52 protein-coding genes and 2 pseudogenes (2 of these 54 running past the window's edge) are annotated in these 54,979 nt (G+C 69.3%); 12 read left to right on the forward strand and 42 right to left on the reverse strand.

Annotation, left to right across the window (positions count from 1 at the left end):
- Window positions 1–128: the start of a YeeE/YedE family protein gene (locus E3U26_RS22290; RefSeq protein WP_114535903.1), read on the reverse strand. Its footprint begins 934 nt before the window's first position; only the first 128 of its 1,062 coding nucleotides appear in the window; the start codon lies at window positions 126–128; its stop codon lies off the left edge, out of view.
- 516 nt (window positions 129–644) lie between these two features.
- Here E3U26_RS22290 and E3U26_RS22295 point away from each other — a divergent pair.
- The gene (locus tag E3U26_RS22295) at window positions 645–956 is read left to right on the forward strand and encodes an H-NS histone family protein (RefSeq protein ID WP_114535902.1); all 312 of its coding nucleotides are present in this window, start codon (window positions 645–647) and stop codon (window positions 954–956) included.
- A gap of 43 nt (window positions 957–999) precedes the next feature.
- Here E3U26_RS22295 and E3U26_RS22300 read toward each other — a convergent pair whose 3' ends face one another.
- A complete protein-coding gene (locus tag E3U26_RS22300; RefSeq protein WP_036757763.1) occupies window positions 1,000–1,365 on the reverse strand; it encodes a winged helix-turn-helix transcriptional regulator in 366 nt (121 codons plus the stop codon).
- Window positions 1,366–1,500: 135 nt separating this feature from the next.
- On the opposite strand from E3U26_RS22300, the gene E3U26_RS22305 reads away from it, so the two are divergent.
- On the forward strand, window positions 1,501–2,049 hold the full coding sequence (locus tag E3U26_RS22305; RefSeq protein ID WP_036757762.1) for an FMN-dependent NADH-azoreductase: 549 nt from the start codon (window positions 1,501–1,503) through the stop codon (window positions 2,047–2,049).
- A 20-nt stretch (window positions 2,050–2,069) separates the two neighbouring features.
- Here E3U26_RS22305 and E3U26_RS22310 read toward each other — a convergent pair whose 3' ends face one another.
- The 8 genes from E3U26_RS22310 to E3U26_RS22345 form a co-directional block, all read right to left on the reverse strand.
- Window positions 2,070–3,239, reverse strand: coding sequence for an NnrS family protein (locus E3U26_RS22310; RefSeq protein WP_036757761.1), 1,170 nt, complete (start codon window positions 3,237–3,239; stop codon window positions 2,070–2,072).
- The gene (locus E3U26_RS22315) at window positions 3,236–3,985 is read right to left on the reverse strand and encodes an ABC transporter ATP-binding protein (protein WP_036757760.1); all 750 of its coding nucleotides are present in this window, start codon (window positions 3,983–3,985) and stop codon (window positions 3,236–3,238) included. Before E3U26_RS22315 ends, E3U26_RS22310 begins: the two co-directional genes overlap by 4 nt.
- Window positions 3,982–4,800, reverse strand: a complete 819-nt coding sequence (locus E3U26_RS22320) for an ABC transporter permease (RefSeq protein WP_072463698.1) — start codon at window positions 4,798–4,800, stop codon at window positions 3,982–3,984. The genes E3U26_RS22315 and E3U26_RS22320 overlap by 4 nt, the downstream gene beginning before the upstream one ends.
- On the reverse strand, window positions 4,797–5,792 hold the full coding sequence (locus E3U26_RS22325) for an ABC transporter substrate-binding protein (RefSeq protein WP_499106665.1): 996 nt from the start codon (window positions 5,790–5,792) through the stop codon (window positions 4,797–4,799). Before E3U26_RS22325 ends, E3U26_RS22320 begins: the two co-directional genes overlap by 4 nt.
- A 106-nt stretch (window positions 5,793–5,898) precedes the next feature.
- Window positions 5,899–6,204, reverse strand: coding sequence for a TehB family protein (locus tag E3U26_RS22330; protein WP_036757758.1), 306 nt, complete (start codon window positions 6,202–6,204; stop codon window positions 5,899–5,901).
- Window positions 6,201–6,821: a hypothetical protein gene (locus E3U26_RS22335; protein ID WP_036757757.1), complete on the reverse strand. Its 621-nt coding sequence runs from the start codon at window positions 6,819–6,821 to the stop codon at window positions 6,201–6,203. Before E3U26_RS22335 ends, E3U26_RS22330 begins: the two co-directional genes overlap by 4 nt.
- 3 nt (window positions 6,822–6,824) lie before the next feature.
- Window positions 6,825–7,232 carry an RrF2 family transcriptional regulator gene (locus tag E3U26_RS22340; RefSeq protein WP_499106666.1) on the reverse strand — a complete coding sequence of 136 codons (408 nt, stop codon included), beginning with the start codon at window positions 7,230–7,232 and terminating at the stop codon, window positions 6,825–6,827.
- A gap of 143 nt (window positions 7,233–7,375) precedes the next feature.
- Complete coding sequence (locus E3U26_RS22345) at window positions 7,376–9,598, reverse strand: TonB-dependent receptor family protein (RefSeq protein ID WP_499106667.1); 2,223 nt, start codon at window positions 9,596–9,598, stop codon at window positions 7,376–7,378.
- A 311-nt stretch (window positions 9,599–9,909) separates the two neighbouring features.
- On the opposite strand from E3U26_RS22345, the gene E3U26_RS22350 reads away from it, so the two are divergent.
- Entirely contained in the window at window positions 9,910–10,842 is a 933-nt protein-coding gene (locus E3U26_RS22350; protein WP_499106668.1) for a sugar-binding transcriptional regulator, read from the forward strand.
- Window positions 10,843–10,845: 3 nt separating this feature from the next.
- Here the strand turns inward: E3U26_RS22350 and E3U26_RS22355 are convergent, their stop codons facing one another.
- The 12 genes from E3U26_RS22355 to E3U26_RS22410 form a co-directional block, all read right to left on the reverse strand.
- Window positions 10,846–12,288: an acetate and sugar kinases/Hsc70/actin family protein gene (locus E3U26_RS22355; protein ID WP_499106670.1), complete on the reverse strand. Its 1,443-nt coding sequence runs from the start codon at window positions 12,286–12,288 to the stop codon at window positions 10,846–10,848.
- Between the two features lie 15 nt (window positions 12,289–12,303).
- A complete protein-coding gene (locus E3U26_RS22360; protein WP_116220756.1) occupies window positions 12,304–12,960 on the reverse strand; it encodes an HAD-IA family hydrolase in 657 nt (218 codons plus the stop codon).
- A 4-nt stretch (window positions 12,961–12,964) separates the two neighbouring features.
- Window positions 12,965–14,428 carry a mannitol dehydrogenase family protein gene (locus E3U26_RS22365; RefSeq protein ID WP_499106671.1) on the reverse strand — a complete coding sequence of 488 codons (1,464 nt, stop codon included), beginning with the start codon at window positions 14,426–14,428 and terminating at the stop codon, window positions 12,965–12,967.
- Between the two features lie 65 nt (window positions 14,429–14,493).
- Entirely contained in the window at window positions 14,494–15,492 is a 999-nt protein-coding gene (locus E3U26_RS22370; protein WP_036757748.1) for an ABC transporter ATP-binding protein, read from the reverse strand.
- Window positions 15,493–15,502: 10 nt separating this feature from the next.
- Window positions 15,503–16,333 carry a carbohydrate ABC transporter permease gene (locus tag E3U26_RS22375; protein WP_036757746.1) on the reverse strand — a complete coding sequence of 277 codons (831 nt, stop codon included), beginning with the start codon at window positions 16,331–16,333 and terminating at the stop codon, window positions 15,503–15,505.
- A 5-nt stretch (window positions 16,334–16,338) separates the two neighbouring features.
- On the reverse strand, window positions 16,339–17,208 hold the full coding sequence (locus tag E3U26_RS22380) for a carbohydrate ABC transporter permease (RefSeq protein ID WP_499106673.1): 870 nt from the start codon (window positions 17,206–17,208) through the stop codon (window positions 16,339–16,341).
- Between the two features lie 99 nt (window positions 17,209–17,307).
- Window positions 17,308–18,615, reverse strand: a complete 1,308-nt coding sequence (locus E3U26_RS22385; RefSeq protein WP_499106675.1) for an ABC transporter substrate-binding protein — start codon at window positions 18,613–18,615, stop codon at window positions 17,308–17,310.
- 146 nt (window positions 18,616–18,761) lie between these two features.
- Complete coding sequence (gene queF / locus E3U26_RS22390) at window positions 18,762–19,226, reverse strand: preQ(1) synthase (RefSeq protein WP_114535880.1); 465 nt, start codon at window positions 19,224–19,226, stop codon at window positions 18,762–18,764.
- 17 nt (window positions 19,227–19,243) lie between these two features.
- Window positions 19,244–19,951: a 7-carboxy-7-deazaguanine synthase QueE gene (gene queE, locus E3U26_RS22395; RefSeq protein ID WP_499106677.1), complete on the reverse strand. Its 708-nt coding sequence runs from the start codon at window positions 19,949–19,951 to the stop codon at window positions 19,244–19,246.
- The gene (locus E3U26_RS22400) at window positions 19,948–20,301 is read right to left on the reverse strand and encodes a 6-pyruvoyl trahydropterin synthase family protein (protein ID WP_072463689.1); all 354 of its coding nucleotides are present in this window, start codon (window positions 20,299–20,301) and stop codon (window positions 19,948–19,950) included. Before E3U26_RS22400 ends, queE begins: the two co-directional genes overlap by 4 nt.
- Window positions 20,301–21,002, reverse strand: coding sequence for a 7-cyano-7-deazaguanine synthase QueC (queC, locus tag E3U26_RS22405; RefSeq protein ID WP_072463688.1), 702 nt, complete (start codon window positions 21,000–21,002; stop codon window positions 20,301–20,303). The genes E3U26_RS22400 and queC overlap by 1 nt, the downstream gene beginning before the upstream one ends.
- A gap of 94 nt (window positions 21,003–21,096) precedes the next feature.
- A complete protein-coding gene (locus E3U26_RS22410; protein ID WP_499106678.1) occupies window positions 21,097–22,527 on the reverse strand; it encodes a metallophosphoesterase family protein in 1,431 nt (476 codons plus the stop codon).
- 126 nt (window positions 22,528–22,653) lie between these two features.
- Here E3U26_RS22410 and ligD point away from each other — a divergent pair, with 126 nt between their 5' ends.
- Window positions 22,654–23,562: a non-homologous end-joining DNA ligase gene (gene ligD, locus E3U26_RS22415; protein ID WP_499106680.1), complete on the forward strand. Its 909-nt coding sequence runs from the start codon at window positions 22,654–22,656 to the stop codon at window positions 23,560–23,562.
- Between the two features lie 17 nt (window positions 23,563–23,579).
- On the opposite strand, the gene E3U26_RS22420 is transcribed toward ligD, so the two are convergent.
- The 5 genes from E3U26_RS22420 to E3U26_RS22440 all read right to left on the reverse strand — a co-directional run bounded on the left by E3U26_RS22420 (window position 23,580) and on the right by E3U26_RS22440 (window position 30,194).
- Window positions 23,580–24,644 carry a sn-glycerol-3-phosphate import ATP-binding protein UgpC gene (locus tag E3U26_RS22420; RefSeq protein WP_036757733.1) on the reverse strand — a complete coding sequence of 355 codons (1,065 nt, stop codon included), beginning with the start codon at window positions 24,642–24,644 and terminating at the stop codon, window positions 23,580–23,582.
- Entirely contained in the window at window positions 24,645–25,508 is an 864-nt protein-coding gene (ugpE, locus tag E3U26_RS22425; RefSeq protein WP_036757731.1) for a sn-glycerol-3-phosphate ABC transporter permease UgpE, read from the reverse strand.
- Window positions 25,501–26,382, reverse strand: coding sequence for a sn-glycerol-3-phosphate ABC transporter permease UgpA (gene ugpA, locus E3U26_RS22430; RefSeq protein WP_036757729.1), 882 nt, complete (start codon window positions 26,380–26,382; stop codon window positions 25,501–25,503). The genes ugpE and ugpA overlap by 8 nt, the downstream gene beginning before the upstream one ends.
- 50 nt (window positions 26,383–26,432) lie before the next feature.
- Window positions 26,433–27,728: a type 2 periplasmic-binding domain-containing protein gene (gene ugpB / locus E3U26_RS22435; RefSeq protein WP_499106681.1), complete on the reverse strand. Its 1,296-nt coding sequence runs from the start codon at window positions 27,726–27,728 to the stop codon at window positions 26,433–26,435.
- Between the two features lie 411 nt (window positions 27,729–28,139).
- Window positions 28,140–30,194 carry a TonB-dependent receptor domain-containing protein gene (locus E3U26_RS22440; protein WP_214274552.1) on the reverse strand — a complete coding sequence of 685 codons (2,055 nt, stop codon included), beginning with the start codon at window positions 30,192–30,194 and terminating at the stop codon, window positions 28,140–28,142.
- Window positions 30,195–30,342: 148 nt separating this feature from the next.
- Here E3U26_RS22440 and E3U26_RS22445 point away from each other — a divergent pair, with 148 nt between their 5' ends.
- The 6 genes and pseudogenes from E3U26_RS22445 (at window position 30,343) to E3U26_RS22470 (ending at window position 37,017) form a co-directional block, all read left to right on the forward strand.
- Window positions 30,343–31,383 (forward strand): hemin-degrading factor, encoded by a 1,041-nt coding sequence (locus E3U26_RS22445; protein ID WP_499106683.1) that lies wholly within the window; start codon window positions 30,343–30,345, stop codon window positions 31,381–31,383.
- Window positions 31,380–32,258 (forward strand): heme/hemin ABC transporter substrate-binding protein, encoded by an 879-nt coding sequence (locus tag E3U26_RS22450; RefSeq protein WP_499106684.1) that lies wholly within the window; start codon window positions 31,380–31,382, stop codon window positions 32,256–32,258. The genes E3U26_RS22445 and E3U26_RS22450 overlap by 4 nt, the downstream gene beginning before the upstream one ends.
- On the forward strand, window positions 32,258–33,334 hold the full coding sequence (locus tag E3U26_RS22455; protein WP_499106685.1) for a FecCD family ABC transporter permease: 1,077 nt from the start codon (window positions 32,258–32,260) through the stop codon (window positions 33,332–33,334). Before E3U26_RS22450 ends, E3U26_RS22455 begins: the two co-directional genes overlap by 1 nt.
- Window positions 33,322–34,104, forward strand: a pseudogene (locus tag E3U26_RS22460) (heme ABC transporter ATP-binding protein); the annotation flags it as partial. The gene E3U26_RS22455 and the pseudogene E3U26_RS22460, both read left to right, overlap by 13 nt.
- A gap of 100 nt (window positions 34,105–34,204) precedes the next feature.
- Window positions 34,205–35,188, forward strand: a complete 984-nt coding sequence (locus E3U26_RS22465; protein WP_499106687.1) for a zinc-dependent alcohol dehydrogenase family protein — start codon at window positions 34,205–34,207, stop codon at window positions 35,186–35,188.
- 62 nt (window positions 35,189–35,250) lie between these two features.
- A complete protein-coding gene (locus E3U26_RS22470) occupies window positions 35,251–37,017 on the forward strand; it encodes a PHA/PHB synthase family protein (RefSeq protein WP_499106689.1) in 1,767 nt (588 codons plus the stop codon).
- On the opposite strand, the gene E3U26_RS22475 is transcribed toward E3U26_RS22470, so the two are convergent.
- The 14 genes and pseudogenes from E3U26_RS22475 to E3U26_RS22540 form a co-directional block, all read right to left on the reverse strand.
- Window positions 37,014–38,117: an acetate/propionate family kinase gene (locus E3U26_RS22475; protein WP_072463679.1), complete on the reverse strand. Its 1,104-nt coding sequence runs from the start codon at window positions 38,115–38,117 to the stop codon at window positions 37,014–37,016. The genes E3U26_RS22470 and E3U26_RS22475 overlap by 4 nt on opposite strands.
- Window positions 38,114–39,058: pseudogene (locus E3U26_RS22480) on the reverse strand (bifunctional enoyl-CoA hydratase/phosphate acetyltransferase); the annotation flags it as partial. The gene E3U26_RS22475 and the pseudogene E3U26_RS22480, both read right to left, overlap by 4 nt.
- Window positions 39,059–39,187: 129 nt before the next feature.
- Entirely contained in the window at window positions 39,188–39,559 is a 372-nt protein-coding gene (locus tag E3U26_RS22485) for a response regulator transcription factor (RefSeq protein WP_036757709.1), read from the reverse strand.
- A 93-nt stretch (window positions 39,560–39,652) separates the two neighbouring features.
- The gene (locus tag E3U26_RS22490) at window positions 39,653–41,368 is read right to left on the reverse strand and encodes a cation acetate symporter (RefSeq protein WP_072463676.1); all 1,716 of its coding nucleotides are present in this window, start codon (window positions 41,366–41,368) and stop codon (window positions 39,653–39,655) included.
- Window positions 41,365–41,673: a DUF485 domain-containing protein gene (locus tag E3U26_RS22495; RefSeq protein WP_036757705.1), complete on the reverse strand. Its 309-nt coding sequence runs from the start codon at window positions 41,671–41,673 to the stop codon at window positions 41,365–41,367. Before E3U26_RS22495 ends, E3U26_RS22490 begins: the two co-directional genes overlap by 4 nt.
- A 208-nt stretch (window positions 41,674–41,881) precedes the next feature.
- The gene (gene acs / locus E3U26_RS22500; protein ID WP_275600428.1) at window positions 41,882–43,843 is read right to left on the reverse strand and encodes an acetate--CoA ligase; all 1,962 of its coding nucleotides are present in this window, start codon (window positions 43,841–43,843) and stop codon (window positions 41,882–41,884) included.
- A gap of 291 nt (window positions 43,844–44,134) precedes the next feature.
- A complete protein-coding gene (locus E3U26_RS22505; protein ID WP_499106690.1) occupies window positions 44,135–45,049 on the reverse strand; it encodes an FAD:protein FMN transferase in 915 nt (304 codons plus the stop codon).
- Window positions 45,046–45,621: a nitrous oxide reductase accessory protein NosL gene (locus E3U26_RS22510; protein ID WP_116220738.1), complete on the reverse strand. Its 576-nt coding sequence runs from the start codon at window positions 45,619–45,621 to the stop codon at window positions 45,046–45,048. Before E3U26_RS22510 ends, E3U26_RS22505 begins: the two co-directional genes overlap by 4 nt.
- Window positions 45,618–46,442: an ABC transporter permease gene (locus E3U26_RS22515; protein ID WP_036756607.1), complete on the reverse strand. Its 825-nt coding sequence runs from the start codon at window positions 46,440–46,442 to the stop codon at window positions 45,618–45,620. The genes E3U26_RS22510 and E3U26_RS22515 overlap by 4 nt, the downstream gene beginning before the upstream one ends.
- The gene (locus tag E3U26_RS22520) at window positions 46,439–47,338 is read right to left on the reverse strand and encodes an ABC transporter ATP-binding protein (RefSeq protein WP_036756605.1); all 900 of its coding nucleotides are present in this window, start codon (window positions 47,336–47,338) and stop codon (window positions 46,439–46,441) included. The genes E3U26_RS22515 and E3U26_RS22520 overlap by 4 nt, the downstream gene beginning before the upstream one ends.
- Window positions 47,304–48,635 (reverse strand): nitrous oxide reductase family maturation protein NosD, encoded by a 1,332-nt coding sequence (locus E3U26_RS22525; RefSeq protein ID WP_499106693.1) that lies wholly within the window; start codon window positions 48,633–48,635, stop codon window positions 47,304–47,306. The genes E3U26_RS22520 and E3U26_RS22525 overlap by 35 nt, the downstream gene beginning before the upstream one ends.
- A 4-nt stretch (window positions 48,636–48,639) precedes the next feature.
- Window positions 48,640–50,601 (reverse strand): TAT-dependent nitrous-oxide reductase, encoded by a 1,962-nt coding sequence (nosZ, locus tag E3U26_RS22530; protein WP_036756601.1) that lies wholly within the window; start codon window positions 50,599–50,601, stop codon window positions 48,640–48,642.
- A 22-nt stretch (window positions 50,602–50,623) separates the two neighbouring features.
- Complete coding sequence (locus E3U26_RS22535; protein WP_214274542.1) at window positions 50,624–52,813, reverse strand: NosR/NirI family protein; 2,190 nt, start codon at window positions 52,811–52,813, stop codon at window positions 50,624–50,626.
- Window positions 52,810–53,220 carry a hypothetical protein gene (locus E3U26_RS22540; RefSeq protein WP_499106695.1) on the reverse strand — a complete coding sequence of 137 codons (411 nt, stop codon included), beginning with the start codon at window positions 53,218–53,220 and terminating at the stop codon, window positions 52,810–52,812. The genes E3U26_RS22535 and E3U26_RS22540 overlap by 4 nt, the downstream gene beginning before the upstream one ends.
- 338 nt (window positions 53,221–53,558) lie before the next feature.
- Between E3U26_RS22540 and E3U26_RS22545 the strand changes: the two genes are divergently transcribed.
- Entirely contained in the window at window positions 53,559–53,996 is a 438-nt protein-coding gene (locus tag E3U26_RS22545; protein WP_499106696.1) for a cupredoxin domain-containing protein, read from the forward strand.
- A 161-nt stretch (window positions 53,997–54,157) separates the two neighbouring features.
- The gene (locus E3U26_RS22550; RefSeq protein ID WP_036756589.1) at window positions 54,158–54,430 is read left to right on the forward strand and encodes a DUF6522 family protein; all 273 of its coding nucleotides are present in this window, start codon (window positions 54,158–54,160) and stop codon (window positions 54,428–54,430) included.
- A 43-nt stretch (window positions 54,431–54,473) separates the two neighbouring features.
- Here the strand turns inward: E3U26_RS22550 and ric are convergent, their stop codons facing one another.
- Window positions 54,474–54,979: the 3' portion of an iron-sulfur cluster repair di-iron protein gene (gene ric / locus E3U26_RS22555; protein ID WP_499106697.1), read on the reverse strand. It continues 160 nt past the right edge of the window; 506 of the gene's 666 nt are visible here — the last part of the coding sequence; its start codon lies off the right edge, out of view; it ends in the stop codon at window positions 54,474–54,476.

Below are 54,979 nucleotides of genomic sequence, written 5' to 3' on the forward strand. Positions count from 1 at the left end.
ACCGTGGCCGCGCGCAGGCAAAAGGACGACCGTTCCGCGGAAAAGCCAAAGACGGCCCCGACCAGCAGGCCGAAGATCGCGGCCAGTTGCGGCTCGGGAACATGCTCAAGCAGAAAGTCGAGATCCATGGCAGCCATCCTTTTCGACATATGGCCCCGGCCGCCCCGACCGCGCCTTGACATGGATCATATCCGGGCCAAAGCCCAGGCATCAACGCGGCACGCGGCCGCCCCGCCCGGAATTGCCGGTCGCCTGCGATAAAAACGCCAATGATCCGGCGGATTCCAGGACAACCGGCCGGCAAGGTTTCTGGAAGCCGAGCGATGAAGATCGCATAATCGGTGCGCCCATCGGCGCAAATCGACCAGGCAAAACGCTGAAATGGAAAGGCGATCTCCTGCGGCCCCAGCGACGCAAAACCCGATGATCGCCGGGATTAAGATCGCATGCCGCGCATGGCCATCGGACGGCTTGAAATGCTGCCGGCGTCGCCAATGGAGTGATTGAAAAACCGCGGCGCTGGATCTTGATATTCCGACCGCCCGGCGGCTATTTTCGAACGATCAGCGCGGCGCCTTCGCCGGGCGCCGGTTTCCGGCGTGAATGCGGCAGCGGCGCCAATCGCCTATCGAAAGGAACTGCAAATGACCGAGATCGATCTGAACGCCATGTCCCTGGCCGAGCTGAAACAGCTGCGCAAGGATGTCGAAAGGGCCATCACCGGTTTCGAGGCCCGCCGCAAGGCCGAAGCCCGCGCCAAGGCCGAGGAAGCCGCGAAACAATTCGGCTTTTCCCTGACGCAATTGATCGAGACGGCGGCGCAGCGTCCCGCGGCCGCGCCGAAATATGTCCACCCCGAGAATCCCGACCTGACCTGGAGCGGGCGCGGCCGCAAACCCCGCTGGATCGCCGAAGGATTGGCCGCCGGCAAGGCGCTGGAAGATTTCGCCATCTGAACGGCATTGCCCCCGGCAGATCGAATGCGGGGCCTTGTCCCGGCTAGACCTTTTCGCCCGCCCGGTCGAAACGGGCCTGGGCATCATGGATCGCGTCGATATTCGCCATCGCCCATTCCGCCAGCGCGCAGACCGGCTTGCGCAGCGAACGGCCAAGCTCGGTCAATTCGTAATCCACGCGCGGCGGAATGCTGGGCGTCACCGTGCGCGACACCAGCCCGTCGCGCTCCAGCCCGCGCAGGGTCAGCGTCAGCATGCGCTGGGAAATGCTGGGGATCTCGCGGCGCAATTCGCTGAACCGCCGCGGCCCCTCGGCCAGGACCGAAACGATCAGCAGGCTCCATTTGTCGCCGATCCGCTGCAGGACGGCGGCAAAGGCCCGGCAACCGAAACTGTTGGGGTCATGCATCTGGTTTCTCCGGTTTCCTTGCCGTGACCGGGTCACAGCCATGTAACTGCGGCACAGGATTGTGCCTTCTTGCGGGGGTCTTCCCGATGGTTATCTAAGCGGCCTCAGTATAAATTCCATACCTAGGAGACAAAAGTGACCATCCTGCATATCGACAGCAGCATCACCGGCGACAACAGCGTCAGCCGCATCGTCAGCCAGGCGATCATCGACCGGCTGGCCGAGGCCCGGCCCGGCGTCCCCGTCATCCGCCGCGACCTGGCCGGCGCGCCGCTGCCGCATCTGACGCTGGATGCGCTGGCCGACAGCGCGGTTCTGGACGAGTTCCTGGCCGCCGAGACGGTGGTGATCGGCGCGCCGATGTATAACTTCACCCTGCCCAGCCAGCTCAAGGCCTGGATCGACCGCATCGTCGTCGCCGGCAAGACCTTCCGCTATACCGCCGAGGGACCGGAGGGGCTGGCCGGCGGCAAGCGCGTGATCATCGCGCTGGCGCGCGGCGGCTTTTACAGCGACGACGCGCGGGTGGCGCTGGAACATCTGGAAAGCTACCTGCGCTCGGTCTTTGCCTTCATCGGCATCGAGGCCGAATTCGTGATGGCCGACGGCGTGAGCATCGGCCCCGAACAGCGCCAGGCCGCCATCGACCAGGCGCTTGGCCAGACCCGGCAGCTTGCCGCATGAACCCCGCGCCGCCCGTCCCCCTAGGGCAGGCGGCGTATCGCCGGCCAGTAATCGGCCAGCCACAGCAGGAACGCCGCCGCCCACAGCAGGGCGGCGAGCAGGTGCAGCGGGCCGGGCGGCCATGGCATCAGCCCCATCTCGGGCAGGGCGCGCAGCAGCACCGCCAGTCCGGCCAGCACGAAAGCCGCGCGGGTCGGCCGGTTCAGGCCAAGCCCCTGCCCGGTATGGAACCGCCCGGCGATCGCCAGCACCGCCAGCACGCCCAGGCCCAGGCCGCCCATCAGCGCCAGATGCAGCGGCCCGGCCTCGGCCCAGGGCGCGCCAAGCGCGGCGGCACCCAAGCCCAGCAGCCCCGCGCCGGCAAATCCCGCCGCCGCCATCAGCACCATGATCTCGGCGCGAAACGCCTCGGCACCGACAAAGCCCTCGGCCATGCGGTCCATGAAGGCGGCGCCGGCGGCGATCCACAGAAAGCCCGCGACCGCCGGCGAGAGCCCCGCGACCTGCCCCGCCAGGGCCAGCGCCACCAGCCCGGCCGACAGGTTCAGCCGCCCCGGATGCGGCCGAAAGGGCGAGGTGCTTTCGCTGGGGTCCAGCACGATATTCGTCACCGGCACGCTGATGCGCGCCAACGCCAGGGACAGCAGCCCCAGAAACACCAGCCCGGCGACGCGCAGCCATTCCGCCGCCGCCTCGGCCTGCCCGGCCAGCATCGCCATGCGCGCCATCAGCCCGGCCAGCGCCAGCGCGAAAAGCCAGCCCGCAAAGCTGAGCAGCCGCGTGGTCCGCTGCCGCAGCGAGACCTTGAGCAGATAGGCCAGCAGCAGCACCAGCCAGGCCAGGTCCGCCAGCATCGCCGGCAGGACCAGCAGGTCCGCGCCCAGAAGCCCCGCGATCCGCGCCAGGCCCCAAAGTGCGGCCAGCACCCAAAGCGGCCGTCCGCGCAGGCGGGGGGTGTCGCTCCATTCCGGCGCGGCGGTGGTCAGAAAGCCCAGCAGCGCCGCGCCCCAGGCGCCGAAGATCATCTCGTTCGCATGCCAGATGCCGGCCGGGATCTGCCGCGCAAGGGGCAGGTCGAAGGACCAGAGCCCGACCCAGACGAGCGGCCACAGCCCGGCATGCAGCGCCGCCAGCGGAAAGAACAGCCGGAAGCCTTCGTCGGACAGCACGCGGTGCAGCGGAGGCGTCATGGGCGCAGCCGTTCGTCGATGTCGTGGATATGCGCAAACAGCGGGTCGGCGGTCAGGTAGTGCTGGCGCAGGGCAAAGATCGCCGCCTCGTCGCGGGTGCCGGGGCTGCCCGGCGGCAGGCGCTCGCCAGCGATGCCGCGCCCGCCCGCGTCCAGGACCAGGATACGGTGGCTGATGCGGATCGCCTCCAGCAGGTCATGGGTGATGAAGAGCGCGGCGAAGCGCGCCGAGGCGGCGGCCTCGATCACCAGATCCTGCATCCGCCGCTTCAGCGCCACATCCAGCGCGGTGAAGGGTTCGTCGAAATAGATGAAATCCGGGTCCGTCACCAGGGCGCGGGCGATGGCGGCGCGCTGGCGCATGCCGCCCGAAAGCTCGGACGGGTATTTCCCCAGATCCTCGGGCAGCAGGCCGGCGCGCAGGGCGGCATCGGCGATCACCCGGCGCCGCATCCGGCGCGGCGCGCGCGACAGGCGCAGCGGAAAGCCGATATTGCCGGCCGCGGTGGCCCAGGGCATCAGCCGCGGCTCCTGGAAGACCATCGCGTGGCGCAGATAGTGGCGGGCGATGCGCCCCTCGCGCGGCTCGACCAGCCCGGCGGCGATATGCGCAAGCGTGGACTTGCCCGAACCCGACGGCCCGACCAGCGCCACGATCTCTTGCCGGGCGACGCCCAGCGTGATGCCTTCGAGCACGGTGCGGCCGAAAAAGGCGTGGCCGATGCGGTTCAGTTCCAGCAGGCTCATCGCTTGACGCCCCAGGGCGCTGCGGCCTCGCGCCAGCGCTCCAGCTCGGCCCGGACAGGGCGGATCAGCACGTATTCGACCGCGATCAGCGCGGCGACGGCCAGGCTGACCCAGGCCAGCGCCTCGGCGATGTCCAGCATGGCCCGCGCCCGCGCCAGCGCGCCGCCGATGCCGCCGGCATTGGCCAGCAGCTCGGCCATGATCGCCACCTTGAAGGCCGAGCCGAGCGCCAGGATCAGCGCCGGGAACAGCTGCGCCGAAATCTGCCGGGCCGAGACGAACAGGAAGCGCCGCAGCGGCCCGGCGCCAAAGACCTGCGCCATGTCGTCCAGGCCGCGGTCGCGCGTCACCACCCCCTCGACCGCGCCGACGAAGACGACCGGCGTGGCCGAGATCAGGATCGTCACCGCCACGGTCAGGTCCGAGGGACCGAACCAAATCATCGCCAGCACGATCCAGGCGATGGGTGGCACGCCCAGAAGCAGGGTCAGGATCGGCCGCGACAGCCGCAGCGTGGCCGGGGAATAGCCCGCCGCCACCCCGAAAAGCGTGCCGATCAGCGCGCAAAGCCCGAAGCCGGCCAGCGCGCGGGCGGTGGTCAGGGCCAGCAGTTCCTGCGCCCTGCCCTCGTGCATAAGCCGCGCCGCCGCGGCCAGCGTGTCCAGCGGCGCGGTCAGGATGAAATCGCCATAAGCCTCGTGCCCGGCCTGCCACAGCGCGCCGATCAGCGCCAGGCCCGCGAGCCCCGCCCAGGCCGACCACAGGAACCGGCCCAGCCGCGCCAGCCGGTCGAGACAGGCCGAAAGCAGGCTCACAGCAGATAGAACCCGTCGTCGGGCAGCTTGCCGCCGATGATCGCGGCATCGGTCTCGGCCATCAGCGACAGGATCGCCTCGATCGCCGGCCGCGCCTCGCCGGCGGGGCGCACGGCCAGCCGGGAATGCGGCACCGACAGCGCCAGGATCGGGGCGGGCATGTCCAGGGCGCCGGCGGCTTCGGTCGCGGCCTGCACCGGATCGGCCAGCACCTCGCCGTTCGCCTGCGCCAGCGCGGCCTGCAACGGCGCCAGCAGCTCGGCGCCGCCGGCCATGAAGGCATCGGTCGCGGCCAGCCCGGCCTGCGGCAGCACCGGGCCGACATCGCCCTGCCGGCCCCATTCCTCTTGCAGGTCGATCACCCGCGCGAAAGCCTTGCCCACGGTCCGCCCGCGCATGATCGCCACGCTGGAGGCCGGCTCGCTGAGCAGCGCCGCCTCGATCTGGCCGGCCAGCAGCATCTGCGCCGCCTCGATGGGGCTGCCGACGGGCACCAGCTGCACCTTGTCGGCGATGCCCTGCCGCGCCAGCAGCGCGCGCAGCACGAAATCGGGCGTGTCGTTGACGAAGGGCACGGCCAGGCGCCTGCCCTCCAGCCCGGCGAAATCGGCGACCGCGCCGGATTCGGCCACGATGAACAGCAGCCCGTCGGTCATGGTATTGACCAGCCGCAGCCCCATGCCGCGGTTATAGAGATTCGCGGCGACCTGCACCGGCACCACCGACAGGTCGATGGTCCCCGAGGTCAGCCCGGCGCGCAACTCGTCCGGGGTGCGCCAGACGGTCAGCGACACCTCGGCCGACAGATCCTTCAGCGCGCCGCTGGCCACGGCATGGGCCAGGGTGATGCTGGGCCCGGCAGGCGGCCCGAAAAGCGCAAGCCGCGCCAGGGGTGCTGCGCGCAGGATGCCGGGCGCGGCCAGGGTGGCGGCAAGCGCGCCGGCCCCGGCAAGAAGGGCGCGGCGCGAGGGATGGCGAGGGGTTTGGGACATGTCTGCCCTCCTGGCAGTCGCAAGATGAACGGGGGATCGCTGGCGGAGGGCTGGCGCGGGGTTGACGATACCATAGGCGGCCGGGATCGACCGTCCTTGATTTAGGTCAGGCCGGCGCCGCGAAATCCCCCGGCCGGGCGCAGAACTCGATGAAAAACCGCACCGGACCCGCAGCCGCGACCTCGTGCAGCCGCTCCGGATGGATCAGCGGATGGATGCCCGGCCCCAAGAGCAGCTCGGCCCCGTCGACCAGGTCGCGAAAGACCAGCCCGCCCTCAAGCACATGCAGCCGCGCCCAGGTGCCGGGCCGGGTCGCATGGGCGCGCAAGAGGCCCTTGGGCACGCTGGCCTCGGTGAACTCCGGCGTGCGCCGATAGGGCGCGGCGTCGTCGGGCCAGGCCGGCAGGCTCATGCCGCGGGCCAATCGTAGAGATGGACCAGCTTGGGATCGTCGGCCGCCGCCAGCATCCGTCGCACCCGGTCCTGGAACAGCGCCGCGAAACGGGCCAGCTCGGCCGGCTCGGCCCGCCCCGCGACCGCGCGCGGCATCAGCTCGGCCATGGCGGGATCGTGGGGCACACGGCCGGTGTCGATGTCCACGACCACGCCGGCGCCATTGTCGCGCCGGCGCAGCGCCATCACCCCGTCGATCGGCGCCTCGAAGCGCAAGAGCCCGCGGCGCGCGAACAGGTGCCCCGCGCCGATGCCGTGAAAGCCGCCCTCGGCCGCCGCGCCGGTCAGCAGCGTCGCGACCGAGGCGACGACCCCGGTCGTGCCCTGCCCGACGCCGTCGCGCATGTGGACTTCGATGCCGCCGCGTTCGGGCAGGTCGTCGCCGTAAAGCCATTCCAGCCCGGCCAGCACCATCAGCCAGGCCCCGGCCACCACCGGGCAGGAATGGCCGCAAAGCCGCACCGCATCCGCGAAGCTATAGGTCATCACCCCGTCCTCGGCCGAGCCCAGGAAGCCCGCCAGGGGATCGCGGAGCCGGATCGCCGGCGCATCAGCGAAGAAGGCGGGAAAAACCATGGCTCACTCCTGTTCCTCGGCCAGCAGGTCGGCCAGCGTGCGGTGGTCCATCACTTGCAGGAAGGCGGCCAGCGCGTCGCGGATCGCCGCGTCCAGCGCGCCGGGGCGGTTCGGGTCGCGGATCTCTTCGGGGCCGAAGCATTCGGCGGCGGCCATGTCCGGCTCGGTCACGCGCAGCACCTCGCCCAGGGGCAGCACGGCGGGGTCGCGCCCCAGCTCCAACCCGCCCGAGCGGCCGCGGACCGAGTTCAGGAACCCCGCCCGCGTCAGCACGTTCGCCACCTTGGTCAGGTGGCTGCGCGAGATGTCATAGGCGGCGGCCACCTCTTCGATCGTGACCAGCCGGTCGGGATGCCGCGCCGCATAGATCAGCAGGCGCAGGGCGTAATCCGAAAAGCTGGTCAGTCGCATGCAGGGGGCTTCCTCGATCCGCCCGCACAAAAGCACGGCCCGCGCCAGGCGGTCAATGGCGCGCGCCAGGGCCCGGCGCGGCCCGGCCTGGGGCCAGATCCGCGGGGCGGGCGGCGACGGGGCGAAAGCGGCGACCGCCATCATCAGAACCGCAGCCGCGTGCCCAGGTAGAAGGCCCGCCCCTCGCCGGGGATGAAGGCCGCCTGCCCCGCCACTGCCTGGTCCAGCACCAGGGTCGAGGCGGCATACCGCTCATCGGTCAGGTTCGTGACCTCGACATGGACCGCGGCATTCTCGGTCAGCGCATATTCGGCGCCCAGGTCCACCAGCGCATGGGAATCGTTGAAGACCGTGTTCATGTTGTCCACCGGCGTCCTGCCCGGCACCCAATGCAGCTTGCCGCGCAGCGTCAGCCGCTCGACCGGGCGCCAGTCCAGCGCCAGCGTGACGACGTTGCGCGGCGCGCCGGCGATGCGGTTGTCGCCGCGCAAGGGATCGTCGTCGAAGCGGAAATCCTGCCAGGTCCAGGCCAGCCGCCCCGACAGCGTTTCCGTCAGCTCGCCCGACAGGCCAAGCTCGACCCCGCTGTGCCGCGTCCGCCCGGCGTTGACCGAGGCGAGCGTGGCGCCGGTCACGTCGCGCAGCGACAGCAGCTCGTTCTTCAGCCGCGCGTGATAGACGGTCGCGTCCCAGGACAGGCGCTGCCATGTCCCGCGCCAGCCCAGCTCCAGCGTGGTCGAGGTCTGCGCCTCCAGATCGGGCGTGGCGAACATGGCCGCAGGCGCGGCGGGATCGGCGGGGTTCGGCCGGCCCGGCCCGCTGTTGGGCGTGCCGCCCACCGTGCCCAGCAGGTCGTCATGGGTCGGCGGCTCGAAGCCGCGCGCCAGCGATATCCAGGCGAACTGCCCCTCGGCCGGGGCCCAGGACAAGGCCAGCGCCGGGGTGAAGCCGCTATAGCTGCGGTCGTAGCTGGTCGAGGTCGCCGGCACCGCGCCATCGGGCAGGCGCATGCCGGGGTTCATCGGGCTGTAGGCCACGGTCGGCCGGGTCGCGGCAGTCCAGCGATCCTCGCTTTCGCGGCTGGCATGGTTGAAGGCGATCGAGGGCGACAGGGTGAAGCCGCCCCATGGCAGGTTCGCCCCGGCAAAGATGGACAGCGTATCGGCCGTCAGGCGGTTGCGGCCGAAGGCCGGGCCGCGCGCGCCGCCCAGGTTGTGGTCATAATCGCGGTCGGCCTTGCCGAAGGACCAGGTCAGCCCGGTCTCGAACAGTGGCAATTCCCCCCCGCCCAGCCGGCTGTAGCGCGCGGTCAGCGTGGCGTCGCTGCCCTCGGTGTCGCGGAACCCGGCCGAGATCGGAAAGGCGAAGCTGTCGTCGGTCCGCGACAGGCTCAGGCCGAAGTCATAGATGTTCTCGCCGCGCTCCAGCGTCGTGCGCGCGCCTGCCAGGGTCTGGCGGGTATCGCGCCGCGGCTGGTCGCGCAGCACGTTCGGTCCGGGACCGACCGCATTGCCTCCGACGATCACCGGGCCGGCATGGTTGCTTTCGGGATCGTTCTGGATCGCGTCCCAGGTCAGCGGCCCGGCCACGTCGAATTCCAGGTCGGTATGGCTGAAGAACAGCCGCGTCACCGCCTCGCCGGTCTGCAGGGTGACGTTGCCGCCGATGGCGCTGCGGCGCGAGCCGTTGTAGTCGCGATAGCCGTCCTTCTGCGCATGTTCGAAGCGCAGCAGCACATCGGCCCGCTCGCCGTCGATGCCATAGCTGCCCGCGACCTCGCCCCGCCCGAAGCTGCCGCCGCCGAAGCTGAGCCGCATCCCCGGCGCAGTCGCCCCCGAGGGCGAGGCGAAGTTGATCGCGCCGCCCAGCACGTTGGCGCCGATGCGGTTGGCCGCGGCGCCGCGAAACACCTCGATGCTCTCGGCCTGGCCCGGCGCGGCAAGGCCCACGACATAGGAGCCGTCGGCGCGGTTCACCGGCATCCCGTCCTGAAGGATCAGCAAGCCGCGCTCGGCCGGGTTCTGCTGCAGGCCCGAGCCGCGGATCTGGATGCGCGGCTGGTCGTTGCCGCCGAAGAATTCCTGCACGACCACGCCCGGCACCTCGGACAGCGTGTCGGCCAGCGTCGGCGCCGCCTCGCCCATGGCCTCGCTGCGGTCGATCAGCGTGACCGCGCCGGGCGTCGCCTCAAAGCGGCGGGCGGTGGTGTCGGCGCGGATCTCGATCTCGTCCAGCACGATCACCGCGCCGGGCGCGGCCGATTGCGCCAGGGCGGCCCCGGCCTGCAAGGACAGCCCGGCCGCCGCCAGCCCGGTCAGGGCGGGGATCATTCGCGCAAAGCGTTTCGTCTTGTCGTCAGCGTCCATGTCGGCACGTCCTTGATCTTCCCGCAGGGGACAGCGCCCACGGCAATGCGCGGCGCGAGGGTGGCAATGAGACGGCTGGCACAGGGCTTGCGATGCGGCATAGCGGCGGCGGGCATGGGCTGCGGACGCGCCGGGATGACCCCGCCTGCATAGGCCGATCAAACATGAATGTGAAGGTCATATTTTATCCGGGGCGCTTTTGCCGCAGCCCCGGCCCGCGCGGGGTGCGCTGGACAGCCGGGCCGCAGGCACGCTACACAGGAACCGCAAAAGCGACCCGAACCAGCGCGAAAGACGGAAAAGCCCCATCCATGTCGAACCAGGGCCGGAAACTGGAACAGGCGGCCAAGGCGGCGTGGCTTTCCTATGTCGCGGGCAAGACCCAGGACGAGATCGCGGGGATCATGGGCATCTCGCGCCAGACCGCGCAGCGCCTGGTGGCACAGGCCATGGCCGAGGGCATCGTCAAGATCCGCATCGACCATCCCTTTGCGCATTGCATGGATATCGCCGCCGGATTGCAGCGCAAATACGCGCTGGCGTTCTGCCAGATCGCCCCTTCGGACGCCCCCGAGGCCGGGGTGGCGCTGATGCTGGCCGATGCGATCGAGCAATGGCTGCGCCGCCCCCAGCCGATGACCATGGCCATCGGCACCGGCCGCACCCTGCGCAGCGCCATCGCGCAATTGCCGCATATCGACTGCCCGCAGCACCGCATCGTCTCGCTGACCGGCAATATCGCGCCGGACGGCTCGACCGCCTATTACAACGTGCTGTTCACGCTTTCGGACCTGGTGACGGCGCGCAGCTTTCCCCTGCCCTTGCCGGTCATCGCCCCCAGCGTGCGCGAGCGGGAGGCGGTCAACGGCCAGCCCAGCATCGAGCGGCTGATCCGCATGTCGGCCGAGGCCGCGGTGGCCTTTGTCGGCATCGGCACGGTGGGCGCGCGCGCGCCGCTGATGCTGGACGGGTTCCTGTCGCAGCCCGACCTGGACGCGCTGGTCGCGGCCGGCGCGGTGGGCGAGATCACCGGCTGGGCCTATGACGCGCAGGGCGCGCTGGTGCCTGGGCTCAGCAACGACCGCGTGGCCTCGGCCCCGATCCCCCCGCGCGAGACGACGCTGGTCATCGGCGCCGCCCATGGTGTCGAAAAGGTGCCGGCGATCCGCGGCGCGCTGCGCGGCGGGCTGGTCAGCGGGCTGATCACCGATGCCGAGACCGGGGCGGCGCTGCTGGCCGATTGACCCCTACATCGCCGCGATCTCGGCGCGCTGCTGCTGCATGCGCAGGAAGATGCGCCAGTCCCGTTCGCGCCGGGCGCGGGCGGCGGGCTCGGGGCGGGTGATCTCGACCGGGCGGGCGAAGCGTGCCCGCGCCGCGCGGATGCCGCCCAGGAGCGGCGCTGCGGCGGCGATGGCGGTGCCGCGCAGCACCGCATCCTCGGGCTGCCAGTGGATCTCGGCCCCGATGGCATCGGCATAGAGCTGGCGCAGCAGGGCCGAGCGCGCCTGCCCCCCGGCCATGGCCAGCGCGGCGGGCGCCAGCCCCATATGGGCGATGACCTGCCGGGTCCCCAGCGCGATGCCCACCGCCGCGCGCCAATACAGTGCGTCCAGCGCCTGCGGGCTGCGCTCCAGCGTCAGGCCGTGGATCGCGCCGCGCAGCAGCGGATCGGCAAAGGGCGTGCGGCTGCCCTTGATGTCGGGCAGGACATGCAGGTCCGGCTCGGGCTCGGGATCGGCGGCGATCCGGGCCAGGATGTCGTCATGGCCCGCAGGCTGCGGGTAAAGCCCGCGCACCCGCTCCAGCAGCGCGCCGGTGGCGGACTGGCCGCCCTCGCTGACGCTTTCGCCGGGCAGGATCGCGCCCGGATAGGGCCCCCACAGCGCCGCGCGCGGCGCGAGCCCCGTCGCCATGACGCAGTTCGAGGTGCCGGCGATCAGCGCCGGCATCTCCGGCGCCGCGCCGAGCGCGCCGGCAAAGGCGTCGATCAGCCCGGCGGCGACCAGCGTCTCGGGCTCCAGCCCCAGCTCGGCCGCGCCTTGCGGCGACAGCGGGCCGATGCGCGTGCCGGGCGGCAGCACCGGGCCGGGGTGCGGGAAATCGGCGATCCCGGCCCGGTCCAGCAAGTCCTGCTGCCAGCCGCCGCGGTCGGGCAGCCAGGGCCATTTTGCCGCCGCGGCGCAAAGCGAACGCGCCTCGATGCCGGTGGCGCGAAAGGCCAGGTGGTCGCAAAGGTCGCGCACGCCCGTCAGCGCCGCCCAGACCTCGGGCCGGTGGCGGCGAAGCCACATCAGCTTCGGCGTCTGCATCTCGGGCGAGACCGAGCCGCCGGCCCGCGCGACGATCTCATGCGGGATGCGGCTCAGTTCGGCCGCCTCGGCTACGGCGCGGTGGTCATGCCAGGCGATCACGTCGGGGGCAAAGCCCGGCGCCTCGACCACCAGCGAGCAGGTGGCGTCAAAGGCCAGCGCGCCGACCTGCGCCGGGCTGGCGCCGGCCTGCCGCCGCGCCTCGGCCAGGGCCTCGGCCACGGCCCGCCAGATCTCGGCGAAATCGTGCATGGCTTGCCGGTCGGGCCCCGGAAGGGTGGCGAAGCCGCGGCTTGCGCGGGCGACCAGCCGGCCGTCGGGGGTGAAAAGCCCCGCTCGCGCGCGGGCCGAGCCCACATCCACGGCCCCGATCAGCACGCCGATTCCCCTTCCCTAGCCCAGACCGGCCAAAGTCTTGGGCAAATCCCGCGCCTGGTCAATCAGCGCATCGGGGGCCAGCGCCGCCAGCTTTTCGGCCAGGCGCGCGGGGGCGGCATGGCTGCCGCCCAGAAAGCCGATCACCCGCATCCCCGCCGCGCGGGCGGCGCGCAGCCCGGCCGGGCTGTCCTCGATCACCACGCAATCGGCCGGGGCGATGCCCAGGTGCCGGGCGGCGAACAGGAACAGGTCGGGCTCGGGCTTGCCGCGCGCCACCTGCGTCGCGGAATAGACATGTGGCCCGAACAGCGGCGCAAGCCCGGTCAGCGACAGCGACAGCTGCAGCCGCTCGGGCGCGCTGGACGAGGCCACGGCGCGCGGCCCCGAGAGTTGCGCCAGCGCCTCGGCCATGCCGGGCACCGGGCGCAATTCGCGGCGAAAACGCAGCGCCAGGGCCTCGGCATAGCCGGGCAGCGCCGGGCCCAGGTCCACACCCTGGTCCCGCGCCGCCTCGACGATGGTCGAGAAGGAACGGCCCAGGAACTCGTCATAGATGCGGGCGCGGGTGATCGGCGCGCCCAGCCCTTGCAGCAGCGCCTCGATCTCGGCCGCGGCCAGGGGCTCGGAATCGACCAGCACCCCGTCGCAGTCGAAGATCAGCCCGCGCGCCAAGCCCTCAGCCCTTGAGATAGGCGTCGAGCGTCGCGCGCGTGCCCTTCTGCCACAGCATGGCGAGCCAGCGGGCAAAGGGTTCGGCCAGGCGCGGATCGCGGCCGGTCTCGCCATAGATCTCGGCCATGTCGAGCCAGGCCGAGGGGTCGGTCCGGGCCGCCTGCGCCACCTGCACCAGCCGGTCCCAGTTCGGATCGTTCGGCTCGATCACGGCGCCGCTGTCGCTGGTGCCGGCGCAATAGCGGCACCAGAGCGCCGATTCCAGCGCCAGCCCATCCACGGGCAACCCGCGCTCAAGCCGATGCGCGATGGTCGGCACGATGAACTTGGGCTGCCGGTTCGAGCCGTCTAGGCACAGCCGGCGCACCGTGTCGCCGATCTTGGGATTGGCGCAGCGCTCGGCCACCTTGGCGAAATAGGCTTGCAGGTCGGTGCCGGGCACCGGCGGCACGGCGGGGATGATCTCGTCCGTCTCGATCTTTTCCAGGAAGGCGCGGACCTGCGCGTCCTCCATCGCCTCGTGCACGAAATGGATGTCCAGAAGCCCGGCCGGATAGGCGATCACCGCATGGCCGCCGTTCAGGATGCGGATCTTCATCAGTTCCCATGGCGTCACGTCGGCGACGAACTCGACGCCGGCTTTCTCAAGCGGCGGCCGGCCGGCGGGGAAGTTGTCCTCCAGCACCCATTGGATGAAATCCTCGCAAAACACCGGGGCCTCGTCCTGGATGCCGAAATCCTCGCGCACCATGCGGCGCTCGCGGTCGCTGGTGGCCGGGGTGATGCGGTCCACCATGGCGTTCGGAAAGGCCACGGTCGCGGCGATCCACCCCGCCAGTTCCGGGTCCGACAGCCGCGCGGTTTCCACGACGGCCTCGCAGGTGACGTTGCCGTTATGCGGGATGTTGTCGCAGCACATGACGGTGAAGGGCGCGTGCCCCGCCGCGCGGCGCGCCCTGAGCCCCGCGACGATCAGGCCGAAGACGGTCTGCGGCGCGTCGGGATTGGCCGCATCGGCGGCGATGGCGGGATGCGCCCTGTCGAAATGCCCGGTGGCGGCGTCGATGAAATAGCCGCCCTCGGTGATGGTCAGCGCCACGATGCGGATCGCCGGATCGGCCAGCGCGGCGATCACCCGCCCATGGTCGCCGGGCGCGATATAGTCCACGATCGGCCCCAGCACCCGCGCGTCCGAGCGGGAGGCCGATTGCTCGACCAGCGTATAGAGGTAATCCTGCGCCGCCAGCGTGTCGCGCATCCGCGCATCGCCCGGCATGACGCCAGCGCCGATGATGGCGAAGTCCGGCGCCAGCCCCATGTTCATCAGCCGGTCCAGATAGGCGGCCTGGTGGGCACGGAAGAAATTGCCGACGCCGAAATGCAGGATGCCGGGGCGCAGGGCGGCGCGGTCATAGCCCGGCACCGGCTGGCCGAGGCGGTCAAGGGTCTGGTTGGAAAGCCTGTCCATCCGAATTCATCCCGGTTCTGATCTGTGAGGATGGGGCCGCGGCGGCGACCCCGACGAGGCTGCCGTCAAAGCGCCAGCCCCTGCTGATCGAAGCGATAGACCCGGCCTTCCTGCGGGGTCAGCCAGATGCGGTCGCCGTGGTCCACCGGGAACTCGCCCGCCGCTCGTGCGACGATGGGGGTGCCGCCGTCCAGCTCGACATGCAGGAAGGTGTCCGAGCCCAGATGCTCGGCCACGCCCACCGTGCCGGCAAAGGCGCCGTCGGTGGTGGACATGGCGAAATGCTCGGGGCGCACGCCGATGGCATGGGCGCCCAGGCGCGCCGCGGCCTCGCCCTCGATAAAGTTCATGTTCGGGCTGCCGATGAAGCCCGCGACGAAGCGGTTGGCGGGCTTGCGGTAAAGCTCCAGCGGGCTGCCCACCTGCTCGACCCGGCCGGCGCGCAGGACGACGATCTTGTCGGCCATGGTCATCGCCTCGACCTGGTCGTGGGTGACGTAGACCATGGTCGTCGCCAGCTTCTTGTGCAGCTCGGAAATCTCGACCCGCATGTTCACCCGCAGCGCCGCGTCGAGGTTCGACAAGGGCTCGTCGAAGAGGAACGCCGAGGGCTCGCGCACGATGGCCCGGCCGATGGCGACGCGCTGGCGCTGGCCGCCCGACAGCTGGCCGGGACGGCGGTCCAGGTAATCGGTCAGGTTCAGGATGCCGGCCGCGTGCTGGACGCGCCGCTCCTGCTCGGCCGCCGCCATGCCGGCCATCTTCAGCGGAAAGGCGATGTTCTTCCTGACCGACATATGCGGGTAAAGCGCATAGGACTGGAACACCATCGCCAGCTTGCGCTGCGAGGGCGGCGCATGGGTCACGTCCCGCCCGTCGATCATGATCTGGCCCGAGGTCACGTCCTCGAGCCCGGCGATCAGCCGCAGCAGCGTGGACTTGCCGCAGCCCGAGGGGCCGACGAAGACGACGAACTCGCCGTCGTTGATTTCCAGATCGACGCCCGGAATGACCTCGACATCGCCAAAGCTCTTGCGGACCTGTTGAAGCGTGATGCTACCCATGGTTTCCTCCTTATTTCACCGCGCCGAAGGTCAGGCCGCGCACGAGTTGCTTCTGGCTGAACCAGCCGAGGATCAGGATCGGGGCGATGGCCATGGTCGAGGCCGCCGAAAGTTTCGCATAAAAGAGCCCCTCGGGGCTGGAATAGCTGGCGATGAAGGTCGTCAGCGGCGCCGCCCTGGAGGTGGTCAGGTTCAGCGTCCAGAACGCCTCGTTCCAGGCCAGGATGACGTTCAGCAGCAGGGTCGAGGCGATGCCGGGGACCGCCATCGGCGTCAGCACATGCAGGATTTCCTTCATCAGGCTGGCGCCGTCCATCCGCGCCGCTTCCAGGATCTCGGACGGGATCTCGCGGAAATAGGTATAGAGCATCCAGGTGATGATCGGCAGGTTGATGAGCATCAGCACGACGGTGATGCCCAGCCGCGTATCCAGAAGGCCCCAGCTGCGAAACAGCAGATACATCGGGATCAGCACGCCCGCGGCCGGCATCATCTTGGTCGACAGCATCCACATCAGCAGATCCTTGGTCCGCTTGGCCGGCTGGAAGGCCATCGACCAGGCGGCCGGGATGGCGATCAGCAGGCCCAAGAGCGTCGAGCCGACCGAGATGATGACCGAGTTCATGAAATGCCGGAAATAGGGCGAGCGGGACTGCACCTCGGCATAGTTTTCGGTCGTCCAGTCGAAGAACAGGAACTTGGGCGGGCTGGCGATGGCATCGGCCTCGGACTTGAAGCTGGTCAGGATCGTCCACAGGATCGGGAAGAAGATCAGCAGCGCCACGCCCCAGGCCAGGATGGTGAAGGTCCAGCGGCGGCTATTCGTGACTTTGCGGGCCATGGTTCTTACTCCAGCGTCTTGCCGATCATCCGCATCAGGAAGATCGCGACGATATTGGCAAGGATGACGGCAATGATGCCCCCGGCGGATGCGCCGCCCACGTCGAATTGCAGCAGCGCCTGGCTATAGACCAGATAGGTCAGGTTGGTGGACTGGTAGCCGGGGCCGCCATTGGTCGTGACCAGGATCTCGGCAAAGACCGAAAGCAGGAAGATGGTCTCGATCAGGATCACCACGGTGATGGCGCGCGACAGGTGCGGCAGGATCAGGTGGGTGAACTTGGCCCAGGTGCCGGCGCCGTCCATCTCGGCCGCCTCCATCTGCTCGCTGTCCAAGGATTGCAGCGCGGTCAGCAGGATCAGCGTGGCAAAGGGCAGCCATTGCCAGGCGACGATCAGGATGATCGACAGCAGCGGATATTGCGCCAGAAAGTCGATGGGCTGCGCCCCCACCGCCTTGGCGAGCCAGGCGAAAAGCCCGTTGACCGGGTTCATGAACATGTTCTTCCACACCAGCGCCGAGACGGTCGGCATGATGAAGAAGGGCGCGATCACCAGGATGCGCACCACGCCCTGCCCGAACATCGGCTGGTCCAGCAGCAAGGCCAGCAGGATGCCGCCGCCGACGGTGATGACCAGCACGCCCCCGACCAGCAGCAGCGTGTTCTGCATCGCCGTCCAGAAGGCGGGATCGGACAGGAAATACTTGTAGTTGGTCCAGCCGGTGAACTGTTCCATGCCGGGCGAGAGCAGGTTGTAGCTCTGGAAGCTGAACCACAGCGTCATGGCCAGCGGCACGATCATCCAGCCCAGCAGCAGCAGGACCGAGGGCGCGACCATCAGGCGCGCGAGTGTTTTCTGATGTCGGGTAGCCATCGGCGCGCCTCCCACGCGAGCGATGAGGGTTCGGATTGCGGCAGGGGCCGGGCTTGCCGCCCCCTGCGCCGTTTCGCGGCCGTCAGGCCGGGCCGGGCGTCACTTGGGATAGCCGGCCTTGGCCATCTCGCGCTCGGCGATCTGCTGGGCCATCTGCAACGCCTGGTCGACGCTGGCCTGCCCGGCCAGGGCGGCCGAGAATTGCTGGCCGACCGCGGTGCCAAGGGCCTGGAACTCGGGGATGCCCACCCATTGCGTGCCGATATAGGGCACCTCGACGGTGGTCGGGTTCTTCAGGTCGGCCGACATGATGCTGTCCAGCGTCGGCTTGGCAAAGGGCGCGGCCTCAAGATAGGCGGGGTTCTCGTAAAGCGAGGTCCGGGTGCCGGGCGGGACGTTCGCCCAGCCCTCTTCCGCCGCAACCTGCTCGGTGTAAGCCTTGGAGGTTGCCCAGGCGACGAATTTCTTCGCGACATCCGGCGCGTCGGTCGAGGACGGAACTGCCAGCGTCCAGGCCCAGAGCCACATCTGCGGCTTCTCGCCCTCGGGGGCCAGCGCATAGCCCACCTTGTCGGCAACGGTCGAGTCCTTGGGGTTCGACACGAAGCTCGCCGCCACGGTGGCGTCGATCCACATGCCGCATTTGCCGGTCTGGAACAGCGCCAGGTTCTCGTTGAAGCCGTTCGACGAGGCGCCGGGCGGGCCGGCCTCGTTCATGACGGCGACGTAATCGGTCAGCGCCTTCTTCCAGGCCTCGCCCGAGAATTGCGGCTTCCATTCCATGTCGAACCAGGGCGCGCCGTAGCTGGCGCCCATCGAGGTCAGGAAGGCCATGTTCTCGCCCCAGCCGGCCTTGCCGCGCAGGCAGATGCCATAGACCTCGGCCGATTTGTCGGTCATCTTGCGCGCCGCGTCGAAGACGAAGTCCCAGGTCGGGCGCTCGGGCATTTCCAGCCCGGCCTTTTCCATCAGGTCGGTGCGATACATGATCATCGCGGATTCGCCATAGAAGGGCGCGGCGTAAAGCTTGCCATCCAGCGACAGCCCCTCGGCGATGGGGGGCAGGATGTCGGCGGCGTCGTAATCCTCGCCCATGTCCTCGAGCGCGAGCAGCCAGCCCTGCTTGGCCCAGATCGGCACCTCGTAATTGCCGACGGTCACGATGTCGTATTGCCCGCCCTTGGTGGCGATGTCGGTGGTGACGCGCTGGCGCAGCACGTTCTCTTCCAGCGTCACCCATTCCAGCTGGATGTCCGGGTTCGCGTCGGTGAACGGCTTGGTCATCTTCTGCATGCGGATCATGTCGCCGTTGTTCACGGTGGCGATGGTCAGCGTCTCGGCCACTGCAGGCACCGCCAGCGCCGTCATGGCGCAGGCCCCCATCAGGCCGCGCAGCATCATGCTCATTCGATTGTCCTCCCCTGCGGATCAGCATTTGCTAATGCGATGGGCAAATGCTCACATACTCGCCGCCGGGCTGTCAAGCGAAATCGGCGCGGCCCGATACTCCGGGACCGCGCCGACCGATAGTTTCTTGCAGGGATGGGTGGGGTTCAGCCGCGGCCGCGATAGGGCGGCACGCCCTGGTCGGGGATCCAGACCGCCTCGGGCATGGGGCCGGTCTGCCAGAACACGTCGATGGGCATGCCGCCGCGCGGATACCAGTAGCCGCCGATGCGCAGCCAGCGCGGCGCAAGGAACCCGGCCAGCCGCCGGCCGATCGACACGGTGCAATCCTCGTGGAAAGCGCCGTGATTACGGAAGCTTCCAAGGTAAAGCTTCAGCGATTTCGATTCGACCAGCCAGTCGCCCGGCACATAGTCGATGACCAGATGCGCGAAATCCGGCTGCCCCGTCATCGGGCAGAGCGAGGTGAACTCGGGCGCGGTGAAGCGCACGTTATAGGCCACGTCGGCCTGCGGGTTCTGCACCCGCTCCAGCTCGGCCTGGTCGGGGCTTTCGGGCAGCCGGGTGGCGCCGCCCAATTGCTTGAGGCCGCTGTAGATCGTCTCGGTCATGGTTTCCCTCCGGGATGTCAGACGCCGCGCCGGTTGCCCCAGATCAGGACATGCAGCTGCGGCAGGATGCGCGGTTTCAGCCAGCCGCGGCCGACCGTGTTCTCGACCAGCCACAGCAGCCGGTCGGCCAGGGCCTGCGGATCGACCGGCAGGGCGGGGTCGGTCTCGGGGTTGCCGGGTTGCAGGTAAAGCGGCAGGTCGGGATGGCGGGCCGCGACCTCGTGCGCCCAGTCCAGGTCGGCCTGGTCGAAGATCACGATCTTCAGCACCCGCTGCCCCGCGCCCACGCCCGCCTGCACACAGCGGTCGAACGCGTCCCAATCGACCACCTGCCCGCTCGACGGCGGTTTCGGCGACAGCACCAGCATGGCGAGATCCGCGAACCAGGGCTGCGCGACCGATCCCTGCGTCTCGCAGGCAAAGCGATAGCCGGCCGCGCGCCCCAGCGCGATCAGCGGGGCAAAGTCCTGGATCGCCGGATTGCCGCCCGACAGCGAGACGGTCAGCGGCTGGCCGCCGGACAGGCGCCGCACCTCGGCCCAGACCGCCTCGGCGCTCATCGGCCGCCATTCGTGGCGGTGGCGGCTCTCCACCGCGTGCGGGCTGTCGCACCAGACGCAACGATAATCGCAGCCCCCCGCCCGGACGAAGACCGTGGGCTCGCCGATCAGCGCGCCCTCGCCCTGGATGGTCGGGCCGAAGATTTCCGCGATGCGCAGCGTCATGGCCGATACTCGGCCCAGGTCTTGGGCGTTTCCGAGACCCGGACCGCCACCGTCTCGGGCCAGCGCGCCTTGCACCAGTCATGGAAATGCCGCGCCATGTTCTCGGCGGTCGAGGGGCCGTCCAGCACCTCGTTCAGGTGGCGATGGTCGAAATGCGTGTCGATGTAATGCTTCAGCGGCGCAAGCTCGTGATAGTCGCGCACGAAGCCGTCGGCGTTCAGTTCCGCGGCGGCCAGCTCGACCACCACGACATAATTGTGCCCGTGCAGCCGGGCGCATTGGTGGTCCGGCGGCAGATGCGCAAGCTGGTGCGAGGCCGAGAAATGGAACTCCTTCGCGATGCGGAACATCAGGCCCGCCCCCGTTCCGCAATGGCCTGCCGCCAGAAATCCGCATCCTCATAGGCGGTCGGGTCGGGGATGCCGGCCAGGTGGAAGGCCTCGCGCCGCTCGACGCAGGTGCCGCAGCGCCCGCAATGGACGGCCCCGCCCTTGTAGCAGGACCAGGTCTCGGCAAAGGGCGTGCCGTGGCGCGCGCCCTCGGCCACGATGTCGGCCTTGGTCCGATGCACGAAGGGGGTCAGCAGCCGCAACTGCGCATAGCCGTCGAGCGCGGCGTCCTGCATGTGCTGGAACGCCTCGGTGAAGGCGGGGCGGCAGTCGGGATAGATGAAATGATCGCCGCCATGCACGGCGGTCGCCACCGCCTCGTCGCCCATCGCCGCCGCCATGCCGAAGGCGATGGTCAGCATGATGGCGTTGCGGTTCGGGACCACGGTGATGCGCATGGTTTCCTCGGCATAATGCCCGTCCGGCACCTCGGCCCCGCCGGTCAGGGCCGAGCCGGTCAGCACCGCCCCCACCCCGCGCATGTCGATGACGTGATGCGGCACGCCCAGCCGCCGGGCGGCGGCGGCGGCAAAATCCAGCTCCTTGCGGTGGCGCTGGCCGTAGTCGAAGGAGATCAGGCGCGTCAGGCTCCCTTGCGCCGCGACCATATGCGCCAGCGACACGGAATCGAGTCCGCCCGAGCAGACAACTGTCGTCTTCATGATGTGACCCTTGTTTTGATGACCGGGTAGGCTGCGACCGGTATGGGTGCCCGACATAGCGGGCTTTGGCGGGCGGCGCAACCGCCCGCCGGGGTCAGTCGGACAGATCCAGCGCCGGGGTATCGCCGCTGTCCTCCAGGTGCCAGACCGCCTGCCAGCGCCCGTCCTGGCGGGCCAGGGTCAGGTAGTTCCGTTCCGCCACATAGCGGTGGCGCTGGCCGGGCAGCGGGTGGATGCGGATCGGATGGCGGGGCAAGGGCGCCTCGCCCAGCCCCGCGAACAGCCCCAGCGCGCGGGCATAGGCCTGCGGCGGCGCGCGATGCGAGATGCCCGAGGCGACCAGCTGATGCACCCGCTGCGCATCCGGCCCCATGACGGCGCGGGTCGCCAGATGGATCTCGCCCGACAGCGCGGTGACATGGGCACGGGTGCGCCATTTCAGCACCTCGCCCAGCATCCGCCGCCATTCGGCGCGATGCGCGCGGCTTTGCCACTGGTCGCGCAGGTCGTCCTCGTAATGCTGCATGCGCGGCATGGCCATCATCACCCGCTCCAGCAGCGACAGGCGCGGACCCAGCAGCGGCACGCTGGAGACCAGGAACACCTGCTCGCCCTGCGGCGCCAGCGCCTCGACCGCCTGCCAGCCGGCGGGCCCCATGATGCGGTGGCGGTGGCGCTCGGACCGCAGGTCGGGCGCGGCGATGGTCAGGCCGGGCAGCTCGCGCTTCCAGCTGAGGCTCGCGCCCGAGGCATCCAGGAACAGCTCGGGAATGTCGCTTTCGACCGCGCCGTGCTGGAACAGCAGATAGGTTTCGCGCGCGACGGCGAACAGGGTCTGGCCCACGGCCGAGCGGCTGCGCTTCTCGGGCAGCGAGCCCCAGCCATCGCAGATGTCATGGTCGTCCCAGACCGACAGCGCCGGCACCTGCGCCGCCATCGCGGCATAGCCCGGCGCCTGCAGCACATGCAGATAGCGGGCGACGAAGCGGCGGTGCAGATGCGCGGCCAGATCGGCAAGCTGGGCGGGATCCTCCACCTGCGGCACCTTGTCGGGCCAGTCCTGGCTCAGCGGATGGCCCTGCGTCGCCTCGTCGGCATAGATCTGGTCGCCGCCCTGCAACAGCAACGCAAAGGGCGCCTGGGCATGGTCGTGCGCCAGCCGCGTCCACATCAGGTTGCGCTCGGCGCCGTCGCGGTCCAGGTCGCCGTTCTCCTCGCCGTTGCAAGAGACGAAGGCCAGGCGCAGGTCGCCCGACAGATCGGTCGCGACCGCGTGAAAGCGGCCCTCGAACTCATAGCCGCGATCCGCCGGGGTCAGGGTGAAATCGTGGCGCCAGGCGGCGATGCCGGCGATCTCGGCGATGCGGCGCGGCGGTATTTCGCTGCCGGACAGGCGGATCGGCGGCGGCGCGGGCTCGTCCTTCGGCCGGATGACGATGGCCGCCAGCCGGATGCCCTGCCCCGCCATGCCGCGGAAATGCAGGATCGGCCCCGCTCGGCCGGGTTGCTGCGCCTCGTCCATCATTCAACCTGTCCCTTTCGCATTGCAGCGAGGGATATAGGTGCGGCGCGGCCAAGCGCAAACCGGACCGGCGGCGAACCGCGGCCCCGGTGCCGGCGTTGGTCCCGAAAGGCAGCGCAGGAGCCGGCGATGACCGAGCGGATCGAAGGCGTGACCATCTCGCATCCCGAGCGGGTGATCTTTGACGATGCCGGGCCGGGCAAGGCCGGGCTGACCAAGGCGGGGCTGGCGCGCTATTACCAGCGGATCGCGCCGCTGATGCTGGAAGAGGCCGCGGACCGCCCGCTGTCGCTTCTGCGCCTGCCCGACGGGATGGCGGGCGAGCGGTTCTTCCAGAAGCACCCCGGCAAGGGCTTTCCCAAGGCGATCCGGCAGATGCGGATCACCGAAAGCGACAGCGAGGATGCGGCCTATGCCTATGTCGCCGACGCGGCCGGGCTGGTCGCCGCGGTGCAGATGGGCACGGTCGAGTTCCACATCTGGCCCGCCCGCCGCGACCGGCTGGAGCGGCCCGACCGGCTGGTCTTCGACCTCGATCCCGACGAGGGGCTGGGCTTCGACGCCGTGCGCAGCGCCGCCCTGTCGCTGCGCGGCCGGCTGCTGGACCTGGGCCTTGACCCTTGGGCGATGCTGACCGGCGGCAAGGGGGTGCATCTGGTGGTGCCCCTGCGCCGCAGCATCGGCTGGGGCGATCTGAAGCGCTTCGCCCGCGGCTTCGCCGCGCTTTGCGCGCAGGACGAACCCGACCGCTATACGGTGGAACTGGCCAAGGCCAGCCGCAAGGGCCGGATCTTCATCGACTGGCTGCGCAACGAGCGCGGCTCGACGGCGGTGGCGCCGTTTTCGGTGCGGGCGCGGCCGGGCGCCCCGGTGGCGGCGCCGGTCGGCTGGGACGAGCTGGCCGGGATCACCACCGCTCGCGCCTTCGACACCCAGGCGGCGCAGGAACGCGGCTGGGCCGGCGTGACGCGCAAGCCGCAAGGCCTGACCCGGCCGATCTTCGCCGCGCTGGACAAGGCGCTGGCCGGGGCCGGCTGAGCCCGGTTCAGCCCCGTTCAGCCCTCGATGCGCCGGCCGTCTTGCGCATCGAAGAAATGCAGGTGCCCCGGATCGGGCGCCACCTCGACCCGGTCGCCGCGCGCCAGCCCACTGGTGCCGGGCAGGCGCAGCACCAGGGGCACGTCCGAGCCCTCGATCATGCCATAGCCGAAGGCATCGGCGCCCAGTCGTTCGACCGAGCGCAGCACGACCGGGATCGCCGCCTCGCCCGGCGCGGCGGGCCGCAGATGCTCGGGGCGCAGGCCAAGCCGCAGATCGCCGCCGCGCGGCAGGCCCGGCAGCGGCAGCACCGCCCCGCCGGGCAGCGTGGCCCGCCCCTCGGCCGCCGAGACGGTGAAGATGTTCATCGCCGGCGAGCCGATGAAGCCGGCCACGAATTCGCTGGCCGGGCGCTGATAGACCTCGAGCGGCGTCGCGATCTGCTCGGCCACGCCCTTGTTCATCACGATCAGCCGGTCGGCCAGCGTCATCGCCTCGACCTGGTCATGGGTGACGTAAAGCGTGGTCTGGCCGGTGCGCAGGTGCATCTCCTTGATCTGCAGGCGCATCTGCACCCGCAGCTTGGCGTCGAGGTTCGACAGCGGCTCGTCCAGAAGCAGCGCCGCGGGCTCGCGCACCAGCGCCCGGCCCATGGCGACGCGCTGGCGCTGGCCGCCCGACAGCGCGCGCGGCTTGCGGTCCAGATAGGGCTCCAGCTCCAGCATGGTCGCGGCCTTGGCGACGCGGGCCTCGATCTCGGCTTTCGGGAGCTTCGCGATCTTGAGCCCGTAGGCCATGTTCTCGCGCACCGACATATGCGGATAAAGCGCATAGTTCTGGAACACCATGGCGATGTCGCGCTGGCGCGGCTCAAGCTCGTTGACCACCTTGCCGCCGATCTCGACCGTGCCGGCGCTGATCGCCTCGAGCCCCGCCACCATGCGCAGGAGCGTGGACTTGCCGCAGCCGGACGGCCCGACGATCACCACGAATTCGCCGTCGGCGATCTCCATGGTGATGCCGTGGATGACCTGGTTTCCCGCATAGCTCTTGCGGACGTCGTTGAGCAGGATGCGGGCCATCTATTTCTCCGTCTCGACCAGGCCCTTGACGAACCAGCGCTGCATCAGCACCACCACCAGGATCGGCGGCAGGATGGCCAGCACGCTTGTGACCATCACGAGGTTCCAGGGCGTATCGGCATCGGCAAAGGAGATCATCTTCTTCAGCGCGATGACGATGGTGTTCATTTCGTTGGAATTGGTGACCAGCAGCGGCCACAGGTATTGCGTCCAGCCATAGATGAACTGGATCACGAAGATCGCCGCCACATTGGTCAGCGACAGCGGCCACAGGATGTCCTTGAAGAACCGCCAGGGCCCGGCGCCATCGACCCGCGCCGCCTCCAGCAGCTCGTCCGGGATGGTCATGAAGAACTGCCGGAACAGAAGCGTCGCGGTGGCCGAGGCGATCAGCGGCAGGATCAGCCCCGGATAGGTGTCGATCAGGCCCAGGTCGACCATGACCTTGTAGGTCGGCTGGATGCGCACCTCGACCGGCAGCATCAGGGTGATGAAGATCAGCCAGAAGCAGGCCATGCGCAGCGGAAAGCGGAAAAAGACGATGGCATAGGCCGAGGCCATCGAGATCGCGATCTTTCCCAGCGCGATGCCCATGGCGACGATGGTGGTATTGGCCAGAAGCCGCCACAGGCTGACCCCGCCGATGCGGCTGATCCCGCCCGAGAAGGCGTCGGAATAGTTCCGCGCCGCCTCGGGTCCGGGCAGCAGGGGCAGCGGCGGGCGCAGGATGGTCTGCACCGAATGGGTCGAGGCGACGAAGACGTAATAGACCGGGAAGGCCACCACGATCACGCCCAGCACCATCCACAGATGCGCCAGCAGCCGCCCGGCGCCGCGCGCGGCCAGGGGGGAGGGCTCAGCCATAATGCACCCTCCTTTCGATGAAGCGGAACTGGAAGGCGGTCAGCGCGATCACGATGATCATCAGGATCACCGATTGCGCGGCGCTGTCGCCCATGATCAGGTTCACGAAACCGTCGTTATAGACCTTGTAGACCAGCGTCTCGGTCGCCTTGCCGGGGCCGCCGCCGGTCACGGCATGGATAATGCCGAAAGTGTCGAACAGCGCATAGACCGTGTTCACCACCAGCAGGAAGAAGGTCGTCGGCGCCAGCAGCGGGAAGGTGATGGTCCAGAAGGCATGGCGGCGCGAGGCGCCGTCGATGGCCGCCGCCTCAAGCAGCGAGCGGGGGATCGCCTGCAGGCCGGCGACGAAGAACAGGAAGTTGTAGCTGATCTGCTTCCACGTCGCGGCCGCGACCACCAGCGCCATCGCCTGCTCTCCGTCCAGCAGTGGGTTCCAGTAGATGCCCATCTGCCGCAGCGGCCAGGCCAGCGTGCCGAAGCTGGGGTTGAACATGAACAGCCACAGCATGCCGGCGATGGCGGGCGCCACCGCATAGGGCCAGATCATCAGCGTGCGATAGAACCCCTTGCCGCGGACGATCTTTTCCGCCTGCACCGCCAGGAACAGCGCGATCGCCATGGCGCAAAAGGCGACCAGCACCGAAAACACCACCGTCACCCGGACCGAGTTCAGGTAGTTCGGATCGCCCAGCACCTTGCGGAAATTCGCCAGCCCGACGAAGGTCGTCTTCAGGCCAAAGGCATCCTCGCGCAGCACCGACTGGCGAAAGGCCTGCGCCGCCGGCCAGTAGAAGAAGATCAGCGTGATCGCCAGCTGCGGCGCCAGCAGCAGCCAGGGCAGCAGCTTGTGCGGAAAGACCGTGCGTCTCATCCGTCCCCCTTGTCGCATCGGGCGGGCGCCGGAACGCCCGCCCCTTGGCCTCAGCCGCCGGCGGCCTCGCGGATGGCGGCATTGCCGCGCTCGGCGGCGTTCTTCAGCGCCGTGGCCGCATCCTGCTGGCCGGCCAGCATCTTTTCATACTCCTCGTTCTGGATGTCGCGCAGCTGCGGCAGGTTCAGCGCGCGCACGCCCTTGGAGTTCTCGGTCGGCTGCTTGCCCATCATCTGCAGGATCGGCGTCTCGCGGCCGGGGTTCTGCTGGTAGAAATCCGAGCCCTTGGTCGCCTCGTAGGCCGCCATCGTCACCGGCAGATAGCCCGATTGCTCGTGCAGGTATTGCTGCACCTCGGTCTGGGACAGATAGTTGAAGAAGGCGGCGACGCCCTTGTAGGTCTCGTCCGACTTGCCGCCCATCACCCAGAGCGAGGCGCCGCCCGGCGTGGTGTTCTGCGGCGCGCCCTCGGCGGTCTCGTCATAGGGCAGCTGGCCGATGCCGTAGTTCATGCCCGACTTGACGATGTCGCCAAGCCCGCCCGAGCTTTCGGTCAGGATGCCGCATTCGCCCGAGGTGAAGTTCTGCTTGGCCTCGCTGGTGCGGCCGCCATAGACGAAGACGCCCTCCTTCGCCAGGTCCGCCAGCTCCTGGAAATGCTTGACGAACAGGGGCCCGTCGATCTTCAGCTCGGGCGTGCCGGCCAGGCCGTTCTCGTTCGTGCCCCAGCTGACATTGTTCCAGGCGGCGAAGTTCTCGGTATGGATCCAGGTCAGCCAGGTCGAGGTATAGCCGCAGGTCGCCGCCCCCGATTCCTTGATCTTGCGCGCGGCGGCCCAGACCTCGGCCCAGGTCTTGGGCGGGTTCTCGACGTCCAGCCCCGCCTTTTCGAAGATGTCCTTGTTGTAATACAGGATCGGCGAGGAGGAGTTGTAGGGGAAGGACAGCATGTCCCCCTCGGGCGTCGAGTAATAGCCGACGATGCCGGGCAGATACTGGCTCTTGTCGAATTCGTAGCCGCCTTCCTGCAGCACCTCGGCCACCGGCTTGATGGCGCCCTGCGCGCCCATCATGACGCCGGTGCCCACGTCGAAGACCTGGATGATGTCGGGGGCCTGGCCCGCGCGGAAGGCGGCGATGCCGGCGTTCAGCGTTTCGGGATAGGTGCCCTTGAAGACGGGCTTGAGTTCGTAATCGGCCTGGCTTGCGTTGAAATCGCCGGCGATCTTGGTCACCACCTCGGCATTGGCGCCGGTCATGGCGTGCCACCACGAGATTTCGGTCTTGGCCTCGGCCGCGACGGGCAGCGCCATCAGCCCTGCAAGCCAGAATGGGGTTTTCTGCATGGTATCCTCCGAGTCGTGCCTTGCGGCGTCATCGCTCCCGGACGGCAGCAGCTGGGCCAGGGCCCGCCATGCGCCATCCACCTCCCTGTGCGGATTTGTCACCTGCCGGGGGCCGGGGTGTCAATTCGCAACTGGTCGGTTTGGTATGGCAGGCGGCAGGCAAGCACCGCGCCGGAAACTCCGGCTCTGTGGCATGGATTTGTGAAAATCCAATGACAGCAAGGGGTAAAATCCATCTCTTGAGGTGATTTCCGACCGCCCGCCCCTTGTCGGCAGCAAGAGGACGGCGCCGGTTCCGTCGCGTAAACCGCCGGGGGGTGGCAGGGTCGCATGGACGGCCGCAGCCGGTGCGGGGCATGAAATCGGCCGGCCGCCAGGGCCGGCCGTTCCGGTGACTGCCCGAAAGCCCCGTCAGAAGCTGCGCGAGACCGACAGCTTGAAGTTCCGCCCCGGCGCCGGGCCGCTGAGCCAAGAGGCGGGCGTATAGTCGCGGTCGGTAAGGTTGTCGACGCCGAGATGGACCTCGATCCCCGCCGCCGCCCCGGCTTGCGGCGCCCAGGTGGCAAAGACGTCATGCACGCCGTAGCCGGCGCGATGTTCGCCATCCGCCTTGTCGCGGCCCTTGGCCAGGGTGCTGCGCAGGCCCAGGCGCCAGGCGTCGCTGGCCTGCCAGATCGCCTGCAAGGTCACGCGGTCGTTGGGCAGCGTGTCCAGCACCGTGCCGTCCTGGTCCTTGCCATCGACGACCGAGACCGCGGCGCCCAGTTCGAAGGCATCGATGCTGTAGGTCGCCTCCAGCTCGCCGCCGCGCAGATAGGCGCGGTCGATATTGACATAGGCGGGCGTGGGCGCCGCCGCCCCGGTGCGCACGATCATGTCGTCGATATGGTTGCGGAACAGCGTCAGCTTCATCACCGCCTCGTCGCCCTCGGCAAAGATGCCCGAGCCGCGATAGGAGACGCCGGCCTCCAGGTTCTTGCCCTTTTCGTCCTTCAGGTCGGGCGAGGGCGCGCCGCCCATGTAGGTATCGAACAGCTCGTCCGCCGTGGGCATCCGGTTCACGAAGGCGGCCGAGCCGAAGACCGACCAGTTGTCGTCCAGCCGCCAGATCGCGGCCAGCTGCGGCTCGAAGGAATCCGAACTGTAGCGGTCGTCGGTGGCCGTCACCGATGCCTTGGGCTCGATGCGCTGGCGGTCATAGCGCAGGCCGGTGTTCACGGTCAGGTCGCCCCACGTCACCTCGGACAGCGCAAAGGCGGACCAGAACCGGGTGATCCCCTCGGGATGCGAGGACGAGGGCACGCGCGAGGAACGGTCCTGCCGCGACAGTTCCATCCCCGCGGTCAGGTGGTGGTCATAGCCGGCGCCGGACAGGTCGGCGGCGTTCTGCAGCCGGAACTTCCACAGCCGGTAGTCGCGCCGGCCCAGCAAGGACGCCATGATCGGCTCGGCGGGGTCGTCGCCCTGCTGCACCTCCTTCATGGTGTTGGTATAGGACAGCGTCGCCGTCAGATCGACATAGCGGTTGTCCTGCGGGTTCCAGCCCCAGGTCAGCCTGGCCGTCTGGTCGCGCGTGGTGATGTCGCCCACGCCCCAGGAAAAGCCTGGATAGAACAGATCCCTTTGCGCCCCGTTCAGCTGGTCGAAATCCTGGTCCTCGCCCTTGGCCTCCAGGTGCTGATAGGAGAGGGCGACATAATGGTCGCCGAAGCTCTTTCTTGCCTTCAGCAGCAGGTTCGGCGTCTTGGAGTTCGAGCGGATCGTGGTGTTGCCGTCCGCATCCTTGGTATCGCCCAGCTTGCGCCAGGCCAGCGCCGCCAGCGCCTCGAAGTCATGGCTGGGCCGCCAGCCAAGCGCGATGCTGCCCAGCACCGTGTCGGGATTGCTGGCATAGCCCAGCTTGGCCCGGCCGCCGAAGGTCTGGCCCTCGGCGATCAGGTCGCCCGGCTCGATGGTCTCCATGGCGATCACGCCGCCAAGCGCGCCGGCGCCGTAAAGCGTGGACGAGCCGGGACCGCGCAGCACCTCGACCTGGCGCAGGAAGTCCGGTTCCACGAACAGCGCGCCCTGGCGATAGGATTCGTAGAACTTCTTTTCGCCGTCGAGCAGCTGCACGATGCCCGCCTCGGACGCCGCCTGCTCGCTGGCGCCGAAGCCGCGGATGTTGAACCCCTGCCCGAAGAAGCTGCCCGAGCCGACGCCGGCGACGCCGGGCACGGTCGCCAGCACCTCGCCGATATGGCCAGGGTCGATGTCCTGAAGCTGCTGGCCGTCGACCACGGAAACCGATTGCGGCACCTCGGAAGCCACCTTGGGCTTGCCGGCGCGCAGCACGATCTGGTCCAGCACATAGGCGGTCTGCGCGGACTGGGCCTCGGCGCGTTCCTGCGCCAGCAGCGGAGCGGAAAAGAGAAGGGTGCAGGCACTTCCGGCCAGAAGCGCGCCGCGAATCGGATGGCGTGGCATGTGATCCCCGTCGTCATGTCGTGAAGTTTACGGCTGGCCACGGGGCTGGCATCTTGCGCCGGTTAAAATATTCTTAGTAAAACTGTCAATGATTCCTTGCATCTTCCCGGTCCGAACCGGGCATGCAACAGCAGCGAAAGGCACCGCGATGACCGACCATTCCCCCGCAGAGCTGCGCCGCATCCTGGCCGAGGACGGCGGCCGTCCCTTTGACCTGGCCGAGCGGCTGGGCGTCCCCGAGGCGGCGCTGGTTGCGGCGCGGGTCGGCCATGGCGCGACCCGCATCGACGCCCTGCCCGGCCGGCTGATCCCGCAGGTGCAGGCCCTGGGCGAGGTCATGGCGCTGACCCGCAACCGCTCTTGCGTGATCGAGAAAGTCGGCACCTACAACGATTTCCACGACGGCGAGCATGCCGCCATGACCGTGGACCCCGAGATCGACCTGCGCATCTTTCCCCGCCATTGGGTCCATGCCTTCGCCGTCGAGCAGCAGGCCGAGAGCGGCACCCGCCGCTCGGTCCAGGTCTTCGACGCGGCGGGCGACGCGGTCCACAAGATCCATCTGCGCGAGGGCTCGGACCTGGCAGCCTGGGAGGCGCTGCGTCGCGACCTGGCGCTGGCGGACCAGTCCGACACCGCCCGCTTCGAGCCGCGCGCGCCGGTCGAGCCGCCCAGGGCCGGCGCCGAGCGCGCCGATGCGCTGCGCCGGGAATGGGCCGACATGACCGATACGCATCAGTTCAACATCCTGATCCGCCGGCTCAAGATGAACCGGCTGGGCGCCTATCGCATCGCCGGCGCGCCGCTGGTGCGGCCGCTGGCGGTCGAGGCGGTGCCGGCGCTGCTGGAGCGCGTCCATGCCGATGGCGTGGGGGTGATGTTCTTCGTCGGCAACATGGGCTGCATCGAGATCCATTCCGGCAAGATCCATTCGCTGAGGCCCATGGGGCCGTGGCTGAACGTCATGGACCCGCGCTTCAACCTGCACCTGCGCGGCGACCACGTCGCCGAGGTCTGGGCGGTGGACAAGCCCACCAAGCGCGGCCCGGCGATCTCGGTCGAGGCCTTCGATGCCGAGGGGGCGCTGATCTTCCAATGCTTCGGGTTGCGCCCGGAAAAGGGCGGTAATGCCGAACAATGGGCGGCGCTGGTCGCCGGCCTGCCGGCGCTGGCCGAGGCGGCGGAATGAAACGGCTGGCGCTTGCCCTGATCCTGCTGGCCGGCCCGGCCGGCGCGGAGGGCCACCCCGAGGCCCGGCGCGTGCTGTCGCTGGGCGGCTCGGTGACGGAAATCGTCTATGCGCTGGGGGAAGAGGCGCGGCTGATCGGCCGCGACACCACCTCGAACTGGCCGCCCCAGGCCAATGCCCTGCCCGATGTCGGCTATGTCCGCGCGCTGTCGCCCGAAGGGGTGCTGTCGGTCTCGCCCGACCTGATCATCGCCGAAGAAGGCGCGGGCCCACCCGAGGCGGTCTCGGTGCTGCAATCGGCCGGCGTGGCCTTCGTCAGCGTGGACGAGCGCTATGACGCCGAGGGCGTGCTGGACAAGGTCGATGCGGTGGCCGAGGCGCTTGGCGTGCCGGACAAGGGCCGCGCCTTGCACGACAAGCTGGCGGCCGACCTGCAAGCGGCGCTCGGCCGGGCGCAGGCGGTGGCGGGCGAGCCGAAAAAGGTGCTGTTCGTGCTGTCGCTGCAAGGCGGGCGGGTCATGGCCGCCGGCGCGGACACCGCGGCGGACGGCATCATCCGCCTGGCCGGGGCGCAGAACGCCCTGCAGGGCGTCGAGGGCTACAAGCCCGTCACCGACGAGGCGGTGATCGAGGCCGCGCCCGACGTCATCCTGATGATGCGCCGCGGCGACGAACAGGCGGATGCGCAGGCCAATGGCGGCAGCAGCCACACCGCGGCGAAAGAGGCGGTGCTGGCCATGCCGGCGCTGGCCCAGACCCCGGCGGGCCGCGCGGGCGCGGTGGTGATGATGGACGGGCTGAAGCTCCTGGGGTTCGGTCCCCGCACCGGCGAGGCGGCGGTCGAGCTGCACGACCTGATATACGCGGGGTCGTGATGGTGGCCGCGACGCCCGACCTTCGCCCCGGACGGCTGGAAGGCGACCGCAGCCATCGCGCGCGGCGCCTGGGGCTGTTCCTGGCGCTGCTGCTGGCGGTGGTCGCGGTGATCTCGCTGGGCTGGGGCGCCTCGGGGACGTCGCTGGCCCGCGCGCTCTCGGACCTGCTGGCGGGGCGCGAACTCGCGGTGCAGGACCGGGTGGTGCTGCTGGACATCCGGCTGCCGCGGGTGCTGATGGGCATCTTCGTCGGCGCCTCGCTGGCGGTCTCGGGCGCGGTGATGCAGGGGCTGTTCCGCAACCCGCTGGCCGATCCGGGCATCGTCGGCGTCAGTTCCGGCGCCTCGCTGGGGGCGATCCTGGCCATCGTGCTGGGCGGCGCGCTGCCCGGCTGGGTGGCGGCGTTCTTCGGCTGGTATCTGGTCCCGGTCGCCGCCTTTGCCGGCGGCTGGCTGACCACCATGGCGCTTTACCGCATCGCCACCCGGCGCGGGCGCACCTCGGTCGCGACCATGCTGCTGGCCGGCATCGCGCTGGCCGCGATCATGGGGGCGCTGGCCGGGCTGGCGATCCTGCGCGCCAACGACCGCGAGCTGCGCGACCTGACCTTCTGGGGCCTCGGCTCGCTGGCCGGGGCGAACTGGCCCAAGCTGCTGGCCGGGGCGCCGATCATGGCGCTGGCCCTGCTCTACGCCCCCTGGCTCGCGCGCGGCCTCAATGCGCTGGCGCTGGGAGAGGCGGCGGCCGGCCATGTCGGCATCCGCGTGCAGAAGGTCAAGAACCGCGCCATCCTGACCGTCGCCGCCGCCACCGGCGCCGCGGTCGCGGTCTCGGGCGGGATCGGCTTCGTCGGCATCGTCGTGCCGCATCTGTTGCGGCTGGCCAGCGGGCCGGACCACCGCTGGCTGCTGGTCAACTCGGCGCTTCTGGGCGCGGCGACGCTGCTGCTGGCCGACATGGTCAGCCGCACGGTGATCGCCCCGGCCGAGCTGCCCATCGGCATCGTCACCGCCGTCATGGGCGGGCCGTTCTTCCTGTGGATCCTTCTGCGCAACCGCGGGGTGCTGGACCTGTGAGCCTGATCGCCAGCGACATCCAGGTCAGCCTTGGCCGCAAGCAGATCCTGCACGGCGTCTCGGTCGAGGCGCGGGCGGGCGAGATCACCGCCATCGTCGGGCCGAACGGCTCGGGCAAGACCACGCTGATGCGCAGCCTGACCGGGGAACTCGCCTGCCGCGGGGCCGTCACCCTGAACGGGCACGACATCGCCGCCCTGTCGCCCGAGGAACTGGCCCGGCGCCGTGCCGTGCTGCCGCAGGCCGCCGCCCTGTCATTCCCCTTTACCGTGGCCGAGGTGGTGCGCATCGGCGTCGAGGCCCGCGGCGAGCGCGCCGATGCGCTGGTGCCGGCGGCGCTGGCGGCGGTCGATCTGCCGGGCTTTTCCGGCCGTCTCTACCAGGAGCTTTCGGGGGGCGAGCAGCAGCGGGTGCAGCTGGCCCGCGTCCTGGCGCAGGTCTGGCAGCCGCTGGACGCGGACGGCCCGCGCTGGCTGATGCTGGACGAGCCGGTCAGCAGCCTCGACATCGCCCATCAGCTGACGGTGATGCGGCTGGCCGCCGATTACGCCAGGGCCGGCGGCGGCGTGGTCGCGGTCATGCACGACCTGAACCTGACCGCGCTTTTCGCGCAAAAGCTGGTGCTGATGAGCGGCGGCCGCGTCCTGTGCCAGGGCCGCCCCGACGAGGTCTTGACCGACGAGGCGCTGTCCAGCGCCTATGGCTGCCGGCTGCGCGTCAATGCCGTGCCCGACAGCGGCATCTGGGTGCTGCCGCACGCGGCGGCGTGACCGGTCGGGCCGAAAGACCCGCGACCAAAGGCCACGCCCATTTACAAGCCCGCCCCGGCATCCGCATATTGGACATGACCCCGCTGTTGAGAGATGCCCGATGCATGCCATGCTGCTGCACAGGATCGGCGCGCCGCTGGTCTGGACCGAACTGCCCGACCGTGACCCCGGTCCGGGCGAGATCCGGGTCCGCGTCCTGGCCTGCGGGGTCTGCCGCACCGACCTGCACGTGGTCGACGGCGAATTGCCCGACCCGGTGCTGCCGATCATCCCCGGACACGAGATCGTCGGCCGGATCGAGGCGCTCGGCCCCGGCGTTGCCGGCCTTGCCCTGGGCCAGCGGGTCGGCATCCCCTGGCTGGGCCACGCCTGCGGCGCCTGCCCCTATTGCCGCGACGGGCGCGAGAACCTGTGCGACGCGCCGGGCTTTACCGGCTACACGCGGGACGGCGGCTATGCGACCGCGGCGATCGCCGACGCGCGTTTCGCCTTTCCCCTGGGCGAGGCCGGCGAGGACGTGGCGCTGGCGCCCCTGCTTTGTGCCGGGCTGATCGGCTGGCGCGCGCTGGTGATCGCGGGCAAGGCGCCGCGGCTGGGGCTTTACGGCTTTGGCGCGGCGGCCCATATCATCGCGCAGGTGGCGGCGTGGCAGGGCCGCGCGGTCCATGCCTTCACCCGCCCCGGCGACCTGCGCTCGCAGGATTTCGCGCGCCGGCTGGGCGCGGTCTGGGCCGGCGGCTCGGACCAGCCCCCGCCCGAGCCGCTGGATGCAGCGATCATCTTCGCCCCGGTGGGCGAGTTGGTTCCGGCAGCGCTGAAGGCGGTGCGCAAGGGCGGCCGCGTGGTCTGCGCCGGCATCCACATGAGCGACATCCCCGCCTTTCCCTATGCGCTGCTCTGGCACGAACGCCAGATCGCCTCGGTCGCCAACCTGACGCGGCAGGACGGGCTGGACTTCCTGTCGCTGGCGCCCCGCATCGGCATCGCCACCGAAACCACGACCTATCCGCTGCGCGAGGCCAATCGCGCGCTGGACGACCTGCGCGCCGGCCGCTTCGACGGCGCGGCCGTGCTGGTGCCCTGAGCCGCCCGCCGGGCGCGGCCGCGCCCGGCCAGCCCCTCTCTTTCCGACCGGGATCTGCTGCCATGAAGGAAACGGCGAATACCCTTGCAACCGGCCCCGTCCCGACCGATGCCGGCCCCTTTCGCGCCATCGACCGGCTGCGCGAGGCGATGGCCGCCGGCTTCGGCACCGGCGTCTCGCCGCTGGCGCTCGGCATGGCGCTGATGGACTGGTCGGCGCATCTGGCCGCCGCGCCGGGCAAGCGGCTGGAGCTGGCCGACAAGGCCGCGCGCGAGACGGCCGCGCTGCTGGCCCATGCCGCGGCGCTCGCCGCCGATCCGGCGGCCGAGCCGGTGATCCGGCCGCCCCCGCAGGACCGCCGCTTTGCCGCCGCGGCCTGGCAGAACCCGCCCTTCAGCCTCTGGGCCCAGGGCTTCCTGCTGGCGCGGCAATGGTGGCAGGAGGCGACGCGCGACGTGCCCGGCGTCGATCCGCATCGCCAGAACCTGCTGTCGGCGATGGTGCAGCAATGGCTCGACATGGCCTCGCCGGCGAACCTGCCCTTCACCAATCCCGAGGTGATCGCCCGCACCCTGCAGACCGGCGGGCTGAACCAATGGGTGGGCATGCGCAACTGGGCCGAGGACATGGCCCGGCTGGCCGCCGGCAAGCCCCCGGTCGGGGCCGAGCAATTCCGCGTCGGCCACGAGGTCGCGGCAAGCCCCGGCAAGGTGGTCTATCGCAACCACCTGATCGAGCTGATCCAATACGCCCCCGCGACCGACACCGTGCTGGCCGAGCCGGTGCTGCTGGTCCCGGCCTGGATCATGAAATACTACATCCTCGACCTTTCGCCGGAAAACTCGCTGGTCCGGCATCTGGTCGGCGCCGGGCACACGGTCTTCTGCATCTCATGGCGCAATCCCACGGCCGAGGACCGCGACCTGACGCTGGAGGATTACCGCAGCCTGGGGGTGATGGCGGCGGTGGATGCGATCTCGGCCATCCTGCCGGGGCGGGGCATCCATGCGGCGGGCTATTGCCTGGGCGGCACGCTGCTGGCCATCGCGGCGGCGGCCATGGGCGGGGCGCGGGACGACCGGCTGGCCAGCGTCTCGTTGCTGGCGGCGCAGACGGATTTCGCCGAGCCGGGCGAGCTGGGGCTGTTCATCGACCACGACCAGCTCAACAGCCTGGAAAGCGCGATGCGGCAACGCGGCTACCTGACGGCCGAACAGATGCTGGGCGCCTTCCGCTTCCTGCGCTCGAACGACCTGATCTGGTCGCGCATGGTGCGCGCCTATCTGATGGGCGAGCGCGAGCCGATGACCGACATGCTGGCCTGGAGCAGCGATTCGACCCGGATGCCCTATCGCATGCAGGGCGAATACCTGCGCCGCTTCTACCTGGAAAACGCGCTGGCCGGCGACCGGCTGCTGGCCGACGGCCGGCCCGTGGCGCTGCGCAACATCCGCGCGCCGATCTTTGCCGTCGGCACCGAAGAGGATTACGTCGCCCCCTGGCGCTCGGTCTATCGGCTGCACTGCCTCAGCGATGCCGAGCTGACCTTCGTGCTGGGGGATCGGGACCACCTGGCGGGGATCATCCTGGACCCGGCCGGACCCGGCCATCACCGCATCGCCACCCGCGGGCGGGACGGCACCTGCCTGCCGCCCGACGACTGGCTGCACGCCGCCGCCCTGCGCGAGGGCTGCTGGTGGCCGGCCTGGACCGACTGGCTGGCGCGGCATTCCGCGGCCGAGCGGGTGGCGCCGCCGGGCATGGGCGCGGCCGCCGCGGGCTATCCGGTGCTGGAGGACGCGCCCGGCAGCTATGTCCGCCAGCGCTAGGCCAGCAGGGCGGCGGCCTCCATCGCCATCATCCGCTCCTCGTTGGCGGGGATGATCAGCGTCGCGAAATCGCCCAAGGGCGCCATGCGGCGCAGGATCGCCTCGCGCACCGGGGCGGCGTTCTCGCCGATGCCGCCGGTGAAGACCATGGCGTCGATGCCGCCCAGCGAGACCGCCATGGCCGCCGCCGCCTGCGCGCATCTGAGCGCGAAATAGTCCAGCGCGAAACGCGACTGCGCCGAGCCGTCCGCCAGCAGCGCCGCCACATCGTTCGACTTGCCCGACATGCCCAGAAGGCCCGAGCGGTTATAGATCAGATCCTCGATCTCTTCGGGCGTCATGCCGAAGCTGCGCTGCATCAGCAGGATCGCGCCGGGATCGACGGCGCCCGAGCGCGTGCCCATGGGAATGCCGTCCACCGCGGTCATGCCCATGGTGGTATCGACGCTGCGCCCCTGATGCATGGCGCAAAGGCTGGCGCCATTGCCCAGATGCGCGGCGACCACCCGGCCCCGGTGCAGGTCGGGATGGTCGCGCGCCAGCACCTGCGCCAGCCATTGATAGGACAGGCCGTGAAAGCCATAGCGGCGCACGCCCTGTTCGAACAGCGGCTCGGGCAGGGCGAAATGGGTGAAAAGGGCATCGCGCCCGGCATGGAAGGCGGTGTCGAAACAGGCAAGGTTCGGCACCTCGTCGCCCACCAACCGGCGGGCGGCGGCGATGGCGGCCAGCCCGTGCGGCTGGTGCAGCGGCGCCAGCGGGATCAGCGCCGCCAGATCCTCCAGCACCTGCGGCGTGACCGGGGTCGAGCGGACATAGCGCGTGCCGCCATGGACGATGCGATGCGCCACCGCCTCGATCCGCCAGCCCTCGTCATGGGCGTCGATGAAATCCAGCACGGCCTGCATGGCGGCGGCATGATCGCCGCCAGCGACCGGGCCGCGGAACTCGGGCCCGCCGGCCAGCCGGGCCGCCAGCTCGGCATCCGCGCCGATCCGGCTGACCGCACCGCGCGCCAGAAGCGCCAGCCCCTCGCGCGCGAAGACCCGGAACTTGAGGCTCGACGAGCCGGCGTTCAGCGTCAGGATCGCCGGGGTCATTTCACCTGCCCCAGCCGGCGCGCCTCGGCCATCAGCACGGCCAGCGCGGTGGACAGCATCCGGGCGCGCACGGAATCGGCGCGGCTGGTCAGGACGACCGGCACCCGCGCACCCAGCACGATCCCCGCCGCATCGGCGCCGCCCATGAAGACCAGCTGCTTGGCCAGCATGTTGCCCGATTCGATGTCGGGCACCAGCAGGATGTCGGCCTGCCCCGCCACGGGCGAGACGATGCCCTTTTCCCGCGCCGCCGCCGGGCTGATCGCATTGTCGAAGGCCAGCGGCCCGTCCAGATCGGCGTCCTCGATCTGGCCGCGATCGGCCATCTTGCACAGCGCCGCCGCGTCCAGCGTGGCCTGCATCTTGGGATTGACCGTCTCGACCGCGGCAAGGATCGCGGCCTTGGGCCGGGCCGGCCCCCACAGCACGCGCCAGAGCACGATGGCATTGTGCAGGATGTCAACCTTGACCATCAGGTCGGGGGCGATGTTGACCGCCGCATCGGTGATGATGAAGGGGCGCGGATAATCCTCGGTCAGCATCAGGAAGGCGTGGCTGATCCGCCGCTCGGTGCGCAGCCCGCATTGCGGGTGGATCACCGCGCCCAGCAGCTCGTCGGAATGCAGCGAGCCCTTCATGATCGCGCCGACCTGGCCGGTCGCGGCCATCTGCGCGGCGCGGGCGGCGGCGGCGTGGCTGTGTTCGGTATCCACGATCTCATAGGTGTCGGGGGCCTGCCCCGCCTCGGTCAGCGCGGCGGCGATGCGGGCGGCGGGGCCGACCAGCACCGGCTCGATCAGCCCGGCCGCGCGCGCCTCTTCCACCGCAGCGAAGACGGTATGGCTGACCGGGTGGACCAGGGCGGTGCGCAGCGGCGGCAGACCGGCGCAGCGGTCGATGATGGCTTGATAGGCGTCGGTCATCGCTATCCTCCGTGCTGGCGCGGATCCCGCGCCCCCGAGGATCCCGATATGCCGGCGGGAGGCAAGGGAAAAGCGGCGTCCCGCCGCAAGCGCCGCGGGAAAGGCCGGCCCGGTGCGACGATCCGGCGCGGGGGCCGGCGTCGGCGGTCAGCCGGTGCGGTCCAGAAGCCGGGCGATCTCGGCCCGCAGTTCCGACAGCTCGAAGGGTTTGGCGATGAAGCCGTCGGCGCCAAGCGCCAGCCCCTTGCGGCGTTCCACCACCGAGCCGCGGGCGGTCATCAGCAGCACCCGCACGTCGCGCAGGCCGGGGTCGGCGCGCAGCGCCTCGACGATCTGGTAGCCCGAGATGTCGGGCAGCATGATGTCCAGCAGCACCAGGTCGGGGCGGTTGGCGCGGATCTCGTCCAGCGCGGCGGTGCCGCCGGCGATCCGCCTGTAGCTGTGGCCGGCCCGCGCCAGCAGGAACTCCAGCGCGGCGGCGATATTGTCCTCGTCCTCGACGATCAGGATATGGGCCATCACCCCCTCCGAAGGATCGGACACCGAAGCCGGGCCAGGCGGGTCGGTTCCGGGACGGCGATGGCCCGCCCCCAAGGGGGCGGGCCTGCGTTTTCAGTGCGACGAGGCTTCCGCCGCGCCGATCCCGGTTTCCGAGCGCACCTGCTGGGCCAGGAAGCCGGCCCGGTCGATGCGCGCCCGCGTGCCGTTGTCCATCTTGGACACCAGCCAGATGCCCAGGAAGGCCAGGGTCATCGAGAACAGCGCCGGCGAGGTATAGGGGAAGGGCGCCGAGCCGGCGGGGTTGCCCAGCGTGGCTTCCCAGACCGAGGGCGACAGTACCGTCAGCACCACCGAGGAGATCAGCCCCAGGAAGCCGCCGACCACGGCGCCCTTGGTCGTGCAGTCCTTCCACAGCACCGACATGAACAGCACCGGGAAGTTGGCCGAGGCAGCCACCGCGAAGGCCAGCGACACCATGAAGGCGATGTTCTGGTTCTTGAAGGCGATGCCCAGCACCACGGCCACCAGGCCCAGCACCAGCGTGGTGATGCGCGACACGCGCAGCTCGCTGCCCGGCGCCGGGTTGCCGTTCTTGATGACGGTCGCATAAAGGTCGTGGCTGACCGCCGAGGCGCCCGAGAGCGTCAGGCCGGCGACCACCGCCAGGATGGTGGCAAAGGCCACGGCCGAGATGAAGCCCAGGAAGACGTTGCCGCCCACCGCCTTGGCCAGATGCACCGCCGCCATGTTGCTGCCGCCGACCAGAGCGCCGGAACCGTCCAGGAATTCCGGGTTGGTCAGCACGAAGGTGATGGCGCCGAAGCCGATGATGAAGGTCAGGAGGTAGAAATAGCCGATCCAGCCGGTCGCCCACATCACCGACTTGCGCGCTTCCTTGGCGCTCGGCACGGTGAAGAAGCGCATCAGGATATGCGGCAGGCCGGCGGTGCCGAACATCAGCGCCATGCCGAAGCTGATGGCCGAGATCGGATCCTTGATGAAGGTGCCCGGACCCATGATCGACTGGCCGGCGACGGCGGCTTCCTCGGCGGTCTTGCCGCCGGCGGTGGCCAGATCGGCCTTGACGCGGACCGCATCGGCGAACATCGCCTCGGGGCTGAAGCCATAGTGCCACATGACCATGAAGGACATGAAGGTCGCGCCGCCCAGAAGCAGGCAGGCCTTGATGATCTGCACCCAGGTCGTCGCGGTCATGCCGCCGAACAGCACGTAGATCATCATCAGCGCGCCGACGATCACCACCGCGATCCAGTAGTCCAGGCCGAAGAGCAGCTGGATCAGCGAGCCCGCGCCCACCATCTGCGCGATCAGGTAGAAGGCCACCACGACCAGCGTGCCCGAGGCGGCAAAGATGCGCACCGGGGTCTGGGCAAAGCGGAAGGCCGCCACGTCGGCAAAGGTGAAGCGGCCCAGGTTGCGCAGCCGCTCTGCCATCAGGAAGGTCAGGATCGGCCAGCCGACCAGGAAGCCGATCGAATAGATCAGCCCGTCATAGCCCGAGATCATCACCGCGGCCGAGATCCCCAGGAACGAGGCGGCCGACATGTAGTCCCCGGCGATGGCAAGCCCGTTCTGGAAGCCGGTGATGCCGCCGCCCGCGGTATAGAAATCCGCCGCCGACTTGGTCCGCGACGCCGCCCATTTGGTGATGTAGAGCGTCGCCAGCACGAAGGCGGCGAACATGGTGATCGCGGTCCAGTTCGTCGCCTGTTTCTCGGCGCCCTGGATCACGTCGGCGGCCATGGCGGCGCCCGGCATGGCCAGGGCCGCGGCCATCAGGCCGTTGCGCAGGATCTTGTGGGTCATTTCAGCGCCTCCCGGCGAACCTTCTCGCTCAGCTCGTCGAACTCGCTGTTCGCGCGGCGCACGTAGACGCCGGTGATGATGATGGTAAAGACGATCACGCCGAAGCCCAGGGGGATGCCCCAGGTCATGACGCCGTCGCCGATCCGCGAGGCGAGCAGTTCCTTGTCGAAGGCGATCAGCAGGATATAGCCGTAATAGACCACGAGCATCGCAATCGTCAGGATCCAGCCATAGCGGGATCGTTTCGCTTTCAGTAATTGATAGTTCGGATCTGCGGCGATCCGTTCGGCCAGGTTGTCTTGCATCGGGGTCGTGCTCCTCCACTGCCACGATATGCTGTCTTTTCAGCCGCGCCGGCGCCATGCCGGCGAGACGATCTTCTTCTGGAAGGCTTTTCGGCGGGCGGCAGGCTCCTCCGGCCATGCCGCGGCCGGTCCATGGGCGCGCATCGCCCATGGCGGTCCGTCTTGCACCATGCCGGGCCGGCGATCCGCCGCCGGCCCGCCGCGGCTGTCAGTGCCGGTTCATCCGGTTCTCGATCAGTTCGTCGACGACGCCGGGGTCGGCCAGCGTCGAGATGTCGCCGAGCGCGCCGAAATCGTCCTCGGCGATCTTGCGCAGGATGCGGCGCATGATCTTGCCCGAACGCGTCTTGGGCAGGCCCGGCGCCCATTGGATCAGGTCGGGCTTGGCGATGGGGCCGATCTCGGTGCGGACCCATTTCTCCAGCTCGGCGCGCAGCTCGTCGCTGGGCTCGACCCCGTTCATCAGCGTGACATAGGCATAGATGCCCTGCCCCTTCAGCGGGTGCGGATAGCCCACGACCGCGGCCTCGGCCACCTTCTCATGCGCGACAAGGGCCGATTCCACCTCGGCCGTGCCCATGCGGTGCCCCGAGACGTTGATGACGTCGTCGACCCGGCCGGTGATCCAGTAATAGCCGTCCTTGTCCCGCCGGCAGCCGTCGCCGGTGAAGTAATAGCCCGGATATTGCTGGAAATAGGTCTCCATGAAGCGCTGGTGGTCGCCCCAGACGGTGCGCATCTGCCCCGGCCAGCTGTCGGCGATGCACAGCACGCCGTCGATCTCTTCGCCATGGCCGTCCTGCGGCACGCCGCTCTGCGCGTCCAGAACCACCGGCTTGACGCCGAAGAAGGGCAGCGTGGCCGAGCCCGGCTTGGCCTCGATGGCACCGGGCAGCGAGGTGATCATGTGCCCGCCGGTCTCGGTCTGCCACCAGGTATCGACGATCGGGCAACGGCCCTTGCCGACATGCTTGTCATACCAGACCCAGGCCTCGGGGTTGATCGGCTCGCCCACCGTGCCCAGCACGCGCAGGCTGGAGAGGTCGTATTTCTCGACCCATTCCGGCCCCTGCCCCATCAGCGAGCGGATGGCGGTCGGCGCGGTATAGAACTGGTTGACCTTGTGCTTGTCGCAGACGGCCCAGAAGCGGCCGGCATCGGGCCAGGTCGGCACGCCCTCGAACATCAGCGTGGTGGCGCCGTTGGCCAGCGGGCCGTAGACGATATAGCTGTGCCCCGTCACCCAGCCCACGTCGGCCGTGCACCAGAACACGTCGCCGTCCTTGTAGTCGAAGACGTATTGATGCGACATCGCGGCGAACAGCAGGTAGCCGCCGGTGGTATGGACCACGCCCTTGGGCTTGCCGGTCGAACCCGAGGTGTAGAGGATGAACAGCGGATCCTCGGCATTCATCGGCCGCGGCGGGCAGTCGGGGCTGACCTCGTCCATCAGCTTCAGCACGTCGACGTCGCGGCCCTCGATCCAGCTGGTCTGGTCGCCGGTATGCTTGACCACCAGGCAGCGCACCCGGTCCGAGCAATGCAGAAGCGCCGCGTCGGCGTTCGACTTCAGCGCCGTGCGCCGGCCGCCGCGCGGCGCGGTGTCGGCGGTGATGACCAGCTTGGCGCCCGAATCGTTGATGCGGTTGGCCAGCGCGTCGGGCGAGAAGCCGGCGAAGACGATGGAATGGATGGCGCCGATCCGCGCGCAGGCCAGCATGGCATAGGCCGCCTCGGGGATCATCGGCATGTAGATCACCACCCGGTCGCCGCGCATCACCCCCTGGCTCAGCAGGACGTTGGCAAAGCGGTTCACCTTTTCCGACAGTTCGGCATAGGTGATGTGGCGCGCCGGCTGGTTGGGGTCGTCCGGCTCGAAGATGATCGCGGTCTGGTTCGCGCGCTTGGGCAGGTGGCGGTCGACGCAGTTGACCGAGGCGTTCAGGATACCGTCCTCGAACCATTTGACCGAGACCTGGCCCATGGTGAAATCGGTGTTCTTCACCTTGGTATAGGACTGGATCCAGTCCAGCCGCTTGCCCTCGCGGCCCCAGAACCCGTCGGGGTCCGAGATCGATTCGGCATACATGCGGGCGTAATCGGCCGGCTGGACCAGGGCATCCTCGAAGCCGGGCGGAATGGGATGTTTCGCAACATTTTCAACGGACATGACGCGCCTCCTCTACTCGCGACAGGGTAGATCCGGGACGCCCGCACCCTCCTCAAGGTGCCGCAAACGGGCGCCGGAACACCAGTTGCGCTCATGTTAATATGAGTTTGCTTTTCCAGTAAACCATTTTTTTAAAAAGAGAATTTTGTAAATAAATTGACGCGCGCCTGCGGGTTTTTGTAAATTTTTCACAACCCCGTCAGGATGACGCCGCGTCGCGGCCGCCGCCGGACATGCAAAACCCGCCGCGCGGCCCTGGCGCGGCGGCCACCGGGTCCGATGGCGGAACCGCTATGCCCCGCGCGGCGCCGCTTCAAGCCGGGCGCCGTCGAAACGGGCCAGCAGCGCCAGGATCTCCTGCCGGTCGCCGGCCAGGCAGGCGGCGGTGGACAGCGCATCGGCCAAGCCCGCGCCGGGGGCCGAGATGCTGACCGCGCGCCAGGCCGGACGCGCCGGCGCGCCGCTGCGCGGGTCGAGGATATGGCCGTCGCGCCCCGCCTGGTCGAAGCTGGTGCCCAGCGGCGCCGATGTCGCCAGCGCCCGGCCGCGCAGGCCCACCGCACCGCCCTCGGCCAGCCGCACCGGCCAGTCGGTGCCGTCGGGCCGGCTGCCCAGGGCGCGCAACTCGCCGGTGTCGATCAGGATGTCCCCCAGCCCCTCGGCCTCGAGAAGCGCGGCAACGCGGTCGGCGACATAGCCCTGGCCGATGCCGTTCAGCGTCAGCGCCATCCCCGGCTCCAGCGTGATGCGCGCCGCGTCCAGCCGCACCCGCTCCCAGCCGGTGCGCGCCAGCGCCGCGCGACGCTCGTCCGCGGTGGGGCGGCGGCCGGCCAAGGCGGCCTCGGCCCAGAGCGACCAGAGCGGCTGCACGGTCGGGTCGAACAGCCCGCCGCTGGCGCGATGCACCGTGCCGGCCAGCGACAGGCATTCCAGCAGCTCGAAGGGCGGCGCCTCCAGCGCCGCGTCGCGGTTCAGCCGCGACAGGGCGCTGTCGGGGCGATAGAGGCTGAGGATGCCTTCCAGCCGGTCGATCTCGGCCAGGCAGCGGGCGGTGATCGCCTCGGCCTCGGGGTGGTCGATGCGGATCGAGGCGCGGGCGCCAAGCGCCTGCCCGACCCAATGCCGGCCGGGCTGGGCACGCAGGGCCGCGGGCGCAAGCGCCACGGCGGCGGTGATGGTCAGAAAGCGACGGCGGGACAGGCTCATGTCGCGGGCTCCTTGGGTTGGCTCAGCGCGCGCAGGCGGTTGATGAAATCGGCTTCCGTGCTGCCGTCGGGCACGGTCTCCTCGGGCGCCAGCACCATCTCGTCGGGGATCGCGTCCAGCCGCATCACCTGCCCGCCCTGCGCGGCGACGAAGGCATCGGCGGCCTCCCGGCTGGAAAAGGGCACCGCCTCGGGCGCGCCCATGCCGCCGACCTGGACCGAGCCCATGACGAAGAAGGCGTCCTTCGCCTCGATCCAGTTGCCCTGCCCCGGCTCTTCCCAGGTCGCGCCGGGCGCGCCCATGTCGTTCACCTGGATGGCCAGGATCGGGTGGCTTTGCTCGGGCATCCTGGCATAGGCGATGGCGTCGCGGACCTGGCTGAAGAACAGCGGCGTGCCCGGCATCCCCTCCAGATGTACCTGCGCCTTGGGGCCGGGATGCTCCAGCAGGTTCATCTGGCAGAAATGGCCCAGCGTCTGGGCGTTCATCTCGACCGGCGTGGTGTCCTGTGCGACCTCCTCGCGGCAGGCGGCAAGGCCCAGCAGCAGCACCAGCAGCAGCGCATGTCTCATGGCGTGACCTTTCGGAATGCGGCAATGGCAAGGCCAAGCGCGGCCAGCGGCCAGGCCAGGACCGACAGCGCCGATTGCCAAAGCGGGATGGTCGCGGCGGCCCCGCCGACGCCGGCAGCGGCGGCGGTGGCCTGGGCGGCCGAGAGGTTGAACAGGCGGAAGGCGTCGGCCGGGTTCGCAAGCAGCGCGACCGGCAGCACCTCGGTGGTGAAGCCGCCGCCGCCATCGGCGACGATCAGCGCCAGCAGGGCCAGGTCGTAAAGCACCACCAGCCCCAGCCACAGCCCGACCGCCAGCCCGGCCGCGCCCGAGGGCCGGCGCGCGATGCTGGACAGCGCATAGCCGGCGCCCAGGAAGGTCGCGCCCAGCAGGGTCGAGCTCCACATCAGCCGCCACAGCGCCGGCAGCCCGGCGGTCGAGGCCGGATCGCTCCAGACCGCCGCCAGGGCCGCCGCGCCGTAGCCCGCGCCCACCGCCAGCGCCAGGATCGCCATATGCGCGACCAGCTTGCCCGCCAGCACCTCGGCCCGCGCGACGGGATAGGTCAGCAGCAAGGGCAAGGTGCCGCGCTCGACCTCGCCGGCTACGGCATCGAAGCTCATCAGCAGCGCCAGCAGCGGCACCAGGTAGACGGCAAGCGAGGTCAGCGAGGCGACGACGACCGACAGCCGGTCGGCGCCGATGTCGCCGGTGGGCGCGGCACCCGCCGCCGCCAGCACCAGCGCAAAGACCACCATCAGCGCGGTGGCGATGGCGACCCAGCGGTTGCGCAGCGCGATGCGGAACTCCAGCGCCGCGGTGGAAAGGATGCGGCGGATCATTGCCCGTCCCTCCGGCTGAAATGGCTGTAGATGTCCTCGAGGCTGGGCGGGATCACGTCCAGGTCCGCGACCTGGCCGCCAAGCCCGGCGATGCGCGCCAGCAGGCCCAGCTTTTCGTCCTGCGCGCAGGCCAGGTGCAGCGTGCCGTCGCCCGCCAGCCGCGCCTGCGGCAGCGCGGCGGCCAGCGCCTCGGCCGCGCCGGGCGCCGGGACCACGGTCAGCCCCACCGGCAGGGCGGCGCGGCGGCGCAACTCGGCCAGCGTGCCCTCGGCCACCAGCCGGCCCTGCGACAGGATCAGGATGCGGTCGGTGCGGGCCTCGACCTCGGTCAGCACATGCGAGGACAAGAGGATCGCCGCCCCCTCGGCCGCCAGCCCGTCGAGCAGCGCATAGAAGTCGCGCCGCGACACCGGGTCGAGCCCCGAGGTCGGCTCGTCCAGAACCAGAAGCCGCGGCCGCCCGATCAGCGTCTGGGCCAGGCCGACGCGCTGGCGCATGCCCTTGGAATAGGTGCCGATGCGGCGGCGCGCGGCCTTGGCCAGCCCCACCCGCTCCAGCAGTTCCATGGCCCGGCGCGGGCTTTCGCCGCGCAGCGACAGGTAGTGGCGGATCTGCTCCTCTCCGGTCAGGGCCGGGTGGAAGGCGGCGTTTTCCGGCAGATAAGCCACCTGCATCCGCGCCTGGGCCGAGCCGGGCGCGGCGCCGCAGACCCGGACCTCGCCCGCGTCAAAGGGGATCAGGCCCAGGATGATCTTCATCATCGTGGACTTGCCCGCGCCGTTATGGCCCAAAAGCGCGACGCGCATCCCCGGCCCCAGGTCCAGCGAGACCTCGGCCAGCGCCTCGACGGTCTGGAAGCGCTTAGTGAGACGTGAGATCGTCAGGGTCGATGTCATCGTAGGTTCCTTTTGCCCAACGCCCCGCGACCTCGGCCTCGTAGGCCGCGATCTCGGGCGGGACGGGGATGGTCAGGGGGCGCATCAGGGGCGCGCTGTCCTGCACGCCGCCCGGCAGGGTGGCGGGAAAGCTCTGCTGGCTCCAGCGGATCAGCTGCACGGCGGGGGCGCCGGTCAGAAGCGCGGCGGCGGGCTGCGACCACAGGATATGGTCCATCAGGTCGTTGGGGCGATAGACGCCGTCGGCGATGCCGTCGCCGTTCAGGTCGAAGCCCGGATGGTCGGACCAGAAATTGCCGCGCCCCTCGTGGCTCCATTCGATATGGCGGGTGCCCACGTATTTCACCTGCTCGCGATTGCCGACAAAGGCGTTTGCGGTCAGCACGTTGCGCTCGGACCCGGCGGTGAAGTGGATGCCGATGCCGCAATCCTGGAAGCGGTTGTCCCAGATCAGGTTCTTGTGGGCGTTATAGATGAACAGGCATTTCTTGGTGCCGCCGCGGATCAGGTTGCCGGTCACGTCGGCATTGTTGGCATAGTTCAGCATCAGCCCATGCTCGCGGTCGCCCAGGCTGCGGTTGTCGCGGATCACCGCCCGGTCCGAGAACATGATGGCGAAGCCCAGGTGGTTGCCGATGCTGACATTGCCCGACACCTCGGTGTTGCGAGTATACATGAAATGCACGGCAAAGCGCAGGTCGCGAAACAGGTTGTCGCGATAGGCGCTGTCGCCGCTGGCGTTCGAGAAGATGCCGTCGCGGCCGTAGCGGACGGAATTACCCTGCACCAGCGTGCCGGGGCTGTTCCAGACATAGATGCCGTTGCCGCGCTCGTTCATGCGTGGGTCGCGGGTGCCGATGACCTCGTTGCCGACGACCTGGGCGTCGCGGCCGCCATGCACGTCGATGCCGTGCATGTTCCCGGTCAGCCGCAACTGCCGCACCTGCGCCCGGTCGGCGCCCTTGAGGATCTTGACCCCGGCGTCCAGATCCTTGTTCGCCATGCCCGAGCCGGTGACGGAAAAGCCCTGCAAGGTAACGTCGGGCGCGGCGATGGTGACGACCGTGCCCCGTCCCTGCCCGTCCACCACCGCGGCACGGCTGCCGGTGACGGTCAGGGGCCGGTCGATGGCGACGGGGCCGGCATGGACCCCGTCCTGCAATCGCAGCACATCGCCGGGGGCGGCCCCGGCGATGGCTTGGGCAAGGCTGCCCTGGCCCGGCGCCACGACATGCTCGGCCGCGAGCGCGGGCCAGGCAAGCAGCAGGGCAAGGGCAAGGGTCAGCAGGCTGCGCATGGGATCAGGCCGCCTTCGGCTCGACCATCATGCGGCCGCGCATTTCCATGTGCAGCGCATGGCAGAACCACTGGCAATAATACCAGTACACCCCCGGATTGGCGGCGACGAAAGTCACCGACGAGGTCTGCTGGGGCGAGATCTCCATGGCGACACCGTGGTTGCCCATGGTGAAACCGTGGGTCAGGTCGTCGATCTCGTCAAGGTTGGTGACGATGACCGTGACTTCGTCGCCCTCGGTGACGGTGAAGCTTTCGACCGAGAAGCTGGGCGCGACGCTGGACATGTAGACCCGCACCTTGTTGCCGTCGCGGATGATCTGGTCGGTCCATTCGTCGATGTTGACGCCGTCGGCCTCGGCCTGCTTGCGGGTTTCGGCCCACATGGGATCGTTGCGGTCCCAGACCGACTTGATGACGCTCGACATGATCGAGGGATGCACGGCGATGGCGTCATGCGGCTCGGCAAAGGTCGGGCCGTCATGGACCAGCACCATCTTGTCGCCCGAGATGTCGATCAGCTGGTCGTTTTCCGGCTTCAGCGGCCCGACGTTCAGGAAGCGGTCCTTCGAGAACTTGGACAGGCAGACCATCCAGTCGTTGCTGGCGTCCAGCGTCTCGCCCATCACCGTCTTGAGGTGGCCGGGCTGGTAATGCACGTCGATCTTGTCCTTGATCGGATCGACCTGCTCGCCGGCATAGGCGCGGATCGCCTCCTCGATGTTCCACTTGACCACCTGGCTGTCGAGAAACAGCGAGGTATAGGCGTTGCCGCGCCCGTCGAAGGCGGTGTGCAGCGGGCCCAGGCCCAGTTCCGGCTCGGCCACCACGGCGCTGCGCGGATCGGCATTTTCGTTGAACACCGCGTCGAACCTGGTCACGTCCAGCACCGTCACCGTGGGCGACAGCTTGCCCGCGACGACCAGGTGCTTCTTGTCCGGGGCCATGTTGCAGCCATGCGGGTTGTTGGCGATCGGGATGTAGCGGGTGAACTGGCTGTTCGCCTCTTTCCGGCCGTCCAGCACCTTGCAGCCGTTGATCTCTTCAAAGTTGCCGGCCTCGATGGCCTTTTCGATCTCGGCGATGTTGAAGACAACGACATGGTCCATCTCGGCTTCGGTCATCTCGGGCAGGGTCATGCCCATCTCCGAGTTATACGAGGTCGAGAAGGCCCATTTGCCCTCGTAATCGGCATCGCAGTTGTCGAGGTTGCCCGAGACCAGCACCTGCCAGGCGACTTCCCACTTGTCGGCATCGACGGCGGTGAAGACGTTCACATAGGTCGAGATGTCGTCCATCGTGGTGCCGTCGTTGATCAGCGGCGCCTCGTCCTCGCCGTTGCAGAACACATAGTTGCTGCGCGGCCATTTCTGCGGGCGCAGGCCGTGGATGGCCTTGGCGTTCGGCACCTCCAGGATGGCATCGCATTTCATCACGTCGCAGCGCACCCGCGCCACGCGGGTATTGGCCTTGTCGTTCATGAACAGGAAGCGGCCGTCATACTTGCCCTCGGTAAAGGACATGTGGACGTGGTGCAGGTCGCCGTTGTCGTGGATGCGCTTGCCGTTGGCGGCAAGGTGCTTCCTGGTCCGCTCGCTCATGGTGCGTTCGTGGATGAGGATCGATTCGTTGGTGATGCCCCAGCCGGTGGCCGAGCAGCGGTTGAAGACCGGCACCCGCATCAGCTCGCGCATCGAGGGAACGCCCAGGATGCGCAGCTCGCCGGTCTGGCCCGAGGACCAGAAGCCGTAATAGTCGTCCAGCTGGCCCGGCGCGACCGCGCCGTCGCCGCTGGCGGCCAGCGCCGCGCCGCTGCCGGCGGCGGTGGCGACGCCCGCGGCGCCCGCACCGATCACGGCCGGTCCCAGCGCCAGGCGCCCCCCGAACGCGCCGGCCATGGCCGCACCGCCGGCGGTCGCGCCCAGAAGCGCGCGGCGGCTCAGGCCGTTTTGCTGTTTGGTTTCCATGGTCGAACTCCTTTTCGTGTGTTCAAGCTTCGATCTTGCGGGTGGCGTTGGGATGGCCGGCCGGGGGCTGGCCCAGCTTGGGCGTGCTGCCGGCGGCCACGGCCTCGCGCCGTTTCAACTTGCGGATCACCACCGGGCAGGTGGTCTTGGACTGGTAAAGCACCTGGCAATGCATGCAGTTGATGCATTCGTTGGGATTGATCTCGCCCGTCGGGTGGATCGACTGCACCGGGCATTGCTGGGCGCAGATCTGGCAGGGATTGCCGCATTCGTGATAGCGCTTGAGCCAGTCGAACATGCGCATCCGCGCCGGGATCGCCAGCGCCGCGCCAAGCGGGCACAGGTAGCGGCAATAGAAGCGCTCGACGAAGAGCCCGGCGATCAGCAGCGCCGCGGCATAGGCCACGAAGGGCCAGGCGCGGATGAATTTCAGGATGATCGCGGTCTTGAAGGGCTCGACCTCGGCCAGATGCTCGGCCTGCTCGACGCTCATCAGCGAGACGCCGAAAAGGCCCAGGAAGATCATGTATTTGACCGGCCACAGCCGCTCGTGCAGGCCCCAGGGCAGCGTCCATTGCGGGATGCGCAGCTTGCGCGCGATCTGGTTGGTCAGCTCTTGCAGCGCGCCGAAGGGGCAAAGCCAGCCGCAATAGGCGCCCCGGCCCCAGAACAGCAGCGCGGCGGCGACCGCGAACCACAGGATGAAGGTCAGCGGGTCCAGCAGGAAGGCCTGCCAGCTGAAGCCGTTCACCAGGCTGCCGAACAGCGCCATCAGGTTCACGACCGAAAGCTGCGCATTGGCATACCAGCCCAGGAAGACCAGCGTCACGGTCAGAAAGCCCATGCGGAAGATGTAGAAGGCGCGCTCGTTCCGGGTCGCGAAGCTCTGGAAGAAGAATGCCCCCGTCAGCACCAGCAGCATGGCGGCAAGCCCGGCGATCTTGGGCTTGGAATCCAGCCAGATCCGCTTCCACAGCTGCGCCTGGGCCTGGCTCTCGTCGGACTGGGCCACGGGTGCCGCCGCCTCGGGCGCGGGTGCGGGGGCGGCAACGCTGCGCAGGTATTTCTGCGGCAGCTGATAGCCCAGGTCGAAGGTGTGGAAGACCTTCTCGATCGGCCCGACCTCGCGATGCACCAGCAGCTGGATGCGGAAGGGCTTGGTCGGGTCGAAGCCCGAGGCAGCGGGGATCTTGAACAGGTCCATCTCGGTGAAATCCGGCGCGCCATCGGCGGCGACGGCGTTCAGCCGGCGATGGTCGCGGTCGCGGAAGCGCACCGAGACGTCGTCCTGGATCAGCACGATGCGGTCGAAGATGCCGCCGCGGACATAGCCCGAGCCCTTGAAGCTGTAGAGCCCGCGGCCCATGACCGCGATGGCCTGGTCGCCCGGCGCCAGCCAGGCCTGCAGGTTCGCGGCCTGCGCATCGCCCAGCAGCGCCTTGCCGATGGCCGGGACCGAGACCAGCCCGGCCTGCATCTCGATGAAGGTGGTGTCCGGCGCCTCGGACAGCGCGCGCTCGGCGGCACGCCGGTCGGGATTGGCGGCAAAGGCCGCGTTCACCTGGCCCACGTCCAGCGACAGCCGGCGCAGGGTGCCGTCGCCCTCCATCTCGTGCCAGTCGGCCGAGGGGGCCGCGTCGGGGTCGATCTCGAACTTCGGGCCGGCGGCCACGGTTTCGGCGGCCAGCCCGCCAAGGCCGAGCGCGCGCGCGACCTTCAGCCCCGAGCGCACGATGGAATCGTCGATCACCATCACCGTGACCGTGGCGCCCGAGATGATCTCGACCTCATGCGCCGTGCCGCCCGATTGCGCCTCGGCCACCAGGTCAAGGCCCCGATAGCCCTCGACCAGCGCCTTGACCTTGGCCTCGGGGATGCCGATCAGCACGATGGGTTCGGAATGCTTGACCAGCCGGACGCCGGCCACCTTCGCGTCCTTGTCCAGCGCGACGAGCGTATGGATGGGCTTGCCGGAATAGCCGGTGGTGCCGACGAAATCCGAGGTGACAAAGGCATGGGCGACGGTCTCGCCCCCCTTCAGCACCGGCGCCACGGCCAGGTCGGCGCGGATCGGTCCGAAACCGTCGGCGCCGGGCACCAGCTCGCCCGCGTTCTGCTCCGGCAGCAGCTGCGCCAGCACGCTTTCGGCGGCGGCCGGCAGGGCCGGCAGCAACAGCGATGCGATCGTCAGGACAAGGCGGAGGATCTTCATGCTCGGGCATCCATGGCAATTGCCTGGACCCGGCGCATCGGCTGGCGCGGATCGCCCGCATCAGACCAGAGGCTGTCGCCCGCAGGCGACGGGACCGCATGGGTCCAGGCAGAGGGGAAAGACGGGGGGCCGCGCGTCAGCACCAGCACCGGACGAACCGCACCGCGCACCTGCGCCGCGCCCGGCGCCACGGCCGGCCGCACCCAGGGCATCGTCCGGACCGGCAGGACGGAGTCGCCCCCCGAGGCCAGCAGCGGCGGGTGGCAGACCGGGCAGTCGCGGCATTCCTGCGGCGCGGGATGTTCGTTGCCTTGGGCGTCCAGCCAGACGGTGCGGGCATGGCCCTCGGCGCAGATGACGACCTCTTGCAAGGGGCCCGAGACCGCCGCGGCCAGATGCGCGGGCATCGCCGCACCCGTCCCCGCCCATCCCGCAACGAGAAGAAGGAGAATCGCGGCAAAGGCGAAAAGGCGCTGGGCCCGTTTATGGTTCGCGCGGCGGCACATGTCGCCGGTCTATGCCTTTGCCCGGCCGCAAGCGTTGATCTAGGTCAAGCCAAATACAATGACGCGAGGTCACAGGGGGCCGGCCACGGACAGGGACGCCGCCCTGCGACATTCTGTCATGCCGGAAATCCGAGTTTTTCCCTCTGCCTTTGACTTATCTCAAGCCATGCGTCGCGCAACGGCCCTAGAATAAGTCACGACGGGCGGGTTTTTTCGCCCGGACCACCAAGGAGAACACGATGTTCCACAATTCCCTCGCCGCTGCTGCCGCCGCGCTGCTGGCCCTTGCCGCCCCCGCGTTCGCTGCGACCCACGAGGTGCATATGCTCAACAAGGGCGAATCGGGCGCCATGGTGTTCGAGCCGGCCTTTGTCCGCGCCCAGCCCGGCGACGTCATCAACTTCGTCCCCACCGACAAGAGCCACAACGTCGAAGCGATCAAGGAAATCCTGCCCGAAGGCGTGGAAACCTTCAAAAGCAAGATCAACGAATCCTATACGCTGACCGTGACCGAACCGGGGCTCTATGGCGTGAAATGCACGCCGCATTTCGGCATGGGCATGGTCGGGCTGGTGCAGGTGGGCGAGGCGCCCGATAACCTCGACGCCGCCAAGACCGCCAAGATGCCCAAGAAGGCGCGCGAGCGCATGGATGCCGAACTGGCCCAGGTCAACTGACCGGGGCCGGCGACCACCGCCCAAGGGGGAAACAGGCGCGGCGCGAGACACTCGCCCGCGCCTTTCTTGATGAAAGTCGTGTCTTATCCACCCCCCGCCATGGCCAAACGCCCGGCGCATCCCCATATGCCGGACAGGACGACACCCCGGAGGGCAATGGCATGACCAGGATCGACTTGACCGAACAGGGTTTTATCGTCGAGGCGCAGGAACTGGCCGCGGCCTTCGGCGTCGAGCCGGGCCAGGTGCCCGAACTGATGCGCGCCAATCGCATCACCACCCGCTGCGAGACCGGCGAGGGCGAGGATGCCGGGCGCCATCGCCTGACCTTTTTCTTCCGGAACCAGGCGCTGCGCCTGACCGTCGACGCCGAGGGCACGATCCTGAAACGCGCGCGCTTCGACGTCCCGGCCCGCAACGCCGGGGCGCGCTGAACACGCAGGCGGGCATCCGGCCAGCCGAAAGCCCCGCGCCCGGTCACGACGCAAGGACGCGCGGGAACAGGACTTCCTCTTCCAGATGGATATGGGCGACCACGTCGTCGCACAGCTTGCGCAAGCCGGTGTAAAGCGCCGTCCACGAACCGCAGGCGCCGGCCGGCAGGGTCAGGCCATGGGTCACATGCTCGATCCGGCGCAGCAGCTCGGCAGTATCCTCATGCTCGGCCCGCATGATGCGAATCGGCCCGGCCAGCATGGCGCCGCCGCCTTGTAGGATGGCGGGGAACAGCACGGTTTCCTCCTTGGCCATGTGCGATTCCAGGTCGTCGCGCAGCGCGATCAGCGCCTCGGTCAGGCCCAGGGGGGCCTCGTCATGGTCGCCATGCACCATCTCGACCCGGTCGGCCAGGCCGATCAGCCAGCCCAACTCCTCGCGGTGGGTGTCGTGATAGCGGCTCAGGATATGGTCGATCAGCGCCGAGGTCTCGGTCGGGGCGTCGCGGCCGGCATTGTCGATCAGCGCCTGCAATTCGGCGGTCAGCG

Source organism: Paracoccus ferrooxidans (assembly GCF_029909815.1).
In the GTDB taxonomy this organism is placed as follows: domain Bacteria; phylum Pseudomonadota; class Alphaproteobacteria; order Rhodobacterales; family Rhodobacteraceae; genus Paracoccus; species Paracoccus versutus.

What these genes read in the sequence shown, in the direction of transcription:
- E3U26_RS22295 (WP_114535902.1), top strand. Translation starts at nt 645, where the DNA reads ATGACCGAGATCGATCTGAACGCCATGTCCCTGGCCGAGCTGAAACAG.
- E3U26_RS22300 (WP_036757763.1), bottom strand. Translation starts at nt 1,365, where the DNA reads ATGCATGACCCCAACAGTTTCGGTTGCCGGGCCTTTGCCGCCGTCCTG.
- E3U26_RS22310 (WP_036757761.1), bottom strand. Translation starts at nt 3,239, where the DNA reads ATGACGCCTCCGCTGCACCGCGTGCTGTCCGACGAAGGCTTCCGGCTG.
- E3U26_RS22315 (WP_036757760.1), bottom strand. Translation starts at nt 3,985, where the DNA reads ATGAGCCTGCTGGAACTGAACCGCATCGGCCACGCCTTTTTCGGCCGC.
- E3U26_RS22325 (WP_499106665.1), bottom strand. Translation starts at nt 5,792, where the DNA reads ATGTCCCAAACCCCTCGCCATCCCTCGCGCCGCGCCCTTCTTGCCGGG.
- E3U26_RS22330 (WP_036757758.1), bottom strand. Translation starts at nt 6,204, where the DNA reads ATGAGCCTGCCGGCCTGGCCCGACGACGCCGCGCCCTATCGGCGCACG.
- E3U26_RS22335 (WP_036757757.1), bottom strand. Translation starts at nt 6,821, where the DNA reads ATGGTTTTTCCCGCCTTCTTCGCTGATGCGCCGGCGATCCGGCTCCGC.
- E3U26_RS22340 (WP_499106666.1), bottom strand. Translation starts at nt 7,232, where the DNA reads ATGCGACTGACCAGCTTTTCGGATTACGCCCTGCGCCTGCTGATCTAT.
- E3U26_RS22345 (WP_499106667.1), bottom strand. Translation starts at nt 9,598, where the DNA reads ATGGACGCTGACGACAAGACGAAACGCTTTGCGCGAATGATCCCCGCC.
- E3U26_RS22350 (WP_499106668.1), top strand. Translation starts at nt 9,910, where the DNA reads ATGTCGAACCAGGGCCGGAAACTGGAACAGGCGGCCAAGGCGGCGTGG.
- E3U26_RS22365 (WP_499106671.1), bottom strand. Translation starts at nt 14,428, where the DNA reads ATGGACAGGCTTTCCAACCAGACCCTTGACCGCCTCGGCCAGCCGGTG.
- E3U26_RS22370 (WP_036757748.1), bottom strand. Translation starts at nt 15,492, where the DNA reads ATGGGTAGCATCACGCTTCAACAGGTCCGCAAGAGCTTTGGCGATGTC.
- E3U26_RS22375 (WP_036757746.1), bottom strand. Translation starts at nt 16,333, where the DNA reads ATGGCCCGCAAAGTCACGAATAGCCGCCGCTGGACCTTCACCATCCTG.
- E3U26_RS22380 (WP_499106673.1), bottom strand. Translation starts at nt 17,208, where the DNA reads ATGGCTACCCGACATCAGAAAACACTCGCGCGCCTGATGGTCGCGCCC.
- E3U26_RS22385 (WP_499106675.1), bottom strand. Translation starts at nt 18,615, where the DNA reads ATGAGCATGATGCTGCGCGGCCTGATGGGGGCCTGCGCCATGACGGCG.
- queF (WP_114535880.1), bottom strand. Translation starts at nt 19,226, where the DNA reads ATGACCGAGACGATCTACAGCGGCCTCAAGCAATTGGGCGGCGCCACC.
- queE (WP_499106677.1), bottom strand. Translation starts at nt 19,951, where the DNA reads ATGACGCTGCGCATCGCGGAAATCTTCGGCCCGACCATCCAGGGCGAG.
- E3U26_RS22400 (WP_072463689.1), bottom strand. Translation starts at nt 20,301, where the DNA reads ATGTTCCGCATCGCGAAGGAGTTCCATTTCTCGGCCTCGCACCAGCTT.
- queC (WP_072463688.1), bottom strand. Translation starts at nt 21,002, where the DNA reads ATGAAGACGACAGTTGTCTGCTCGGGCGGACTCGATTCCGTGTCGCTG.
- E3U26_RS22410 (WP_499106678.1), bottom strand. Translation starts at nt 22,527, where the DNA reads ATGATGGACGAGGCGCAGCAACCCGGCCGAGCGGGGCCGATCCTGCAT.
- ligD (WP_499106680.1), top strand. Translation starts at nt 22,654, where the DNA reads ATGACCGAGCGGATCGAAGGCGTGACCATCTCGCATCCCGAGCGGGTG.
- E3U26_RS22420 (WP_036757733.1), bottom strand. Translation starts at nt 24,644, where the DNA reads ATGGCCCGCATCCTGCTCAACGACGTCCGCAAGAGCTATGCGGGAAAC.
- ugpE (WP_036757731.1), bottom strand. Translation starts at nt 25,508, where the DNA reads ATGGCTGAGCCCTCCCCCCTGGCCGCGCGCGGCGCCGGGCGGCTGCTG.
- ugpA (WP_036757729.1), bottom strand. Translation starts at nt 26,382, where the DNA reads ATGAGACGCACGGTCTTTCCGCACAAGCTGCTGCCCTGGCTGCTGCTG.
- ugpB (WP_499106681.1), bottom strand. Translation starts at nt 27,728, where the DNA reads ATGCAGAAAACCCCATTCTGGCTTGCAGGGCTGATGGCGCTGCCCGTC.
- E3U26_RS22440 (WP_214274552.1), bottom strand. Translation starts at nt 30,194, where the DNA reads ATGCCACGCCATCCGATTCGCGGCGCGCTTCTGGCCGGAAGTGCCTGC.
- E3U26_RS22445 (WP_499106683.1), top strand. Translation starts at nt 30,343, where the DNA reads ATGACCGACCATTCCCCCGCAGAGCTGCGCCGCATCCTGGCCGAGGAC.
- E3U26_RS22450 (WP_499106684.1), top strand. Translation starts at nt 31,380, where the DNA reads ATGAAACGGCTGGCGCTTGCCCTGATCCTGCTGGCCGGCCCGGCCGGC.
- E3U26_RS22455 (WP_499106685.1), top strand. Translation starts at nt 32,258, where the DNA reads ATGGTGGCCGCGACGCCCGACCTTCGCCCCGGACGGCTGGAAGGCGAC.
- E3U26_RS22465 (WP_499106687.1), top strand. Translation starts at nt 34,205, where the DNA reads ATGCATGCCATGCTGCTGCACAGGATCGGCGCGCCGCTGGTCTGGACC.
- E3U26_RS22470 (WP_499106689.1), top strand. Translation starts at nt 35,251, where the DNA reads ATGAAGGAAACGGCGAATACCCTTGCAACCGGCCCCGTCCCGACCGAT.
- E3U26_RS22475 (WP_072463679.1), bottom strand. Translation starts at nt 38,117, where the DNA reads ATGACCCCGGCGATCCTGACGCTGAACGCCGGCTCGTCGAGCCTCAAG.
- E3U26_RS22485 (WP_036757709.1), bottom strand. Translation starts at nt 39,559, where the DNA reads ATGGCCCATATCCTGATCGTCGAGGACGAGGACAATATCGCCGCCGCG.
- E3U26_RS22490 (WP_072463676.1), bottom strand. Translation starts at nt 41,368, where the DNA reads ATGACCCACAAGATCCTGCGCAACGGCCTGATGGCCGCGGCCCTGGCC.
- E3U26_RS22495 (WP_036757705.1), bottom strand. Translation starts at nt 41,673, where the DNA reads ATGCAAGACAACCTGGCCGAACGGATCGCCGCAGATCCGAACTATCAA.
- acs (WP_275600428.1), bottom strand. Translation starts at nt 43,843, where the DNA reads ATGTCCGTTGAAAATGTTGCGAAACATCCCATTCCGCCCGGCTTCGAG.
- E3U26_RS22505 (WP_499106690.1), bottom strand. Translation starts at nt 45,049, where the DNA reads ATGAGCCTGTCCCGCCGTCGCTTTCTGACCATCACCGCCGCCGTGGCG.
- E3U26_RS22510 (WP_116220738.1), bottom strand. Translation starts at nt 45,621, where the DNA reads ATGAGACATGCGCTGCTGCTGGTGCTGCTGCTGGGCCTTGCCGCCTGC.
- E3U26_RS22515 (WP_036756607.1), bottom strand. Translation starts at nt 46,442, where the DNA reads ATGATCCGCCGCATCCTTTCCACCGCGGCGCTGGAGTTCCGCATCGCG.
- E3U26_RS22520 (WP_036756605.1), bottom strand. Translation starts at nt 47,338, where the DNA reads ATGACATCGACCCTGACGATCTCACGTCTCACTAAGCGCTTCCAGACC.
- E3U26_RS22525 (WP_499106693.1), bottom strand. Translation starts at nt 48,635, where the DNA reads ATGCGCAGCCTGCTGACCCTTGCCCTTGCCCTGCTGCTTGCCTGGCCC.
- nosZ (WP_036756601.1), bottom strand. Translation starts at nt 50,601, where the DNA reads ATGGAAACCAAACAGCAAAACGGCCTGAGCCGCCGCGCGCTTCTGGGC.
- E3U26_RS22535 (WP_214274542.1), bottom strand. Translation starts at nt 52,813, where the DNA reads ATGAAGATCCTCCGCCTTGTCCTGACGATCGCATCGCTGTTGCTGCCG.
- E3U26_RS22540 (WP_499106695.1), bottom strand. Translation starts at nt 53,220, where the DNA reads ATGCCCGCGCATCTGGCCGCGGCGGTCTCGGGCCCCTTGCAAGAGGTC.
- E3U26_RS22545 (WP_499106696.1), top strand. Translation starts at nt 53,559, where the DNA reads ATGTTCCACAATTCCCTCGCCGCTGCTGCCGCCGCGCTGCTGGCCCTT.
- E3U26_RS22550 (WP_036756589.1), top strand. Translation starts at nt 54,158, where the DNA reads ATGACCAGGATCGACTTGACCGAACAGGGTTTTATCGTCGAGGCGCAG.